60 protein-coding genes and 1 pseudogene (2 of these 61 only partly in view) are annotated in these 54,994 nt (G+C 67.4%); 29 read left to right on the forward strand and 32 right to left on the reverse strand.

The window, feature by feature from the left end; translation table 11 throughout:
- Together N416_RS0106410 and N416_RS0106415 are read left to right on the forward strand one after the other, a co-directional pair.
- A protein-coding gene (locus N416_RS0106410) for a YaeQ family protein (protein WP_024441293.1) crosses the window boundary here: on the forward strand, positions 1 to 420 show its 3' portion. Its footprint begins 132 nt before the window's first position; the window shows 420 of its 552 coding nt (coding positions 133–552); its start codon lies off the left edge, out of view; its stop codon occupies positions 418 to 420.
- A 69-nt stretch (positions 421 to 489) separates the two neighbouring features.
- Positions 490 to 699, forward strand: a complete 210-nt coding sequence (locus N416_RS0106415) for a hypothetical protein (protein WP_024441294.1) — start codon at positions 490 to 492, stop codon at positions 697 to 699.
- A 56-nt stretch (positions 700 to 755) separates the two neighbouring features.
- Here N416_RS0106415 and N416_RS23145 read toward each other — a convergent pair whose 3' ends face one another.
- Together N416_RS23145 and N416_RS0106425 are read right to left on the reverse strand one after the other, a co-directional pair.
- Positions 756 to 902 (reverse strand): hypothetical protein, encoded by a 147-nt coding sequence (locus N416_RS23145; protein ID WP_125079167.1) that lies wholly within the window; start codon positions 900 to 902, stop codon positions 756 to 758.
- A 49-nt stretch (positions 903 to 951) separates the two neighbouring features.
- On the reverse strand, positions 952 to 1,875 hold the full coding sequence (locus N416_RS0106425) for an aromatic alcohol reductase (RefSeq protein ID WP_024441295.1): 924 nt from the start codon (positions 1,873 to 1,875) through the stop codon (positions 952 to 954).
- 138 nt (positions 1,876 to 2,013) lie between these two features.
- On the opposite strand from N416_RS0106425, the gene N416_RS0106430 reads away from it, so the two are divergent.
- A complete protein-coding gene (locus tag N416_RS0106430) occupies positions 2,014 to 2,580 on the forward strand; it encodes a dihydrofolate reductase family protein (protein WP_024441296.1) in 567 nt (188 codons plus the stop codon).
- Between the two features lie 126 nt (positions 2,581 to 2,706).
- On the opposite strand, the gene N416_RS0106435 is transcribed toward N416_RS0106430, so the two are convergent.
- On the reverse strand, positions 2,707 to 3,135 hold the full coding sequence (locus N416_RS0106435) for a cellulose-binding domain-containing protein (RefSeq protein WP_024441297.1): 429 nt from the start codon (positions 3,133 to 3,135) through the stop codon (positions 2,707 to 2,709).
- Positions 3,136 to 3,331: 196 nt separating this feature from the next.
- Here N416_RS0106435 and N416_RS0106440 point away from each other — a divergent pair, with 196 nt between their 5' ends.
- The 3 genes from N416_RS0106440 to N416_RS23760 all read left to right on the forward strand — a co-directional run bounded on the left by N416_RS0106440 (position 3,332) and on the right by N416_RS23760 (position 6,007).
- A complete protein-coding gene (locus N416_RS0106440; RefSeq protein ID WP_024441298.1) occupies positions 3,332 to 4,132 on the forward strand; it encodes an alpha/beta fold hydrolase in 801 nt (266 codons plus the stop codon).
- Between the two features lie 50 nt (positions 4,133 to 4,182).
- On the forward strand, positions 4,183 to 5,106 hold the full coding sequence (locus N416_RS0106445) for a nitronate monooxygenase family protein (protein ID WP_024441299.1): 924 nt from the start codon (positions 4,183 to 4,185) through the stop codon (positions 5,104 to 5,106).
- 70 nt (positions 5,107 to 5,176) lie between these two features.
- Positions 5,177 to 6,007 (forward strand): DUF6498-containing protein, encoded by an 831-nt coding sequence (locus N416_RS23760; RefSeq protein WP_369797571.1) that lies wholly within the window; start codon positions 5,177 to 5,179, stop codon positions 6,005 to 6,007.
- A gap of 29 nt (positions 6,008 to 6,036) precedes the next feature.
- On the opposite strand, the pseudogene N416_RS21365 reads toward N416_RS23760, so the two are convergent.
- A pseudogene (locus N416_RS21365) lies at positions 6,037 to 6,891 on the reverse strand (hypothetical protein); the annotation flags it as partial.
- 11 nt (positions 6,892 to 6,902) lie between these two features.
- Positions 6,903 to 7,940: a TIGR03617 family F420-dependent LLM class oxidoreductase gene (locus N416_RS0106455; protein WP_024441301.1), complete on the reverse strand. Its 1,038-nt coding sequence runs from the start codon at positions 7,938 to 7,940 to the stop codon at positions 6,903 to 6,905.
- A 113-nt stretch (positions 7,941 to 8,053) separates the two neighbouring features.
- Between N416_RS0106455 and N416_RS0106460 the strand changes: the two genes are divergently transcribed.
- The 5 genes from N416_RS0106460 to N416_RS0106480 all read left to right on the forward strand — a co-directional run bounded on the left by N416_RS0106460 (position 8,054) and on the right by N416_RS0106480 (position 11,375).
- A complete protein-coding gene (locus N416_RS0106460) occupies positions 8,054 to 8,593 on the forward strand; it encodes an FKBP-type peptidyl-prolyl cis-trans isomerase (RefSeq protein ID WP_036457426.1) in 540 nt (179 codons plus the stop codon).
- Positions 8,594 to 8,599: 6 nt separating this feature from the next.
- Entirely contained in the window at positions 8,600 to 9,250 is a 651-nt protein-coding gene (locus tag N416_RS0106465) for a maleylpyruvate isomerase family mycothiol-dependent enzyme (RefSeq protein WP_024441303.1), read from the forward strand.
- A 73-nt stretch (positions 9,251 to 9,323) separates the two neighbouring features.
- On the forward strand, positions 9,324 to 10,337 hold the full coding sequence (locus N416_RS0106470) for an NADP-dependent oxidoreductase (RefSeq protein WP_024441304.1): 1,014 nt from the start codon (positions 9,324 to 9,326) through the stop codon (positions 10,335 to 10,337).
- Between the two features lie 57 nt (positions 10,338 to 10,394).
- A complete protein-coding gene (locus N416_RS0106475) occupies positions 10,395 to 10,997 on the forward strand; it encodes an FKBP-type peptidyl-prolyl cis-trans isomerase (protein WP_024441305.1) in 603 nt (200 codons plus the stop codon).
- Positions 10,998 to 11,009: 12 nt separating this feature from the next.
- The gene (locus N416_RS0106480; protein WP_024441306.1) at positions 11,010 to 11,375 is read left to right on the forward strand and encodes an RNA-binding S4 domain-containing protein; all 366 of its coding nucleotides are present in this window, start codon (positions 11,010 to 11,012) and stop codon (positions 11,373 to 11,375) included.
- 4 nt (positions 11,376 to 11,379) lie between these two features.
- On the opposite strand, the gene N416_RS0106485 is transcribed toward N416_RS0106480, so the two are convergent.
- Entirely contained in the window at positions 11,380 to 12,168 is a 789-nt protein-coding gene (locus N416_RS0106485; protein WP_231384001.1) for a lytic transglycosylase domain-containing protein, read from the reverse strand.
- A gap of 245 nt (positions 12,169 to 12,413) precedes the next feature.
- Between N416_RS0106485 and N416_RS0106490 the strand changes: the two genes are divergently transcribed.
- A complete protein-coding gene (locus N416_RS0106490) occupies positions 12,414 to 14,000 on the forward strand; it encodes an FAD-binding protein (protein WP_024441308.1) in 1,587 nt (528 codons plus the stop codon).
- Here the strand turns inward: N416_RS0106490 and N416_RS0106495 are convergent.
- Both N416_RS0106495 and N416_RS0106500 read right to left on the reverse strand, forming a co-directional pair.
- On the reverse strand, positions 13,997 to 14,812 hold the full coding sequence (locus tag N416_RS0106495; RefSeq protein WP_024441309.1) for an SAM-dependent methyltransferase: 816 nt from the start codon (positions 14,810 to 14,812) through the stop codon (positions 13,997 to 13,999). The genes N416_RS0106490 and N416_RS0106495 overlap by 4 nt on opposite strands.
- A complete protein-coding gene (locus N416_RS0106500; RefSeq protein ID WP_024441310.1) occupies positions 14,812 to 15,186 on the reverse strand; it encodes an NYN domain-containing protein in 375 nt (124 codons plus the stop codon). The genes N416_RS0106495 and N416_RS0106500 overlap by 1 nt, the downstream gene beginning before the upstream one ends.
- Positions 15,187 to 15,209: 23 nt before the next feature.
- On the opposite strand from N416_RS0106500, the gene N416_RS0106505 reads away from it, so the two are divergent.
- Positions 15,210 to 15,992, forward strand: a complete 783-nt coding sequence (locus tag N416_RS0106505) for an enoyl-CoA hydratase/isomerase family protein (protein ID WP_036457399.1) — start codon at positions 15,210 to 15,212, stop codon at positions 15,990 to 15,992.
- A gap of 80 nt (positions 15,993 to 16,072) precedes the next feature.
- On the opposite strand, the gene tpx is transcribed toward N416_RS0106505, so the two are convergent.
- Genes tpx through N416_RS0106520 form a run of 3 tightly spaced genes read right to left on the reverse strand, consistent with a single transcriptional unit; the run spans position 16,073 to position 18,699 of the window.
- Positions 16,073 to 16,570 carry a thiol peroxidase gene (tpx, locus tag N416_RS0106510; protein WP_024441312.1) on the reverse strand — a complete coding sequence of 166 codons (498 nt, stop codon included), beginning with the start codon at positions 16,568 to 16,570 and terminating at the stop codon, positions 16,073 to 16,075.
- Positions 16,571 to 16,627: 57 nt separating this feature from the next.
- Positions 16,628 to 17,773: a hypothetical protein gene (locus tag N416_RS0106515; RefSeq protein ID WP_024441313.1), complete on the reverse strand. Its 1,146-nt coding sequence runs from the start codon at positions 17,771 to 17,773 to the stop codon at positions 16,628 to 16,630.
- Entirely contained in the window at positions 17,773 to 18,699 is a 927-nt protein-coding gene (locus tag N416_RS0106520) for a metal-dependent hydrolase (RefSeq protein ID WP_024441314.1), read from the reverse strand. Before N416_RS0106520 ends, N416_RS0106515 begins: the two co-directional genes overlap by 1 nt.
- A gap of 81 nt (positions 18,700 to 18,780) precedes the next feature.
- On the opposite strand from N416_RS0106520, the gene N416_RS0106525 reads away from it, so the two are divergent.
- The 3 genes from N416_RS0106525 to N416_RS0106535 all read left to right on the forward strand — a co-directional run bounded on the left by N416_RS0106525 (position 18,781) and on the right by N416_RS0106535 (position 22,799).
- Positions 18,781 to 19,392, forward strand: a complete 612-nt coding sequence (locus N416_RS0106525; RefSeq protein WP_024441315.1) for a TetR/AcrR family transcriptional regulator — start codon at positions 18,781 to 18,783, stop codon at positions 19,390 to 19,392.
- A 105-nt stretch (positions 19,393 to 19,497) separates the two neighbouring features.
- Positions 19,498 to 19,929, forward strand: a complete 432-nt coding sequence (locus N416_RS0106530; RefSeq protein WP_024441316.1) for an MmpS family transport accessory protein — start codon at positions 19,498 to 19,500, stop codon at positions 19,927 to 19,929.
- A complete protein-coding gene (locus tag N416_RS0106535; protein WP_024441317.1) occupies positions 19,926 to 22,799 on the forward strand; it encodes an RND family transporter in 2,874 nt (957 codons plus the stop codon). Before N416_RS0106530 ends, N416_RS0106535 begins: the two co-directional genes overlap by 4 nt.
- 68 nt (positions 22,800 to 22,867) lie before the next feature.
- Here N416_RS0106535 and N416_RS0106540 read toward each other — a convergent pair whose 3' ends face one another.
- Both N416_RS0106540 and N416_RS0106545 read right to left on the reverse strand, forming a co-directional pair.
- Positions 22,868 to 24,700: a fatty acyl-AMP ligase gene (locus tag N416_RS0106540; protein ID WP_024441318.1), complete on the reverse strand. Its 1,833-nt coding sequence runs from the start codon at positions 24,698 to 24,700 to the stop codon at positions 22,868 to 22,870.
- An 86-nt stretch (positions 24,701 to 24,786) separates the two neighbouring features.
- Positions 24,787 to 25,152, reverse strand: coding sequence for a hypothetical protein (locus N416_RS0106545; protein WP_024441319.1), 366 nt, complete (start codon positions 25,150 to 25,152; stop codon positions 24,787 to 24,789).
- 231 nt (positions 25,153 to 25,383) lie between these two features.
- Between N416_RS0106545 and aceA the strand changes: the two genes are divergently transcribed.
- The gene (gene aceA, locus N416_RS0106550) at positions 25,384 to 27,684 is read left to right on the forward strand and encodes an isocitrate lyase ICL2 (RefSeq protein WP_024441320.1); all 2,301 of its coding nucleotides are present in this window, start codon (positions 25,384 to 25,386) and stop codon (positions 27,682 to 27,684) included.
- 31 nt (positions 27,685 to 27,715) lie between these two features.
- Here aceA and N416_RS0106555 read toward each other — a convergent pair whose 3' ends face one another.
- Both N416_RS0106555 and N416_RS0106560 read right to left on the reverse strand, forming a co-directional pair.
- Complete coding sequence (locus N416_RS0106555) at positions 27,716 to 28,363, reverse strand: HD domain-containing protein (RefSeq protein ID WP_024441321.1); 648 nt, start codon at positions 28,361 to 28,363, stop codon at positions 27,716 to 27,718.
- A 32-nt stretch (positions 28,364 to 28,395) separates the two neighbouring features.
- Entirely contained in the window at positions 28,396 to 29,112 is a 717-nt protein-coding gene (locus tag N416_RS0106560) for an SDR family oxidoreductase (protein ID WP_036457404.1), read from the reverse strand.
- 249 nt (positions 29,113 to 29,361) lie between these two features.
- On the opposite strand from N416_RS0106560, the gene N416_RS0106565 reads away from it, so the two are divergent.
- Positions 29,362 to 30,003 (forward strand): UbiX family flavin prenyltransferase, encoded by a 642-nt coding sequence (locus N416_RS0106565; protein ID WP_024441323.1) that lies wholly within the window; start codon positions 29,362 to 29,364, stop codon positions 30,001 to 30,003.
- Positions 30,000 to 31,592 (forward strand): UbiD family decarboxylase, encoded by a 1,593-nt coding sequence (locus tag N416_RS0106570; RefSeq protein ID WP_024441324.1) that lies wholly within the window; start codon positions 30,000 to 30,002, stop codon positions 31,590 to 31,592. Before N416_RS0106565 ends, N416_RS0106570 begins: the two co-directional genes overlap by 4 nt.
- Before the next feature lie 16 nt (positions 31,593 to 31,608).
- Here the strand turns inward: N416_RS0106570 and N416_RS0106575 are convergent, their stop codons facing one another.
- The 4 genes from N416_RS0106575 to N416_RS0106590 all read right to left on the reverse strand — a co-directional run bounded on the left by N416_RS0106575 (position 31,609) and on the right by N416_RS0106590 (position 35,698).
- On the reverse strand, positions 31,609 to 32,580 hold the full coding sequence (locus N416_RS0106575; RefSeq protein ID WP_024441325.1) for a GlxA family transcriptional regulator: 972 nt from the start codon (positions 32,578 to 32,580) through the stop codon (positions 31,609 to 31,611).
- A 70-nt stretch (positions 32,581 to 32,650) separates the two neighbouring features.
- Positions 32,651 to 33,628, reverse strand: coding sequence for an NAD-dependent epimerase/dehydratase family protein (locus N416_RS0106580; protein ID WP_024441326.1), 978 nt, complete (start codon positions 33,626 to 33,628; stop codon positions 32,651 to 32,653).
- A 53-nt stretch (positions 33,629 to 33,681) separates the two neighbouring features.
- On the reverse strand, positions 33,682 to 34,395 hold the full coding sequence (locus N416_RS0106585) for a GDSL lipase (RefSeq protein WP_024441327.1): 714 nt from the start codon (positions 34,393 to 34,395) through the stop codon (positions 33,682 to 33,684).
- A gap of 22 nt (positions 34,396 to 34,417) precedes the next feature.
- Positions 34,418 to 35,698, reverse strand: a complete 1,281-nt coding sequence (locus tag N416_RS0106590; RefSeq protein WP_024441328.1) for an acyltransferase — start codon at positions 35,696 to 35,698, stop codon at positions 34,418 to 34,420.
- Positions 35,699 to 35,892: 194 nt separating this feature from the next.
- On the opposite strand from N416_RS0106590, the gene N416_RS21370 reads away from it, so the two are divergent.
- The 5 genes from N416_RS21370 to N416_RS0106615 all read left to right on the forward strand — a co-directional run bounded on the left by N416_RS21370 (position 35,893) and on the right by N416_RS0106615 (position 40,382).
- Positions 35,893 to 37,848, forward strand: a complete 1,956-nt coding sequence (locus tag N416_RS21370; protein ID WP_036457410.1) for a neutral/alkaline ceramidase — start codon at positions 35,893 to 35,895, stop codon at positions 37,846 to 37,848.
- Between the two features lie 99 nt (positions 37,849 to 37,947).
- Complete coding sequence (locus tag N416_RS0106600; RefSeq protein WP_024441329.1) at positions 37,948 to 38,394, forward strand: STAS domain-containing protein; 447 nt, start codon at positions 37,948 to 37,950, stop codon at positions 38,392 to 38,394.
- A gap of 49 nt (positions 38,395 to 38,443) precedes the next feature.
- On the forward strand, positions 38,444 to 38,962 hold the full coding sequence (locus tag N416_RS0106605) for a phosphatase PAP2 family protein (RefSeq protein ID WP_231384000.1): 519 nt from the start codon (positions 38,444 to 38,446) through the stop codon (positions 38,960 to 38,962).
- Positions 38,959 to 39,705: a peroxide stress protein YaaA gene (yaaA, locus tag N416_RS0106610; RefSeq protein ID WP_024441331.1), complete on the forward strand. Its 747-nt coding sequence runs from the start codon at positions 38,959 to 38,961 to the stop codon at positions 39,703 to 39,705. Before N416_RS0106605 ends, yaaA begins: the two co-directional genes overlap by 4 nt.
- A 17-nt stretch (positions 39,706 to 39,722) precedes the next feature.
- Positions 39,723 to 40,382, forward strand: a complete 660-nt coding sequence (locus N416_RS0106615; RefSeq protein WP_024441332.1) for a M15 family metallopeptidase — start codon at positions 39,723 to 39,725, stop codon at positions 40,380 to 40,382.
- Here the strand turns inward: N416_RS0106615 and N416_RS0106620 are convergent.
- Positions 40,375 to 40,689, reverse strand: a complete 315-nt coding sequence (locus N416_RS0106620) for an MTH1187 family thiamine-binding protein (protein WP_024441333.1) — start codon at positions 40,687 to 40,689, stop codon at positions 40,375 to 40,377. The genes N416_RS0106615 and N416_RS0106620 overlap by 8 nt on opposite strands.
- 53 nt (positions 40,690 to 40,742) lie before the next feature.
- On the opposite strand from N416_RS0106620, the gene dtd reads away from it, so the two are divergent.
- Together dtd and N416_RS0106630 are read left to right on the forward strand one after the other, a co-directional pair.
- Entirely contained in the window at positions 40,743 to 41,174 is a 432-nt protein-coding gene (gene dtd / locus N416_RS0106625) for a D-aminoacyl-tRNA deacylase (protein ID WP_024441334.1), read from the forward strand.
- A 46-nt stretch (positions 41,175 to 41,220) separates the two neighbouring features.
- Entirely contained in the window at positions 41,221 to 41,646 is a 426-nt protein-coding gene (locus N416_RS0106630; RefSeq protein WP_024441335.1) for a DUF2834 domain-containing protein, read from the forward strand.
- 55 nt (positions 41,647 to 41,701) lie between these two features.
- On the opposite strand, the gene N416_RS0106635 is transcribed toward N416_RS0106630, so the two are convergent.
- From N416_RS0106635 to N416_RS0106650, 4 genes are all read right to left on the reverse strand, one after another.
- Positions 41,702 to 43,159 (reverse strand): lipase maturation factor family protein, encoded by a 1,458-nt coding sequence (locus N416_RS0106635; protein WP_024441336.1) that lies wholly within the window; start codon positions 43,157 to 43,159, stop codon positions 41,702 to 41,704.
- Between the two features lie 48 nt (positions 43,160 to 43,207).
- A complete protein-coding gene (locus N416_RS0106640; protein ID WP_024441337.1) occupies positions 43,208 to 44,482 on the reverse strand; it encodes a competence/damage-inducible protein A in 1,275 nt (424 codons plus the stop codon).
- A 24-nt stretch (positions 44,483 to 44,506) separates the two neighbouring features.
- Entirely contained in the window at positions 44,507 to 45,007 is a 501-nt protein-coding gene (locus N416_RS0106645) for a hypothetical protein (protein ID WP_024441338.1), read from the reverse strand.
- Positions 45,008 to 45,138: 131 nt separating this feature from the next.
- The gene (locus N416_RS0106650; RefSeq protein WP_036457435.1) at positions 45,139 to 45,375 is read right to left on the reverse strand and encodes a hypothetical protein; all 237 of its coding nucleotides are present in this window, start codon (positions 45,373 to 45,375) and stop codon (positions 45,139 to 45,141) included.
- Between the two features lie 117 nt (positions 45,376 to 45,492).
- On the opposite strand from N416_RS0106650, the gene N416_RS0106655 reads away from it, so the two are divergent.
- Positions 45,493 to 46,284 (forward strand): HAD family phosphatase, encoded by a 792-nt coding sequence (locus N416_RS0106655; protein WP_024441340.1) that lies wholly within the window; start codon positions 45,493 to 45,495, stop codon positions 46,282 to 46,284.
- Positions 46,285 to 46,427: 143 nt separating this feature from the next.
- The gene (locus N416_RS0106660; RefSeq protein WP_024441341.1) at positions 46,428 to 47,558 is read left to right on the forward strand and encodes a nitronate monooxygenase; all 1,131 of its coding nucleotides are present in this window, start codon (positions 46,428 to 46,430) and stop codon (positions 47,556 to 47,558) included.
- Between the two features lie 4 nt (positions 47,559 to 47,562).
- On the opposite strand, the gene N416_RS0106665 is transcribed toward N416_RS0106660, so the two are convergent.
- From N416_RS0106665 to N416_RS0106700, 8 genes are all read right to left on the reverse strand, one after another.
- Complete coding sequence (locus N416_RS0106665) at positions 47,563 to 48,030, reverse strand: hypothetical protein (protein WP_024441342.1); 468 nt, start codon at positions 48,028 to 48,030, stop codon at positions 47,563 to 47,565.
- The gene (locus N416_RS0106670) at positions 48,027 to 49,262 is read right to left on the reverse strand and encodes a DUF58 domain-containing protein (RefSeq protein WP_036457440.1); all 1,236 of its coding nucleotides are present in this window, start codon (positions 49,260 to 49,262) and stop codon (positions 48,027 to 48,029) included. The genes N416_RS0106665 and N416_RS0106670 overlap by 4 nt, the downstream gene beginning before the upstream one ends.
- A 35-nt stretch (positions 49,263 to 49,297) precedes the next feature.
- Complete coding sequence (locus tag N416_RS0106675) at positions 49,298 to 50,281, reverse strand: MoxR family ATPase (protein ID WP_024441344.1); 984 nt, start codon at positions 50,279 to 50,281, stop codon at positions 49,298 to 49,300.
- Positions 50,278 to 50,766 (reverse strand): hypothetical protein, encoded by a 489-nt coding sequence (locus tag N416_RS0106680; protein WP_024441345.1) that lies wholly within the window; start codon positions 50,764 to 50,766, stop codon positions 50,278 to 50,280. Before N416_RS0106680 ends, N416_RS0106675 begins: the two co-directional genes overlap by 4 nt.
- Complete coding sequence (locus N416_RS0106685) at positions 50,763 to 51,749, reverse strand: DUF4129 domain-containing protein (protein WP_051190195.1); 987 nt, start codon at positions 51,747 to 51,749, stop codon at positions 50,763 to 50,765. Before N416_RS0106685 ends, N416_RS0106680 begins: the two co-directional genes overlap by 4 nt.
- 75 nt (positions 51,750 to 51,824) lie before the next feature.
- A complete protein-coding gene (gnd, locus tag N416_RS0106690; RefSeq protein WP_024441347.1) occupies positions 51,825 to 52,844 on the reverse strand; it encodes a phosphogluconate dehydrogenase (NAD(+)-dependent, decarboxylating) in 1,020 nt (339 codons plus the stop codon).
- Between the two features lie 12 nt (positions 52,845 to 52,856).
- Positions 52,857 to 54,272: a glucose-6-phosphate dehydrogenase gene (locus tag N416_RS0106695; protein ID WP_024441348.1), complete on the reverse strand. Its 1,416-nt coding sequence runs from the start codon at positions 54,270 to 54,272 to the stop codon at positions 52,857 to 52,859.
- Positions 54,273 to 54,371: 99 nt separating this feature from the next.
- The gene (locus N416_RS0106700) at positions 54,372 to 54,794 is read right to left on the reverse strand and encodes a hypothetical protein (RefSeq protein ID WP_024441349.1); all 423 of its coding nucleotides are present in this window, start codon (positions 54,792 to 54,794) and stop codon (positions 54,372 to 54,374) included.
- Between the two features lie 125 nt (positions 54,795 to 54,919).
- Here N416_RS0106700 and N416_RS0106705 point away from each other — a divergent pair, with 125 nt between their 5' ends.
- Positions 54,920 to 54,994 carry the beginning of a YceI family protein gene (locus N416_RS0106705; RefSeq protein WP_024441350.1) on the forward strand. It continues 483 nt past the right edge of the window, so the window shows 75 of its 558 coding nt (coding positions 1–75); the start codon lies at positions 54,920 to 54,922; its stop codon lies beyond the right edge, outside the window.

Raw genomic sequence — 54,994 nt, forward strand, 5'->3', positions numbered from 1 at the left:
TTGGCGTTTGGGCTGCGCGCACACCGACTCGGCGACGTCGACGGTGAGTTGGCGTTCGGGGCGGGCTTGTCCACCCCTGGCGTACCCGACTTGCGGCTCACCGACTACACCGGCCGGATCCTGGAGTGGATCAACGTCGGCCAGCCCGACGAACGTGCCTTGGCCAAAGCAGCCAACCAGGCCGAACAGGTGCTGCTGTTCCCGTTCGCCGCCGGCGTGGCCACCTGGTGGCGCACCGTCGGCCCCAAGGTGGCGGGCCTGCCGAACTTGTCGGTGGTGCAGATACCGCACGCGCCGGTGCAGCAACTGGCTCAGACGGTCGATAGACGGGTCTCGGCGCAGGTAATGGTGATGGAAAGCCAGGTGACGATGACCGTGTGCGGTGTCGACGTCACCTTCACGCCCGAACCGTTGGAGTGAACGAGCCGCAGGCACGTAGACGGCCTGCCGTCTCTCGGGCTGTGATCCTGCCCCCCGTAGGCTCGCTGCATGCACGAAGTGACTCTGGCCGGCGCCGCAGAAGCCGCGACGCTGACAGTGGGACTGTCGGTCTATGCGGCGTTGATGCTCGTCAGCATCGCGGTGGCGATCGACAGCGCCCGCCGACACCGACGACGCCGCACGATCTACTCCGCGGTGACGGTTGGGATACTCATCCTGGGCGGGCTGGTTGCGGCGATTTTCAGCAGCATCGCGTGAACCTGGCGGCCGTGGCGCACGCGTCTCGGCTCCGCCGGTCCCGCCCTGATCCCCGGCTACTCATCCTCAGCATCGTCACGGTGCGCGGCCTCGATCACCTCTGGCGGTACCGGCCTCTGCAGCCACACCCGCATCCGTAGCAACCCGCCGGTGATCGTCCCTACGGCAAGGAGGGCAACGATGATCCACAGCGCCAGCGACATGCAGCAATTCTCCCCCTGGCCCAGGCGATATGAGGCGATATCTTCAGCTCTACTCTTTCGCGATGAGGTGTTGGCGCGCCCACTCCTCAGTGGTCGTGGTCGGGATACCGCGGGTGGCGTTGAACGTACCGTCCTTCGGCCACGCGACGCCTTTGCCCTGAGCGAACACCGCACGATACTTCCGTAGGCCGTCGTCGGGGTTTCGGTCGCGGTCGTGCAGTAGCTGCGCGACGGTCCATTCATTGCCGGTCACGGGGGCTCCCGTAGTCCGTCCGACGATCTCGGCGAGTTCGCGGTAGGTGATCGTGTCGCCGGCGACGTAGACGACCTGGTTCGCGATACGCGGGCGGGCCTGGATGATCTCCGCGGTGAGTACGCCGATGTCCTCCGGAGTGGTGACGGTGACTTCGGTGTCCCAATTGCCCAGCGCGTTAACGGTATTGGTGGTGAGGTCGACGACTCCGAAATCGGGTTCGAACAGGAAGCTGGTGAACATGCCGGTCGACACGATCACCCATTCGGTGGCGCTCTGGGCGCGCAGCATGTCGCGAACGTCGAGTTGCTCGTCGAACAGGTCTTGGGGGCTGCCGCGTCCGATGGCGTCGTAGTCGGCGCCGAACTGCCACGGGAAGTATCGCGGAACCCGCGCCGCCAACGCGGCCTCGGTGATCTTGCGCTGGGTCCCCGCTCCCGCCGCGAAACCGATGCAGCTCACCACCGTGTGGAACTGTCCCAGCACCGTGGACAGCTCAGCCGCCGACGCCGTCGCAACGTCGGCCTCAACGATTCCGACCCCGCGGGCCGAGAACTCGTCGCGTAGCTGGGCATGCCGGGCTGTGTCCGACGGCCGAAGCAGTACCGTCACCGCCGGCGCGTCGGTCCGGTCGGTCAGTGCGGTGACAACGTTGCCGCCGAGTTCGCCGGCCCCGATGACGAGAATCCTCCCCCGATGTGATGACTGCTCAAAGGCCATAACCCCTCCGCGGCGCAGATCCGTTCGCGAATGCGAACGCCTCGCCATAACAACCCGCTACAGCGCAGCATTCCCGGCTAACCGCTGGCCGGCTCCGGCGCGTCGCCACGAGTAGCGCGCCGGTGCACACTGATCCCCATGGGCAGACTCATCTACGGCTTCACCGTGTCGGTGGACGGCTACATCGCTGACGCACACGGCAGCATCGACTGGAGCGAACCGAGCGACGAACTGCACCAGTACTGGAACGACTTCGAGCGAGAAACCGCGCTGTCGTTCTACGGACGGCGGCTCTACGAACTGATGTCCGCCTACTGGCCGACCGCCGACGAGGACCCGGACGCTCCACCGTTGATCGTCGACTTCGCCCACATCTGGCGCGCCATGCCCAAGGTCGTGTTCTCACGGACCCTGGAGTCAGTCGACTGGAATTCCCGACTGGAGCGCGGCGACCCGGTCGAGGTGGTGACGAAGCTGAAGGCCCAAACCGACGGCAACTTGGAAGTGGCCGGCGCGACGCTGGCCGCACCGATCGTGCAGGCCGGACTGGTGGACGAGTACCGGATCGTGATCGCCCCCACCGCCGTGGGCGGCGGGACGCCGTTCTTCCCGGGCCTGCCATCGTGGGTCTCGCTGCGGCTGCTGGAAAACCGCACCTTCCCCGGTGGCACGGTCCTGCTGCGCTACGAGGCGAAGCACGACTGAACGGATCGAAGAATCGCCGCTAGGCCCACCGCCACCGGCATTACCCACTGCCGTTGTCTCCGGAGACTTGTCAAACCCCCACCAACCACCAACAACTAGACCGGCCGCGAGTGCGTCCACAGTCCGCTACGTGCAGCGAAACTGCCTGTTGAGCATGCAATTCACCGGTGGTGAGTACGTCCCGGACAGCACGCCTCGGAAACCACCGGTAGCGGATCCGCCCGGCGCGATGATCCGATTCCAATTCACCGGAGCCAGCACATAGTGCGTGCCGGATCGGCCAACGGTGCTGCTCCACGCGTGCGAGATGGATTCATTGGCCGGCAGATCGAATTCAAGGCGCCAATCGGTCATCGGCACCGCACTCCAGTTGGTGATGGTGAAGCGGGCGATGAAGCCGGTCTGCCATGTCGAAGTCACCGACAACGTCGCGGTGGCCGCAGCCGCATGAGCCACGGCGGTGGTAGCGAATCCGAGGATCACCACCATCGCTGCCGCCACAGCAAGGTGAAGCGCTGTGCACCAGCGCTTCACGTGACTGCGGAATACGGCCATAGCAGCCAACACTAAAGCCGAACGGGCATCGTCGTCCCTGTCGCCGCCGGTAGCCTGCAGGACCTTTGCTCAACTGAAACCGTCACGTGACGTCGCTCGACGTCGTCACAGATTCCGTCCCCGGTCCCCACCGGACCTCCAAGAGGGCTACCGTTGCGCAGGGGCGAGATCGCCGTCCGCGACAAGGAGCACCGACATGTTGAAGTACGAGATCCATGGAACCGGTGAGCCCTTGGTGCTGGTCCACGGGATCACGCACCGCAGGCAGGCCTGGTATCCGGTGCTGGAGCACCTGACCGATCACCGCACCGTCGTGCTCTTCGATCTGCCCGGCCACGGCGAATCGCATGACTTTGTGGTGCGCAACGACGACGTACAGGGAACCCTGCGCGAAGAACTGGTCGGGCTCTTGGACCAGCTGGGGCTCGAGCGTCCGCACATCGCCGGCAACTCTCTGGGCGGCCGGATCGCGATGGAGGCCGCCGCAGACAACCTGGTCTCGAGTGCGACGGTGTTGTCCCCCGCGGCTTACTGGCACAACGCCCTCGACTTCGCCTACATCCGGCTGGTCTTCACCTGCCTGACGACCAGCGCCCGCCTGCTGGCACCCGTGGTGCCGAGGCTCGCGCGTTCGCCGCGCGCGAGGCACATGATGGGTGGGGTGGTCTCCGCCCACCCCGAGCGGATCCCGGCCGACGAATTCGTGGGCGACCTCAACGGCATGCGGCGGGCCATTCCCGCCATGAAGAAGATCTTCCCGGCAGCCAAAGTGTTCGACCGGGCGATCCCGGCCGACATTCCGGTCACCGTCGCATGGGCCGCACGTGACCGGATCCTGCTGCCCTACCAAGCGCGCATCGCCGAGAAGCGGCTGCCCCAGGCCCGCCACATTCGACTGCCCGGGTGCGGTCACGTGCCCATGGCCGACGACCCCGAGCTCGTCGCACGGGTCCTGCTGGAGGGCAGCGCTCCCAACGCGCGGGCCGAGGCCTCATAGCACGCTCCTGGTGATCCACGGTGCGGGCGGCGCGGGTGCTTGAATAGGCCGTGGCCAACCGCATCCAATCCCTGCTCGGGGTTGCCTACCCCGTCGTCCAGGCCCCGATGACCTACATCGCGCGCGCCGAACTCGCCGCGGCGGTTTCCGAGGCGGGCGGGCTCGGTGTGATCGAGACCCTCACCCCCGAAGGCCGTGCCGACCTACAGCGGGTGCGTGAGCTGACCGACAAACCGGTGGCGGCCAACCTCATGATCCAGGGCTGGAAGAGCGACCTGTCGATTGTCGAGACCCTGACCGAAGCCGGCGTGCGCCACGTCTTCACCTCCGCCGGCGACCCGGCCTTGTTCACCAAACCGCTGCACGACGCCGGCATGACGGTGGTCCACGTGGTCGGCTCTCTCAAGGGCGCTCTCAAGGCCGCCGACGCCGGTGTCGACGCGCTGGTGGTCGAGGGCGTCGAAGGCGGCGGCTTCAAGTCACTGCTGGGCGCCTCGACCATGGTGCTGCTCCCCCTGGTCGCCGAAAACGTTGACCTGCCGATCATCGCCGCCGGCGGCATCTGCGATGCGCGCTCGGCTGCGGCGGCGCTGGTGCTGGGCGCCGAGGGCGTGCAGATGGGCACCCGGATGCTGGCCAGCCACGAATCCGCGGTGCACGCGAACTTCAAGGACGCGATCGTGGCCGCCAACGATTCGGGCACTGTGCTGCTCGACGTTCCCGGAAATCCGACCATGCGGGTGCTGCGTACCGGGCTGGCCGCCAGAGTCGCTGCACACGAACCGGATTCACGGCTGCTGGGAAAGATCACCGAACTGTACTTCGACGGCGACATGGAGGCCAGCGTCGCCAACACCGGCCAGGTGTCGTCCCGGATCATCGATCTTCTGCCGGTGGCCGAGATCATCCGTGGCACCTGGGACGAGATCGAAGCGGTGCTGGACGGCGCACGAGCACGAGCCGAAAGTTTGTGAACCTCGCCCGCAGATGAGCTCGAAGCGACCATGATCATGCAATGGTTCGCCAGCGTCGGTCGGTCGAGGCGTGACCCTGCCTGAGTCGGGCCCTGAATCGGGGCAGCATTCACGGCGGCGCTCTAAATTCTCGGCCTTGCATCTGTTCGCCGTCCTCGGCGTCATCGCGGTCCCGGCGTTCGGCTGGTTCGGCCAACATTGGTCGGGCGCAACGACCGTGGTCGTGTACTGGTTCGAGAACGTCACAATGTGTCTGCTGGTGATAGCCCGCATCGCTGTGCACCAACGCCTGAACCCCAAGTACGGGCACTTCCGCTACCGCGGCCCTGGAACCGGCGGCCCGTCCAATTCGTCGTTCTTGAGCGGCTTCGCCCTGATCAGCCTGGTGTTCTGCGCAGCCCATGGCGTGTTCCTGGCGGCCATCCTCGCGCTGCTGATTCACAACCGTGCGCCCGAGCTCGCGATGATCGATCTGGATTGGCGCAGCGTCGGCTGGGGATGCCTGGGGGTGTTGCTGTTCCTGACGATGGAATTCCTCACCGATCTGGTCGATCTGCGCCGTTGGTCCTTCCGGGATATCGAGACCGCTGCCAACGCCGGCCTGGGCCGCGTCATGGTCGTGCATATGACGCTGCTGCTCGGATTCGCCGGGATCGCCGCGACGAACGCCCCGGGGACATTGTTCACGGTATTCGTCGTGCTGAAGAGCCTTGCTGCGCTCAGTGTGGTGGTTCCCCAATGGGAGCCGGCGAGACCCCCACGCGGCCTGTCCAACCTGATGAATCGACTGCCGAACGTGCACCCCGGAGAACGTTTCGAGGACTTCTGGGTGAAGGACCAAGCCAACGAGCGAGAGCGGCAGCGGCGCAACGAGCAGCCCTGGAAGACCGCCAGGCCGTGACGGCGTTCGGCCGGATTGGTCGCCTCCCCATGGGCGGCCGCACCGAATATGGCGACGGCCACCGCACCTGCGACCGCGGTGCAGAACCCCAACGCCACCAGCCAGCCCAGCCCGGCTCGTGCGGTATCCCCGAGCAGTAGCACGCCGACGACGCCGGGCATCACCGTCTCGCCGACGACCAGAGCGGCAACGGCGCCGTTCACCGAACCCAGCTGCAAAGCAACGGTAAACAGGTAGAAGCCCCCGGCTCCGGCAATGGCGATCGCCCAGAACGCCGGGTCCTTCAGCAGCACTGGCAAGTTCAGCGGATCGACGCCGTCGACCACCCGCACCGCGATGGCCATCACGCCATAGAGGACACCGGCGACCAATCCGGCGGCGATGGCGACGCGGGCTCCCAGCAGGCGCATGAGACCAACCCCGAGCACGGCGATCAGCATCGCCAGCAACATCAGCGCCCAGTGCAGCCCGGATCCCGACGTGTCTGTACCGGCCTGACCAGCGCTTAACCCCAAGACGCACAGTGACACAATCACCGTCGCGATCGCCACCCAATCGCGGCGGCGGAGGCGAACGCCGAGCACGGCTATGCCGAGCACCGCGGTGACGACCAGATTGGCGCTGATGATGGTCTGCGACAGAAACAGCGGTATCAGCCGCGCCGCGACGATGTTGCCGACGAAACCGATGACGTCGAGGACCATCCCGGCGATGAACGCCGTGGTCAGCACCGCGTTGGCGGTCGAGCGCAGCGTCGGCCGACCGTCTGGGGTGGCGACGGCGCCCTCCCCTGCAGCAGAACTACGTGCACCATAGGCCTGCAGGACCGAGGCAACCCCATAGCCGAAACAGGCCAACAGCGCTGCGGCCAACCCGATCAGCACGGCACTACCTCTCAACGCTCCTGAAGGGTGTGCGGCCCGGCCGAAATCCGCTGGGCGATCTCGCCGTATCGCTCGAAACGCCCCGGATCGCCGAGCGCGTTGTACAGGACCAGGCGCGTCGCGACTCCCCCGTACTTGCCGATCAGCTTGTCTGCCAACTCATCCCACGTCGACTCGGTGGCGAACGCGGCAAGGTGCTCGTCGCTGATCTGCGCGGCCATCCCGGCGAAGTCGCCGGCCTTCTGCTTCTCACGGATCCGGGCGGTGGTGCCGTCGAACCCTGCCTCATCCCAGATGAAGGCGTAATTCGGGGTGCTCCCGTAGAAGCTCAGACTGGCCCGCACCAGTTCCCGCTCCTTGTGCCGCTCTTCATCGCTGTCGCCGACGATCGTCATCGCGGGCACGATCACGGCGACCTCCGACGGGGAGCGGCCGGCCTTCGCGGCGCCTTCGGCCAGCTTCGGCACCACGTGACGCGCCAGGTAGCCGGGCTCGCTGAGCGGGTGAACGTGCACGCCGTCAGCCACTTCGCCGGCCATCCGCAGCATCCACGGATTCACCGCCGCGACGTCAACCTTGGGGTCGGGTGCGTCGATCGGCCCCGCACTCCACTGCGGGGTGATGAAGTCCAGCTCGTAGAAGTCTCCGTGATGATCCAGCTTTCCGGTTCGGAAGGCGGCGAAGCACGCCTTGACCGCCAGCACGTAGTCGCGCAGCCGTGGGCCGGGATGGTCGAACGCCGCGCCGTAACGCCGCACCACATGGGTACGCACCTGGGTGCCGAGGCCCAGCCGGAAGTTGCCGCCGGTCGCCTCCTGCAGCTCCCACGCGGTGGCCGCCGTGACGAACGGACTGCGGGGAAAGGCCACCGCGACACCGGTCGACAGCTCAAGACCAGGAGCGGACTGAGATGCGATCGCGGCATTCAGATACGCCGTGCGACCGGCTTCGGTGAACAGCAGACCGGAAAAACCCGCCTTTTGGGTGTTGCGGGCCAGGTCGCCGGCCTTGGCCAACGGCTGGGGCAGGGCCATGACGTCAATGTGCACCTGGGTGAGACTACGTGCCGAGTCCCTGCTGACGGGACTACTTTGCGCCTGTCATCGGATCGCAGGTCGTGCCCGACGCGGCCTGTAACGTGGCGGGCGTGAAACCCACTCGGATGCACTCATTCGTTGCTGTTGCGGCCAGTCTCGCGGCCATCGCCCTGCCCGTCGCGGCGGCAGGGACGGCCTCCGCCGCCGACACCTGCCCCACCGCCGCACCGGCCGGCGGCGCGCCGGAGTGGACGCTGACCGGGGCCACCGGCAGCGTCGCAGTCACCGGGTCGACCGAAACGGCCGCGCCCCGGGTGGACGTCTCGGCGCCGTTCAGCGTGACGTCAACCCAAGTGCACACCTTGCAGGCCGGCAGCGGCCCGGTGGTCCCGGCCACGGCCAAGGTGTCCGTCTGCTACATGGGCGTCAACGGACGAGACGGGTCGGTGTTCGATAGCAGCTACAAGCGCGGCGCTCCGGTGGACTTCCCGCTCGACGGCGTCATCCCCGGATTCCAGAAGGCGATCGCCGGTCAAACAGTCGGATCCACCGTCGCGGTGGCCATGACCTCTGCCGACGGCTACCCCGACGGCCAGCCCAGCGCCGGGATCCGGCAGGGCGACACCCTCGTGTTCGCGATCAAGATCCTGGGCGCCTCAGGCTGATCGGCGGTGGCGCTCGCCGAGGACATCGAGGCGGAACGGGCGGCACTCACGAACTCGTTGAGTGCCGCCGGGGCCTCGGCGCCCGCCGGGTGCGGGTCGTGGACCGCGCGAGACCTTGCGGCCCACCTGGCCGCCGAGGAACGCCTGGGGGGCTTCTCGACGTTCATCGCGCGATCGCTGGTGACGCGCGGAATCGCGGTTCCGGCGCCACCGCGGTTGGTGGAGTTCGCAATTCGCCGTGAGCACCGCTACGGCTTCACCGAGCTGATCGACCGGCTGCGACGCCCACTGCCGCGCCTGCTGCTGGGATCACGGGTAGCGCCGCTCACGCTGTTCGAGTACTGGACCCATCACGATGACCTGGCCGCCGCCAACGGCGCCGACCATCCGGCGCCGGAAACACTGCGACAGGCCATTGCCCCACTGCTGCGCTATCAGCACGCAAAGCTGCCCGGCGGCACGGCGATCAGAGCCAGCACCGACGCTGGCGACGTTCTGGCCTACGTAGGCCCCCGGACGCACCAGGCGGTGCTGGTGCAGGGGACGCCGGCAAACCTGGTTCGCTGGTTGGCGGGGCGCCAGGCGCGAGCCGACGTCGAGCTGACCGGTCCCGCCGCCCACGTGCAGGGACTGCGAACGTTCACAGGCAACATATGAATCTGTCTTGCATTGTCCCCCAACTGATTTAGCAATCATTGCCAGGGTCGTCCGCATCCGGTAGCGTGCGCTCATGACCGATCGCAACCGCCGCTTCCTTCTCCGCGAACGCCCAACCGGCCGCATCGGCCCGGACACCTTCGAACTCAGCGAGCAGGCGGTGCCGGAGATCGGCGACGGCGAGGCGCTGGTGCGGGTCAACTGGATCTCGCTGGACCCGACCAACCGGATGTGGATCAACGACACTCCGTCGTACCTGCCGCCGGTCGGCATCGGCGAGGTCATGCGCGCCGCCGGCCTCGGCGTCGTCATCGCGTCGAACAACCCGAATTATCCGGTCGGCCAGACCGTTCAGGGCCTGACCGGCTGGCAGGAGTACGTGGTCGTCTCCGACACCATGCCGTTGTTCCCGGTCGAGGTTGCCGACGGCGTCTCCCCCAGCGCCTACCTGGGCGCACTCGGCATGACCGGGCTCACCGCGTGGATCGGGATCCGCGACATCGGCAAGCCGAAGCCCGGTGAGACCGTCGTCGTCTCAGCGGCAGCCGGCGCGGTCGGTTCGGTGGCCGGTCAGCTCGCCAAAGCCGGCGGCGCCCGGGTCGTCGGAATCGCCGGCGGACCGGAGAAATGCGCGCTGCTCACCGATCAACTCGGTTTTGACGCGGCGGTGGACTACCGCGCCGACGACTGGGCCCGCCAGCTTGCCGCCGCGACGCCCGACGGCATCGACGTCGACTTCGAGAACGTCGGCGGCGACATCATGGATGCGATCTTCGCCCGGGTGAACGTCGGCGCGCGGATCGCGCTCTGCGGGCTGATCTCGGGTTACAACGAGACCGATCCGCCGCCCGGACCGCGCGCGTTCGGCAACCTGCTGATCCAGCGCGCCACCCTCAAGGGCTTCATCGTCCTCGATCACTTCCTTCAGGCACCGGAGGCCAACGCCGAGATCTCCGAGCTGATCGCCGCCGGCAAGCTCACCCCGCTGGAGACCGTCGTCGAGGGCTTCGAGCAGCTGCCGACCGCGATCAACATGCTGTTCGACGGCAAGAACGTCGGCAAGCTCGTGGTGAAGATCGCCGGATAACGCCGCCGGGCCCACGCCACCAGGCCGGGCTGTAGCGTGGCCAAGGTGAATTCGCGTATGCCTCGATTCGTCGTACTCGCCGCCGGTATCGCCTCGGTGGCGGCGGCGCTCGCCGGTTGCGGCGGCTCGGACAGCACCTCGTCGTCGAAGACGTCGTCGGTCACCGACCTGTTCCTGCCCCCGAACGGCGAAACCGTCACCGCCTGCCCCTCCACGCCACCGGCTGAAGACGTGGCCGCGGACTGGACGTTGAAAGGTGTCACCGGCAGCGTCGCGGTGACCGGCTCCACGAACTCGGCCGCGCCGAGCGTCGTCGTGAAGGGGCCGTTCAAGGTGGCCCAGACCGAGGTGCACACGCTGCACGCTGGCGACGGTCGCGTCGTCGGTGACCACGCGACGGTCTCGGTCTGCTACATGGGCGTCAACGGACGTGACGGGTCGGTGTTCGACAGCAGCTACGAACGAGGCAAACCGGTCGACTTCGGATTGGACCGCGTGGTCCCGGGATTCCAGAAGGCCATTGCGGGCCAGAAGATCGGCTCGACCGTGGCGGTCGCGATGGTGCCCGCCGACGGCTACCCCGAGGGCCAGCCTGCCGCCGGCATCCTTCCCGGCGACACGCTCGTCTTCGCGATCAAGATCCTCAACGCCTCACGCTGAGCCCGGGACGCCATGGAATCGAGCCGGGTGGATCGGTGGCTGTGGGCGGTGCGGATCACCAAGACCCGGCCGGATGCCGCGGCCGCATGCCGCGGCGGACATGTGCGGGTGAACAACCGCCCGGCCAAGCCGGCGACCACGGTCTCACCCGGCGACGTGGTCAGTGCTCTGGTGGGCGATCGCACCCGAATCGTCGAGGTGCTGCGGGTGATTCAGAAGCGGGTCGGTGCGGCCGACGCGGTGACCTGCTACCTGGATCGGACTCCGCCGCCCCCACCGGCCTCCGCCACCGCGATGGCCACCCGGGACCGCGGCGCCGGGCGGCCGACCAAACGGGATCGCCGGGTACTGGACAAGTGGCGGGCCCAACAGCGCTGAGCGATCACTGCGGGTGCGCAGCCAGATACTCCGCCACCGGAATCCGCGACGTCGAGACATAGCCGATCGGCAGCAGCAGATCACCGGCGGTGGTCCGGTAGTAGGTGTCCCAGCGGTAGTAGCTGGCGAACCCGGCCGGATCACCGCCGATGACCGCGGCGTAGTCGTTGACCGCCCGCACGTAGTGGTCGGAATGGTTGTAATTCCAGATCGCCTTGTCCCGATTGGTGGCAAAACCGTTGGCGGCCAACAGACGACCGGCCGCCATGATGGCATCGCGCGGAGAGTGGATGTCTCCCCCGTTGCCGTAGGCCGCGAACGTCGACGGCAGGAACTGCATCGGCCCCTGGGCGGCGTCATCGCTGACCCCGTTGATGCGGCCGAAGCCGGTCTCGACGAAGTTGATCGCCGCCAGGTAGTTCCACGGCACCCCGGATGCGGCCTCGGCCGCCCGGTAGCTGGCCAGCAATTCGTTCGCCGGGACCGGAGGGACCACCCGCCAGGGCGGCATGGTGGGCTTCGGGTCGGTGAGCGCCATGAGTTGCCGGCGGGCATCGATGTTGCGGTCGTAGACGTCGAGCAGCGCCGGCGGGATCTGCGGCCGGGCGATCGCATCCCACTCCGGGTGCGCGCCGAGGGTGCGGTAGGCGACCTGTTGGCGGCGGGCCGCGGCCGCCAGCACCTGCTCGGGCGACGAGGTATTCCGCAACGCCTGATCGGCCGCGACCAGGTCGGCGGCCAACGCCGCCGGATCCACCCCCGGTGCCGCGCCGGCGGGTAGCGCCGCCGTCATCGCGCAGCCGAACGTGACAACCAGGGAGGCGGCCAGGCGCCGCAACCGAACAGCCATGCCGTTCATCTTCTCCCGTGCGCCGCCGCGAACCGTGCAGGGCGGCCGATCGGAGCGTCCCCGGACACCTAGAACACGTTTCGCTTTGGCACGTGGGCAGACTGATCACCGCTGGTCACCTCCGCAAGCCGGGGACTAGCGACTGTTAGATTGAGGGCCGTTCAGCTCACGTCATCAAGGGAGAGCGCATGACCAGCACCAGCGTGACGACCGACGTCGTCATCGTCGGGTACGGCGCGGCCGGTACCGCTGCCGCGATCACTGCCCGCGAACTGGGCGCCGAGGTCATCGCCGTCGACCGTGCCAACGGCGGCGGTGCCACCGCGATCTCCGGCGGGATCATCTACGCCGGCGGCGGCACGTCGGTCCAGAAGGACGCCGGGGTGCACGACACCGCCGAACAGATGCTGGACTACCTGCGTCTGGAGGTCGGCGACGCGGTCCGGCCGGAGACGCTGAAGCGCTTCGTCGACGGCAGCCCGGAGATGATCGACTGGCTGCGGGCTCGCGGGGTGCCGTTCAACTCCGGCCTGTGTCCCTACAAGACGTCCTTTCCGAACAACCGCTACTACCTGTACCACTCGGGCAGTGAGAACGCCGGGGCCTTCCGCGCTCACACCCCGCCGGTGCAGCGCGGTCACCGCGCCTACGGAAAAGGCACGTCCGGCAAGAAGATCTATGCGCCACTGGCCGAGGCGGCCCGCAAGCTCGGTGTGGACTTCCGCCCGCACACAGAAGTCACCGAACTGCTGCAAGATCCGTCCGGCCGGGTGACCGGCGTGCGGGCCACCACCATGGGTCAGGCGCCCCGCCGGATCCAGCGCCGCTACGCCCGCCTGGCGGCGCTCTCGTCGAAACCGGGTGTCTACTACCCGCCGCTGCGCGCGGCGATGGACCGGCGACTGGCCAAGCTGGCACAGCGCTACGGCCAGACCGTCGAGATCATCGCGCGCCGCGGGGTGATCCTCTGCGCCGGCGGTTTCATCGCCAACACCGAGTGGCGCAAGCGCTACGCGCCGGAGTTCGACGGCGGCCTGCCCCTGGGCACCAGCGGCGATGACGGCAGCGGTATCGCGCTGGCCCAGAGCGTCGGCGCGGTGACCGACCGGATGGACAACGTCTCGGTGTGGAAATTCATCACACCCCCGAGCGCCTTCATCTCCGCGATCATCGTCGACGCCGACGGCCGGCGGGTGATCGACGAGTCCCGCTACGGCGCCGCGGTCGGACAGGCGATGGTGAAGAACCACGGCGGTCAGGGCTGGATCCTGGCCGACGCCCGCCTGATGTCGGAGGCCCGCCGCCAACTGTTGACCCAGACGCTGTGGTTCCAGCGGGCGCAGGGCGCCGCGCTGATCTTCGGTGCGGCGGTGCGGGGCGCCACGCTGGCCGAGGTGGCTCGCGCCGCCGGCATCGACGCCGAGGGCCTGCAGGCCACCGTCACGGCGCACAACGAGGCGATCGACTCCGGCTCCGAAGACCCGGCCGGCAAACCCGCCGATTTTTGCCGGCGCATCGATCAGGGGCCCTTCACTCTGATGGATATCTCGGTGCGGACCAACGTCTTACGCCCCACCCCGATGCTCACCCTCGGTGGCGTCCGGGTCTCAGAGGACACCGGCGAGGTGGTCGATGCCGTGGGCAATCCGATCCCGGGGCTCTACAGCGCCGGCCGCACCGCGATCGGCATTGCCTCGCAGTCCTACGTCAGCGGGTTGTCCATCGCGGACTGTGTGTTCGCCGGACGCCGCGCGGGGGCCAGCGCGGCCGGCTAGCGCTGCGCTTCCACGAAGTAGCCGCGCGGCGCGTCCGGCCCAGCCCCTGCGGTGACCGACGGAAACCAGCGGTTCCACATATTGCCGGGCTCGGCCACATCGGTCACCACCGCCGACCAACCGTGTCGTTCGGCGAGCTCTCCGGGAGCGTCGGTGCCGAACAGCCACGGTGAGCCCTGCTGCGCCATGGACTGCAGCAACGGCGCCATCGACGGCGCTTCCTGCAGCGACTTGCCGACCACGTCGTACAACAGCACCGAGCCGGGTGCCGACAACGCGTCGACGCGGGCGAACAGGTCCCGTACCGCGGCCTCGTCGAGGTATTGCAGCAGCCCCTCGATGAGCCAGACGCTGGGAGCGGTCGCGTCGAAGCCCGCGGCCTCCAGGGCGGCAGGCCAGTCCTCGGCAAGATCGATACCGAGCGGCACCCGGCGGCACCGCGGTGCATCGTCGGCCAGCAGCTCGGCTTTGCTCGCTATCACCGCTGGCTGATCCACTTCGTAGACGGTGGTGTGTGCTGGCCAGGCCAGCCGGTATGCCCGGGCGTCCATGCCGGCCGCCAGGATGACCACCTGAGTGAGTCCGGAACGAAGTAAGGCCTCATCCCAGAAGCGGGTACGGACCACAATCTGCCAGGTCGACTGGTCACCGGAGTTGGCGATGGCCGCCTCCAGCATCCGACGGCCGGCCTCCCCCGCCAGCTTGTCCGCAAACGGATCGGCGAACAGCGCGTCATCGCGCGCGGATTCTTTGGCCCGGATCGCGGCGACCAGGATTCCGGTGCTGGCCACGGCTTCTCCGGTGCGGTGCATCACCGCTCCTCGATGAGCCTGCGGAAACGTGCCGCCGGGAAGGTGGCCGCGCCCGCCGAAGTGACTCGCTCCACCAGGGCGAGATCGGAGGTCGCCACGGTGATGTCCTGCGGTCGGTCGTCGGCCCGGACCAGCCGCACGATCTCATCGTCGGCGGAGTTGACCCCGGGTCGCGGCGCCGCTGCGATCGTGATGACGTCCGATTCGATGGGCGGCGACGGCGGCTTTTCGAAGACCACCGTGACCTGCCCGTCTTGCGCCGGCGCCCAAGATTCCAGCTGTCGGGTCAGACGGGCCATGGCGGCGTGGCGGTCTTTCCACCAGCCGTCCGGACGCGCACCGATCACGTTCATCGCGTCGACAATCCATCGCACCCCTCCGACGGTACGGTGCAGAAATGCGCGCCACGCCCCTGGTCACCTATGAGTGCCACGATCACATCGCGACCATCACCCTGAACCGGCCCGAGGCCCGCAATGCCATCAATGGGGCGATGCGCACCGATCTCAACGCCGCCTGGGACCGGTTTCGCGCCGACGAGGACGCCTGGGTCGGGATTCTCACCGCCGAAGGCGACGTGTTCTGCGCCGGCGCCGATCTCAAGGACTCGGCGGGCGCGGTCGGCACCTTTCCCGGCACGTTCTGGGAGAAGCCCACGATCAACTCGTTCGAATCCGGTATGGAACTCTTCAAGCCGACCATCGCCGCCGTGCACGGCCCGTGCGTGGGATACGGCCTCACCGGACTGTTGTTCTGCGACTTCATCATCGCCGGCACCGATGCGGTCTTCCGGTTCCCGGAGGTGACCCTCGGCGTGCCGACCATCGTCGGGGCGATCCGGCTGCCGCAGCGGGTGGGCTGGGCCAACGCGATGGAGCTGCTGTTGACCGGGGAGCCGATGAGCGCGCAACGCGCCAAGGACATCGGCCTGGTGTGGAAACTCGTCGAGCCCGGCGCTGTGCAGGAGACGGCCCGAGCTTGGGCACGCACCCTCACCAAGGCCGCTCCCCTGGCCCAGCGAGCCACCAAGGAAGTGGCGTGGCGCAGCACCGACATGAGCTGGATCGACGCCGTGCGGTTCGGCGAAACGATGCGCAAGGTCGCCGCAGCGACCGACGACGTGGCCGAGGGACTACAGGCCTGGCGGGAGCAGCGGCCGCCGCAGTGGCGGGGCCGCTGACCTCCCGAGCGGCTGGGTCCATGCGGCGGTCCCAGCTTCGCCTCTTCTCCGTCGAGGCTCGCTGAACCGCCGGGCGGGGCTCAGGCCCCGGTCAGCGCGGCCAGCGCCGCGTCGTAGTTCGGCTCCTGGCCGATCTCCGGCACCAGTTCGGTGTAGGCGACGTTGCCGTCTGCGCCGATCACCACGATCGCCCGGCCCAGCAGGCCGGCCAGTGGGCCATCGGCGATGGTGATCCCGTAGTCGGCACCGAAGCTGTCCCGGAAGCCCGAGGCACTGGTGACGTTCTCGATGCCCTCGGCACCGCAGAACCGCTTCAGGGCGAACGGCAGGTCGTTGGAGACGCACAGTACGGCCCCACCGGCGGCCGCCCGCTCGTTGAAGGTCCGCACGCTGGTCGCACAGACCGGGGTGTCGACCGACGGGAAGATGTTCAGCAGGACCGGCTTGCCGGCGAACTGCCCGCTGTCCACCACGCTCAGGTCGGTTCCGGTCAAGCTGAACGCCGGTGCTGCCGAACCGACGGCCGGCAACTCGCCTACGGTGTTGATCTGGTTTCCCTTTAACGTGATCTGCGCCATGGCAACAGTCTGCCAAGCGCGTCAATCAGCGTCCACGGCGGGCCGCAGTCGCCGAGCTCAGCGCCCGGCGGCCACCGGCTCGGGCTCCTGGTGCGGCTCCAGGACCGGCGGGACGGTCGCTGCGGCCACCACGCTCAAGGAGGCCACCACGAAACACAGCACCACGTACCACAGGCATCCCACCGGGTCGCCGTTAGCGGTCACCCCGCCCGAGGCATCCAGGTAGGCCGGCAGGGCCGTCAACCACAGCACCGTCATGACGGACAGATACGCCGCGGCGTAGCGGACCATCAGCGGGTTGTCGTAGCGGCCGGCGGCAGAAGAATTCAGCCGCAAGCGCCGCCACTGAATGATCAACACCGGAATGGCCACCGCGGCGATGACGAGAAGCTCTACGGCGTAAGCGATCCCGATCAGCCTGCCGCCGGTAGCGGCACCAAGCAGGGTCGCCGGCAGCGGCAGGATGCCGGTACCGAGCGAGGCCAGGACGCCGATGACGATCGTTCGCCACAACACCTGCAGGCAGGCGAATCTCCGGCCGTGATCGACCTGGCGACCGACCAGCAGTTGGACACAGAAGGCCAGCGAGGCCGGCCAGAGCGCCGCGAACACCACGACGCTGCCCATCGGCACCGAGGTGAACATGGGTTGGTTCAGCGGGTTGTCCACCGACCATTCCCACCAGCGCAGCTGCGGGCCGAGGTGGTCGAAGATCTCGTAGAACGCGTGGTGGACGAAGCCCACGCAGATGGCCCCGACGATCGTTCCGTAGCGGCGGAACACGCCCAGGATCCGGACGATCTCGAAAGAGATGGTGGCCATCATCGGATAGATCGCGACGATGTACAGCGGGAGCCGGCCCCACATGAACTCGACGGTGAACAGGTTGTGCGCGAACATCGTGTCGACATGATCGGCGATGCCGAACGCGCCCGGGAAATACAGCGGCGGTTCGATGATCAGCAGGTAGGCGATCGCCCCGAACCACAGCGCCAAGTTGGTGGCATCGCCGCGGCGGTACCGGATGATGGCGTAGATCAGCGCCAGCACGGCCCCGGTGATCACGGTGATCTCCAGAACCGGCAGCGTCCAATTCTCCAGCTGCAAGGGGTTGCGGAATTCCAGCAATCCGCCGGCCTCACCGCAGGAGAAGCCCAGCGACTCGGCGAGGCGCTCGAATGTCGGGGTACACAAGTCGGGCATCAGGCGCTCTTCTCCTCAGCGGTGTACCACTTGGTCACGTCGTAGCCGTCGTCATAACGGGCGAACCACTCGTTGGCCAGGACCGGGATCTTTTCGTGAGCCGGTTTGTGATTGGGCAGCTGGCTGCGGATGATACCGGTTACGGCGGTGACCATTTCGCGCTTCGGCAGATGTTTGAAGGCATCGGCGACCGGGCCCTCCTTCGCGGGCCAGCCGAACGGAACCCGCCGCCGCCAGGCCTGCTTGGCGCGGTAGGTGCTGAACAGTGACAGCGCGTCAACCTTGCGGTCTTCCAAGGGAACGTGGCGATTGAAGCCCTCGCACGCCACCTTGATCACACTCATCACGTGTTTGAAGATCGACGGCGCCATCCGCATCCGGTACCAGGGGTCGTTGATGACGTGGTCGTAGATGATCAGCGCGGAGCTGCGGTGCTCGACCTCCTCCACGAAGTGCCACAAGAACAGTGACGCCACCCGGTCGTCGCCCGGAGCGAAGAGGGTGTTGTCGTGGTCGAGCATCAGCTTGAAGACCGGCGTGAAGGTGGCCTCGAGGTCGGCGGTGTAGGCCAGCCGGTAGTCCAGTGATTTCTCGGCGGCCATCTTGTCGAACATGGCGTTGCATTCGTCGACGGTTTCCTTGAGTCCCGGGTAGGCCCTGACCAGCGCCTTGGCATGGCCGCGGTGGGCCATCGAGTGCTGACCCTCCTGGCGCACGAACGCGTCGGCCTCTTCGGCGACAACGGGGTCGGTGATCAGTGGCATCGCCTCGGCGATCATGCCGCCGATCATCTTCTCGAAGCCGATCGCCAGCAGCGAGACAGCGTTGGCCATCGACGAGAACGCCGGGTTCGCTTCGTTCCACAAGAACGGGACGGGGTACTCGGCGAACGCGAACCGCAGTTTGCGCACGATCAGGTCGGTCATCGCCACCTCAACTCAAAACATACAACTGGACGTCTTCGCGTATGATTGTTCGATGCCCCAAGCTTGTCAAGCAGGTCACTGATGGCACGCCGCCGCGGCTGGGGCGGCAACCCGCCGCACACCGACGAGGAAGCCGGACGACGGATCATCGCCGCGGCCGTTGAGCTGGTCGCCGAGACCGGTTCGGCGGTGTCGCTGGCCGACGTCGCCGCCTCACTCGGGGTGATCCGCCAGACGGTGTATCGCTACTTCCCCACCGCCGATGCACTGATGCGCGCGGTGGCCATCGCCTCCGTCGATGACTTCCTCGACCGGCTCACCGACCACGTGCACGGCATCGGCGACCCCGCCGACGCGCTGACCGAAGGCGCCGTCTACACCCTGGATGCGGTGGCCCGCTCCCCGCACCTGGGCGCCATGTTGTCGTCGTCTTCGGCACACAACCGGGAGATGGCCTCCGAGGAGGCCCGCGTCTTCGGGATGCGAATGATCGAGCGGTTCGACGTCGACTGGAAGCAGTACGGCTACGACCAAGCCGCGCTGCGCGAACTCGTGGAGTTCACCCTGCGGATCATGCTCTCGTTCGTCGTGGCGCCCAACGACCCAGATCGATCCCCCGACGAGCTGCGCCGTTTCCTGCGTCGGTGGCTCGGCGAAGCCGTCGCCGCGCAGGCGCGGCACGCCGTGAACTGACCACCTTCCCCATACCCCCTCGGGTACTTCAGGAATATTCGTATACCCTACGGGGTATAGTATTCACGAAGAGTTGCCAGTGCAGGGAATCGAGAGGTGATGGGCATGCGCGCGTTTGTCAGCCGAGCCTGGGTGCCGGCCGTGGTCGCGTCGGCGGCGATCGTCGGAGCGCTTGCGGTCGTGAACCTGCGCAGCGTCTTCGGCGCCGACGAGATCTTCCGCTGGGACGGCAGCGGCTCGCAGGTGATCAACTCGATCAACGAAAAGCAAGTCCGTTATGAGGTTTTCGGCGCCGGCACCGTCGCGGGTTCGGTGAGTTACCTGGACCGGGAAGTCCAGCCCGCGCAGGCGACGTTCAGCGGCCTGCCCTGGAGCCACACCATCACCACCACGAGTCCGTCGGTCATCGGCAACCTGGTCGCTCAAGGCGACGGCGAGGCGATCGGCTGCCGGATCACGGTCAACGGCGCCGTCAAAGACGAGCAGGTGGCCACCGGGCATCACGCCCAGGTGTTCTGTCTGGTCAAAGGCGCATGAGCGGCCACGGCACCCTTCGCCCGGGGTATATGCGGGCGGTTCGCCGGCTGGCCTGGCCGTTGGTGATCTTCTGGCTGCTGTTGACCGTGGGGCTCAACGTGCTGGTTCCGCCGATCGAGTCGGTGGCCCGCGAGAACGCGGTGACCATGTCGCCGCAGGACGCGCCGTCGATGATCGCCGCCAAGCACATCGGCGCCACGTTCGACGAATTCGACGCCGACGCCATGGTCATGCTGGTGCTCGAGGGCGAGACCGAGCTGGGCCCCGAGGCGCACCACTACTACGACACCGTGATCGCCAAACTGGCCGCCGATCACGAGCATGTCCAGCACATCGCGGACCTGTGGGGCGACCCGATCACCGCCGCGGGCGTGCAAAGCACCGACGGCAAAGCCGCCTACGCGCAGATCAACACCGCGGGCGATCAGGGCAGCACGTTGGGCAACCAATCGGTGGCCGCGGTCCGCGCGATCGTCGCCTCGGTGCCCGCACCGGCCGGGGTCAAGGCCTACGTCACGGGACAAGCGGCACTGACCACTGATATGACCGAAGCAGCCGACAAGAGCATGCTCAAGATGATGGCCGTGACCGGTGTGGTCATCATCGTCATGCTGGCCATCGTCTACCGTTCCGCCGCCACCGTGGCACTCGCACTGGTGATGGTGGGCTTCGAAATGGGCAGCGCACGCGGCCTGGTCGCGTTGCTCGGACACCATGGCCTACTAGGCTTTTCGACGTTCGTGGTTGCGATGCTGTCGTCGCTGGCGATCGCGGCCGGCACCGATTATGCGATCTTCCTGATCGGGCGCTACCACGAAGCCCGCAATGCCGGCGAAGACCCCGAGACCGCCTGGTACACGATGTTTCGCGGTACCTGGCATGTCATCTTGGGCTCGGGACTGACGATCGCCGGCGCGTCACTGTGTCTGCATTTCGCCCGGCTGTCCTACTTCAAAGCCCTGGGCGTCCCCTCGGCGCTGGGCCTGCTGGTGGTCATCGCCGGTGCGCTCACCGTGGCCCCGGCCATTGTCGCGATCGCCACCCGACATGGCCTGCTCGAGCCCAGGCGGGCCGAGGGCCGCGGCTGGCGACGGATCGGAACCGCCAATGTTCGTTGGCCCGGTGCGGTTTTCGTGGCGGCGCTGTTGGTCACCCTGGCCGGCATGCTGGCGGTCCCCGGCATGAAGATCAGCTTCAACGACCGCTACTACATCCCCGCGAGCCTGCCCGCGAATGTCGGCTACGACGCGGCCGAACGTCATTTCAGCGCCGCCCGGATGAACCCCGATGTCCTGATGGTCGAAAGCGACCACGACCTGCGCAATCCTGCTGACATGATCATCTTGGACCGGATCGCCAAGAACATCTTTGCGACCCGCGGAGTGGAACGCGTGCAAAGCATCACGCGGCCATTGGGCAGCCCGATCGACCACACCTCGATACCGTTCCAGATCAGCATGCAGGCCGTCCCGATCCAGGAGAACCTGCAGTTCATGAACGACCGGCTGTCCGACATGCTCAGGATGAGCGACGACCTGGGCGCCACCGTCGACTCCATGGTGCGGCTGCGCGACCTGGTCAACCAGATGAGCAGCGCCACCGACAAGATGAGCGTCGACATGGCGACGGTGACCGCGACGGTCGACGAGATCCGGGACCACATCGCAGATTTCGACGATGTCGTGCGTCCGATCCGCAACTACTTCTATTGGGAGCAGCACTGCCTGAACATTCCCGCGTGCGACGCGATCCGCTCGGTCTTCGACGCCTACGACGGCATGGACAAGTTCAGCGAGGACATGCGGCCGCTGCTGGCCGACATGGCCGAGGTGAACACGGTGATGCCGCAGATGGTCGGGCAGTTCGAGCCGATGATCGCGGTGGCGAAATCCATGCAGGGCAGCCTGCTCACCATGCATTCGAGCTTCGCCGGCCTGGTGAACCAGATGTCGCGGATGACCGACACGGCCACCGAGATGGGCCGGGCCTTCGACGCCTCCAAGTCCGACGACTACTTCTATCTGCCGCCGGAGGCCTTCGACAATGCCGATTTCCAGAAGGGCCTCAAGCTGTTCCTGTCCCCCGACGGTAAGGCGGCGCGGTTCATCGTCACCTACGACGCCGACCCGGCCACGCCGAAGGGCATCGCCTTCGTCGAACCGATGCTGGCCGCCGCGCACGACGCGGTGAAGGGCACGCCGCTGACCGGCGCCAAGTTCTACCTCACCGGAACCGCGGCGGTGTACAAGGACATCCAGGTCGGCTCGACCTACGACATCCTGATCGTCGGCGCGGCGGCGGTGACGCTGATCTTCATCGTGATGCTGCTGATCACCCGGGCACTGGTGGCCTCCGCGGTGATCGTCGGGACGGTGCTGCTGTCGCTGAGCGCGGCATTCGGCCTGACCGTGGTGGTCTGGCAGCACATCCTGGGACTCCCGTTGAACTGGATCGCCCCGGTGTTCGGGGTGATCATCCTGCTGGCGGTCGGCTCGGACTACAACTTGTTGCTGGTCTCCCGGTTCCAGGAGGAGATCGGCGCGGGGATCAAGACCGGGATCATTCGCTCGATCGGCGGCACCGGCTCGGTGGTCACCGCCGCGGGCCTGGTGTTCGCCTTCACGATGATGTCGATGGCGGCCAGCGACCTGTATTCGATCGGTCAGGCCGGCAGTACGATCGGGCTCGGCCTACTGTTCGACACCTTGATCGTGCGCTCGTTCTTGACGCCCTCGATCGCGGCGCTGCTGGGCCCATGGTTCTGGTGGCCGCAAAACATCCGGCGGGCGCGGTCGGCGCCGACCCGGCCCGCGCCCGTCGAAACCGATTCGGCTACTACCCCGCTGCCGGTGACCGTGGGATCACCGTAGGCCGAAAGTCGTACTGGGTGGCCGAGCCGCCGGCACACAACCAAGACGCCGGTCCCCACACTGCGGTTTCAGTGCACACCGAGCGTGCCCGCCACATACTGTTCGCGGCACGCGGTGCGGCCAAGCTTGCCGCTGGTGGTGCGTGGGATGGCCCCGGCAGGGACGAAACGAACATCGGCGGCGCTCACCCCATGCACGCGCTGCACCTCCGCGCGGATGGCCGCGATCGCCGGCGCGGGATCCTTGCGGCCGGTGCCGGTCGCGCGCTCGGCGACGATCACCAACTGGTCGGCGGTCTCGGCCGGCACCGCGAACGCGACCGCATAACCGTCACGAACCATCGGGGAGGCCGCCGCCACCGTGGCCTCGATGTCCTGCGGATAGTGACCGCGACCTGCAAAAGTCATCAGATCCACCGTGCGGCCGGTCACGTAGAGCTCACCGTCGCAATAGAAGCCCAGGTCACCGGTGCGCAGCCACCTGCCGTCGGCCGGGGTCGCCCCGGCGTGGCTGCCGCGGTCCAGCCGAGACCGCAGGCGGGCGCCGAATGTGTGCCGGGTCTCCTCGGGCCGGCCCCAGTAGCCGGCGGTCACGTTGTCGCCATGCAGCCAGATCTCGCCGATCTGGGCGTCCGGCAATTCGGCACCGGCCTCGGCGTCGACGATCACCGCCGACAGACTGCGGGCCACCTGCCCGCACGACACCTGGGCCACCGCGCCCGGGGCATCGGCGGCCACCGGCACCGCGCGGCCGGCACCGAGGTGATCGCGGTCCAGGTACAGCACGCTCGGCTCCGCATCGGGAGCGATGGTGGCCACGAACAGGGTGGCCTCGGCGATCCCGTAGGACGGCTTGATGGCCGTGGCCGGCAACCCGTAGGGCGCGAACGCCTCGTTGAACGTGGTGATCGCCGCCATGTTCACCGGTTCGGATCCGATGATCATCACGACGTTCGACAGGTCGATGTCGGCGCCCGGCGCCGGCAGGCCCCGCGCCGCGGTCAGCTCATAGGCGAAGTTCGGTGCAGCGGTGACCACCCGGCCGCGCCGCGAAGCGTCCGACAGCGCCTGGATCCAGCGCTGCGGCCGGCGGATGAATGCCGTCGGCGAGATCAGCGTGGAGTGTCCCCCGTAGACCGCCGGAAATCCGATCATCGACAGCCCCATGTCGTGATAGAGCGGTAACCAGCTGAGGCCGTGCGTGTTTCGGTCCAGCATGTCGATCGACAAGATCATCTGCAGCAGGTTGGTGCCCACCGAGCGGTGCGTTACCTGCACACCGATCGGTGGCCGCGTGGTGCCCGAGGTGTACTGCAGGTGTGACACCCCGTCGACGTCGATGTCGACGTCTAGGAAAGCCTCCCCGGCCGAGTTGGGGATCTCGTCGATCACCACGACGCCGGGCCGCAACGACCGTGGCAACCGGCCCAGGAACTCCTCGACCACCGCGCGCACCGCGGTCGTGGTCAGCACCACCGTCGGAGCGGAGTCGCGCAAGGCGGTGTCGAGCCGCTCGGCGTGCCCGGGAAGTTCGGGAGCGAACAGCGGCACCGCGACGGTTCCGCATTTGACGGCCGCATAGAACCCGGTGACGTAATCGAGTCCCTGCGGCGCCAGGATCGCCACCCGGTCGCCGGGAACCGTGCGATCTTGCAGGCGGGCACCGATGGCGCGCAGTCGCTCGCCGAGTTGCGTCCAGGTCAGCTCCAGCTCCTGGCCCTCCACCGGACCCGCGTAGTCGAGGTAGCGGAACGCCACCGCGTCGCCCACGTTGGCGATATTGCGGTCGATCAGCGAGATCAAAGTGTCGCCCGGAGGGAGCACGATGCCGCCATCGGAGTCCAGGCACTCCTCGATCTGAACCAGTCCCTTAGGGGCCGTCGAGCGCTGCGACCGCGTCATGCCCGCAGTCTAAGTCTCCGAGTCGTTCGGCGAAGCGCTTGGACGTCAAAGGAACTCCACCACAATGGAGTTGGTGCGGTGATGGGTCACATAGCGGGTTCGCGCAGCGCCAGGCTGATGAACAGGTAGCCCATGCAGATCAGCAGATTCAGTGAAGCGATCATCAGGCCGGCCACGATGAGCGCGTTCATCAGGCGTCGCCGGTTGCGCCGCGCCCGGGCCAGTCGCAGCTCGTGCTTGATCTCGGTGGCAGCGAGCGCGAACGCGTAGTCGACCGATTCCGCGGACGCCAGCGGCGCGCCGACCGCCATCTGACGAAGCCGAGCGGGCGGAATGCGGACGCCCACCCCGGCGAAGCGCCGGCTCATCCGACGGGCCGCCCAGCGGCCGACCACCGCGGGCCGCGGCGCCTGCTCCCAGTGTTCTGCCCACCGGTCCGACCGGTACGTCATGAACCCTGAGTTTAGCCACTTCGGCCGTCTGATCCGCTGCCTTCGGGCGAGTTCAGCGGCATCAGCGGCGCAGTGCTGAAGATGTAGACAAAACCGAACTATCGCTCAGCGTGCGGCGGCACAATACGAGGAGGAAGCACGCGCATCAACCCGGTGGTTCAGCAAGCCTCGACGAAGGAAAGGCGAAGCTGGGACCGCCGCGTCTAATCGGGTGAAAGGGAGCGAATTTCCATGACGACGATCGAGACGAACCCGACGGCGAGCACACCGGTCGAACGCGATGTCGACGCCGACGTCGCAGCGGTGCAGAAATACTTCGACAGCCCCCGATTCGAAGGCATCACCCGTCTCTACAGCGCCCGACAAGTCGTCGAACAACGCGGCACCATCCCCTCCGACTACATAGTGGCGCGCGAAGCAGCGACCGCGTTCTACGCGCGGTTACGTGAGCTGTTCGCCGCGAAGAAGAGCATCACCACCTTCGGCCCCTACTCGCCCGGCCAGGCCGTGGTGATGAAGCGAGTCGGCATCGAGGGCATCTACCTCGGCGGCTGGGCCACCTCGGCGAAGGGCTCCATCACCGAAGACCCGGGTCCAGACCTGGCCAGCTACCCCCTCAGTCAGGTTCCCGACGAGGCGGCCGGACTGGTACGTGCCCTGCTCACCGCCGACCGCAACCAGCAGTACCTGCGCCTGAAAATGACCGACGAGCAGCGCGCCGCCACTCCGGCCGTGGACTACCGGCCGTTCATCATTGCCGACGCCGACACCGGGCACGGCGGTGATCCGCACGTGCGCAACCTGATCCGGCGCTTCGTCGAGGCCGGTGTCCCGGGTTACCACATCGAGGATCAGCGTCCCGGCACCAAGAAGTGCGGCCACCAGGGCGGCAAAGTGCTGGTGCCGTCTGACGAGCAGATCAAGCGGCTGAACACCGCCCGATTCCAGTTGGACCTGATGGGCGTGCCCGGCATCATCGTCGCGCGCACCGACGCGGAGGCGGCGAACCTGGTCGAGAGCCGGGGCGACGAACGTGATCAGCCGTTCATCCTGGGCACCACGAACCTGACGATCCCGTCCTACAAGTCCTGTTTCCTGGCGATGACGCGGCAGTTCTACAACTCCGGCATCACCGAGATCAACGGTCACCTGCTCTACGCCCTGCCCGAGGGCGAGTACGCCGCCGCGGACGCCTGGCTGGAACGCAACGGCATCACGGCGTTGATCACCACGGCCGCCGAAGGGTGGCGCGGTGATGGGCGCACCTCGGTGGACGGCCTCTTCGACGACATCGAATCGAAGTTCGTCGAAGCGTGGCAGAACGACGCCGGGTTGATGACGTTCGGCGACGCCGTCGCCGAGATGCTCGAGTTCGCTGAGCGTGAAGGCGAGCCCAAAGAGATGAGCGCCGCGCAGTGGCGGGAATTCGCCGCCCGGGCACCGCTTTACACCGCCCGGCAGCGGGCCGCGGAGCTCAACGCCGACCCCGGCTGGGACTGCGAACGGGCCAAGACTCCCGAAGGTTACTTCCAGGTGCGCGGCGGCATTCCCTACGCGATCGCCAAGTCGCTGGCCGCCGCCCCCTTCGCCGACCTGTTGTGGATGGAGACCAAGACCGCCGACCTCGCCGACGCCCGCGAATTCGCCGAGGCGATCCACGCCCAATACCCCGACCAGATGCTGGCCTACAACCTGTCCCCCTCGTTCAACTGGGACACCACCGGCATGACGGACGAGCAGATGCGGGCCTTCCCCGCCGAGCTCGGCAAGATGGGCTTCGTCTTTAACTTCATCACCTACGGCGGCCACCAGGTCGACGGGGTGGCCTCCGAGGAGTTCGCGGCCACCCTGTTGCAGGACGGCATGCTGGCGCTGGCCCGCCTGCAGCGCAAGATGCGACTGGTGGAGTCGCCCTACCGCACACCGCAGACCCTGGTCGGCGGGCCGCGCAGCGATGCCGCGCTGGCCGCGTCGTCGGGCCGCACCGCCACCACCAAGGCGATGGGCGCCGGATCCACCCAACATCAGCATTTGGTGCAGACCGAGGTGCCCAAGAAGCTGCTGGAGGATTGGCTGGCGCTGTGGGCCGAGCACTATCAGCTCGGCGAGAAGCTGCGTGTGCACCTGCGCCCCACCCGTCCCGGATCCGATGTGCTGGAACTCGGTATCTACGGCGAGGGCGAAGAGAAGCTCGCCAACGTGATCGTCGACCCGATCAAGGATCGGCACGGTCGTAGCATCTTGACGGTCCGCGACCAGAACACCTTCTCCGAGAAGCTGCGCCAGAAGCGGTTGATGGATCTGACGCACGTGTGGCTGATTCACCGGTTCAAGGCTGCGGCGGTGCACTACGTCACGCCCACTCAGGACAACCTGTATCAGACCGAGAAGATGAAGGAGCACGGCATCTTCAGCAGCGTCAATCAGGAGGTCGGCGAGATCATCGTCGCGGATGTGAACCAGCCACGCATCGACGAGCTGCTGGCATCCGACCGGGCGGCACTGGGCAAGTTGATCAGCAAAAAGGGCTAGCGCCCACCCCTCGGTAATGCGGTTGCCCGCACTACTCCGGCCAACCGTTGCCCAGGATGGTCTCCACGAAATCGCCGCGGACGAAAGACGGGTCGAAGTGCGCGAGCACGTCGGCGTTCACCGTGCCGAAAGTGCTGTCCGGGCGGTGCCGGACACCTTCGGTGAAGGCCTGCAGGATCCGGCGTTTGAAGTCCGGCCGCGGGTGCGCATCGGTCACCGCGTCGCGCAGATGCGCCGGCAGCTCGGCGCGGCCGATGCCGAGCACATCGGTTTCGACACCGGCAGTGACCAGTGCGATCTCCGGATCCAAAAACTCGGGCACACCCGGGGTGGTGTGCAACGCGATACCCAACCAGACTTTGCGAGCATCGGACTCGTCGATGCCGCGCTCCAGCAGGAAGCCGCGGGCGGCGTTGGCGCTGTCCACCTCGAAGCGCAGTTGCGAATCGCGATAGCGCTCGGTCAAGCCCAAATCGTGAAACATCGCCCCCACGTACAGCAGTTCCAAGTCGGGCGTCAGACCGCGTAGGCGGCCGTGCAGCGCCCCAAAGAGGAAAACCCGGCGGGAATGATGAAACAGCAGGTCGCTTTCGACGTCGCGAATGTACTCGGTGGTCTCCCGCACCAGCGCAGTGTCGGGAATCGCAACGCCGGCGATGGTGTCAACTGCTCTGGTCATTGATCTGGTTCCTTTCATTTCACGACAGGTGCTTATCCGGCGAGACTTCCGCCGCCGTCTACTCCGATGGTCTGCCCGGTGATGTATCCGGCGTCTTCGTCCAACAAAAAGCAGATCGCATGGGCGATCTCGGCCGGCTTTCCGACGCGACGCATCGGAATGTTCTGCAGGAGTGCACTTTCCCGCTCTGACCCGACCGGGCTGCGCTCGCGGTACATCTCGGTCTCCGTGGGGCCGGGCGCCACCGCGTTCACCGTGATTCCGGTCTGGGCGAGTTCCCGCGCCCATATCCGCGTACAGGTTTCCAGCGCCGCCTTGGCCGCCGCATACGGCGTACGTTCCGGAGTGCCCCGCGTGGTCAGGCTGGTGACATTGACGATGCGGCCCCAGCCGCGGTCGAGCATGCCGGGCAACACCGCCTGAACCACCTGTACGGCACTGCGAACATTCAGGTCGTAGGTCTCAAACAGGTGATCGAGGTCCACCGAGCCGATCCGGCCGAAGCGCGCGAAGCCCACGTTGTTCACGACCGCATCGACCGTGCCGTCGGCGAGGATCGTCTCCAGGGCGCTCGCGGTGGCCGAGCGGTCAGCCAGGTCTACCGAATAGAACGCTCCCGAGAAGTCGCGGGGTGCCGTGCGGGCGATACCGATCGGTTCGACGCCGGTGGCCGCCAGGCGGTCGGCCACTGCCCGCCCGATGCCCCGGGATGCACCGGTGATCAACATTCGCCGTCTGGTCTCAGGCATCGGGGTTCCTCTCCGCTCGCCACTCGCCATCCATTCTGGGTGGTGAGCAGGTGAACCAGCCGTGGCTGATCTGCCGCAGATCCCACAGATTCAGACAAACGTCAGCTCGGAACACGTGGCTGAATCTGTGGGATTCACGGCGGATTTGGCCGTCGCGACAGCTTGGCGACCGCACCAGACTGGCGGCAGTTCGCCCAGGTGGTTCCCCGCCGCGTTGGGGCCGGGCGATCGAGTGGGAGGAGGACAGCGATGCGCCTAGTAGTCGCTCTGACCGGAGCAACCGGCGCCGCCTTGGGCATCCGACTTCTGGAAACGCTGGGCGAGTTGGGGGTGGAGACGCACCTGATCCTCAGCGAGTGGGCACGCGCGACGATCAAAATCGAGACCGATGCCACCGTGGCCGAGGTCCGCGCACTGGCGACCCACAGCTACAGCGCCAGGGATCTGGCGGCAGCCATTTCCAGCGGGTCCTTCCGCACCGACGGCATGGTCGTGTGCCCGTGCAGCATGAAGACATTGAGCGCCATCCGAATCGGCTTCAGCGACAACCTGATCACCCGTGCCGCCGATGTCACGCTCAAGGAGCGACGCAAGCTGGTTCTGGTCGCGCGGGAAGCGCCACTGAGCGAGATTCACCTGGAGAACATGCATTACCTGGCGCGTGCGGGCGCGGTGATCTTCCCGCCGACCGTCGCCTATTACAGCCGGCCCAGCTCCGTCGACGAGGTGACCGACTACGTGGTCGGTCGCGTCATCGATCAGCTCGGAATAGAACACTCGCTGATAAACCGCTGGAAGGACGGACCGCACCCGACCGCGAACGGCGACGCTGCGAGCGGTGAATCCGACGAGGCGGCAGCTCGGCTGACGATAGTGAAGAGAGCGAAATGACATCCGCCACAGGGCTTCCCAGTCGCACCGACATCGCTGCACCGGGCGATAGCGGTCCGGATATGCGCAGCTGGCTCGCCACCCTGGAGGCTGCGGACCAATTACGTCGCATCACCGCTCCGGTCGACTGGAACGAGGAGATCGGAGCGATCACCCGTGCCAACCTCTCCCTGGGCGGGCCCGCGTTGCTGTTCGAAAACATCATCGGACACAACAACACCCGATGCACCAAGCTCGTGACGTCGGAGCTCGGCAGCCGGCGCCAGATCCTGCTGATGTTGGGGCTGCCCGAGGGCACCAGTGATTCGCAGATCGTGGCGCATCTTCGAGATGCCTTCAAGAACCCCATTCCACCGCGCGTGGTTCAGACGGGTCCAGTCAAGGAGAACATCGTTGAGGGCGCCGCCATAGATCTGAATGAGCTCCCGGTACCGAAGTGGCATGGCGAAGACGGTGGCCGCTACATCGACACCTACTGCGGTGTGGTCACCCAAGACAAAGTCACGGGCCGCGACAACATCGGTCTGTACCGGGGCATGATCATCGACCGCGACAAGATCGCCAAACTCCTGGTGCCGAGCCAGGGTTGGGGCGGCCATATGGCGGAGTACAAGCCCGAGCCGATGCCGGTTGCCGTCGTCTACGGTTGGCATGACGTGCTGCCGTTCTGCGCCGGCAGCCCGTTCCCGAAGAGCATCTGCGAATGGGACATGATGGGCGCCTTACTCGGTCGCCCGGTCGATCTGGTCGCCTGCGAGTCGGTTCCCCTGCACGTACCGGCATCGGCGGAGATCGTGGTCGAAGGGTATATCGATCCCGACCCGGCGAGCTTCGCCATGGAGGGACCGTTCGCCGAGTACCCGGGCTTCATCGGCGATGCCGCACCCGCACCGGTCTTGCGGGTCACCCGCATCACTCACCGCAACGATCCGCTGCTACGCGGAACCCTCGAGGGCATCCGGCCCGGAATGCTGAACGAGGACAGCATTCTCAACTTCGCACGATCGGCAATCACCTGGAACGCGCTCGACGACCTCGGGATCGGCGGCATCACCGACCTATGGATGACAGAGGTCACCAACGGTCAGAACACCCTGGTGCAGATCCAAAAGCGCTACCGGGGCCATCCGCAACAGATCGCCGCCGCGTTGTGGGGAACCGGCGGTGCGGTGTGGTTCCACAAGAACGTCGTGGTCGTCGAGGAGGACATCGATCTGCATGACCCGGTGGCGCTGGACTGGGCCATGTCATACCGGGTCAATGCCGGTCTGGGCGATATCGCGTTCTTCGGACCAGGATTCGGGTCCTCCTTGGATCCGTCGACTCCACCGGAACGCAACGACGCCAACAAGTACGGCGCGGGCGAATGGACCCGGGTGCTCGTCGACGCCACCCGCAGCTGGGAGATCGAGCCCCGGGAAGTGTGGGGTGGGCGCCGGTTCCCGCCGACCGACCGGCTTGCTCCCGAACTGGAGGCCCGAATCGCAGCCCGGTGGGCAGAGTATGGGATCGGTATCCCCTACCTGGACGACAAGGGTCGCGAAATGCTGACCCTGGCGAAGCTGAGCAGGCGGTTTCCGGCGGTGTAGAACCGTGGCAACGGCCTCAACGGACCGTCGTGCGGAACCGATCCCGGTAGGCCTTCGGCGACACACCTAAGTGGTCGGTGAATACCCGACGCAGAGTTTCGGGACTGCCGAAACCTGCTCGATGCGCGGACTCGGTGACGCTGTGGCCGGCATCGAGCGCGGCACGGGCGGCATCGATACGTACCGTTTCGACGTAACGTGCCGGGGTGGTCCCGAGCTCGGCCTGAAACAGCCTCGTCAGTTGACGGCTGCTCAAGGCGGCGCGCCGGGCGAGAGCGGTCACGCTGTGGTCGGCGGCCGGGTCAGCCGCGATCGCATCGGTGACCTTGCGCAGCGCAGACTCCGGAGGCGGATCGGCCTCGACCAGCGCCGAGAATTGCGACTGTCCGCCTGCGCGTTTCAGATAGACCACCAGCCATCGCGCGACCTCGCGAACCAGCTTGCTGCCGTGATCCATTTCGACCAGCGCCAGCGCAAGATCGATACCGGCTGACACGCCGGCCGAGGTGTAGACGTCGCCGTCCCGGATGAAGATGGCGTCCGGCTCGACCGAGATGTCGGGGAATGCCCGCGCGAGCAACCGGGCGTCGTGCCAGTGCGTGGTGGCACGACGGCCGCTGAGCATGCCGGCCTGCGCCAGGATGAACGACCCGGTGCAGATGGACGCCAGCCGCCGTGTGCGGCCGGCCAGCGACCTGACGGCCTCAACAAGTGCGGGATCGATGGGCTGCCGGGGCAGATAGTCGCCGCCGGCGACCAAGACGGTGTCGGCGGACTCGATGGCGGCAAGGCTGTCGGTGACACCCAGCCGTGCACCGATCGAGCTCGTCACGTCACGGCCGTCCACCGAGGCGATCTTGACCACGTAGTTCGCGCCGAACCGCGTGGCTTCGACGAATACTTCGGCTGCCCCTGCGACATCGAGCATCGTCACCTCGTCGAAGACGACGATCACCACCAACCGTGCCCCGGCGCCGGCGTCAGTCACGCTGCCATTATGTCGCGACTGCTGCACCGATCCTCAACAAACTCCTGGCCGGAGCGGGCCGGGTGGGCGGCTAGCCGCGGATGCCGGCAATGGTGTCGGCCAGCGTTTCCCGGGGGGTCCGGAACACGATGCCGAGGTCGCGCTCGGCGGGAGTGTCATCGGATTCGGGCATCTGGGTGTAGTACTGCATCCCGGCCTCGGTGAACGGAGTCGAGATCGGAAGCGCGCGCTCGACCTGATCCAGGACGCGGCCCGCCCACCGCAGGGCGATATCCGGTACCGGCAGCGCGAGCATGGGCGAACCCGACAGCTCTTGCAGCAGGCTCGCCAACTCTCCCGGTGGTACCCGCCGACCACCGGCCATGTAGCGGCGCGGGCCACGGCCCGGCTCCAGCAGCGCCAGGTGCATTGCCGCGAGGTCGCGAACGTCGATCACCAGCCACGCACTGCCACGCCCGGGAATGACATGCATTTGCAGCGCCGTCCGTACTCCTTCGCCGGCCTCCCCGAGCCGGTCTCCGACCGGAGGACCGAGCACCATGCCCGGATAGGTGATGTTGACGGGGGCGCCGGCGTCCTGCAGCCCGCGCGCGTAGAGGTCTTCCCGGGCTTTCGACCGGCCGTAGCCGTCGGCGCCGCCGGCCACCGGCAGGTCCGCACGCAACGTCGTCAGGCCCGGATGAAACAGCGCGGTGAAGCTGGAGACGTGAATGATCGGGTCCAGGCCCAGTTCAACCGCTGTCCCGAGCACGTTATGGGCGCCGGCCGAGTTGGTGGCCAGCATCTGCTCCGTCTGGCGTGGATCGGTGGCCACCACCGCGGCGGCGTGCACAACCGCGTCGCAGCCGCGCAGAGCCTCGCGCACCGACTCCGCGTCGGTGATGTCACCGACGACGTAGTCGGACACATCGACACCCAGCCGCTCCACGCTGCTGTGCAGGCCCGCCGGGTTGCGGACCAGAAACCGCGGCCGGTGCCCGGCATCGGCGATCGCTTTGGCGGTCCAGCCGCCAACGAATCCGGTTCCACCGGTGATCAGTACGCGCATGGTGTCCATGCGCCAATACTGCTGAGGCTAGCCCGGTTTCGTCCGGTTTTGCGCTAAGTCCGTTTGGGAAGCTGTCCCGCGATCAGCGGTGCGATCTTGTCTGCCATGTAGGCGTGACCGGCGTCGGTGGGGTGTACCCCGTCCGGTCCGATGAGGTCGGGCAGGCCGACGAACCACCGCTCCGCGAGCGGGTCGACGAACTCGGCGCCGACGACGCGCGCCTGGATGCTGAGGACATCGCGGATCCGCCACACGCTGCCCGGGACATCGGCGGTGGGCCATGGCGGGCCGACCACCAGCATCCGCGCCCCCGGCGCGGTACGGCGGGCCAAGCCCAGGGTGTCGGCGATCAGTCGGCCCAGTTCGCCCGGCTCGACGTCCTGGTCGTTGCGCGAACCGAAGAACACCACCAGGGCGTCATCGGGCTGCACCACGCGGCGGGTCAGGTCGCCGAACAGGCCGCCACGGTTGCCTCGCACCCCGTAACCCGCACCGCCCTCGGCCGCCACGTCGGCGCTGACGTAGACACCGCGTCCGGCCAGGTTCTGCCAGGCCCGCTCGGTCCAGTTCGCCGCGCCGCGGCCGGTGTCCTCGTAGCCGGCGGTGTAGGAGTCACCGATCACCGCGATCCGATTAGGCGAGGAACTCAGCGGCACCGTCTCGTAGTGGCGCGGCGATTCGTGCTCGCGCGCCAAGTAACCGGTTCCCGCGACCACCGCGACGACCCCGGCCACCATCACGACGGCGAACGTCATCACCCGACTCACGGCTACCTCCCCCCAATCAACTTCAGCGAAGACTAGCCGGAACCGCGACCTTGGGTTCGTTGAGGACACCGTCGTCCGAGGCGGTCGAATGGTTGGCAGGATCCGAGTTGTCCGGCTCTGCCGGTTCGACCGCCAAAGGATCTTCGGTCGGCGTCACCTGGGCCGAGTCGGGCCGGGCGCCGATCATCTTGCGCATCCAGTGCCGCCCGGGCTCTTCAACAGCGTGGAACAGCAACATTGACAGCAGGGTCGCCGCCACCACGAGGCCGCACACCGTCCACTTGGCCGCGGTCGCCCCCTCCTCGAGCACGATCTCGAACTGCTTGGCCGCCCAATTCCAGGACGTGTGCACCAGTTCGTGGACCATGTACAGGCAGAACGAGATCTGCCCGCCATAGACCATCACGCGGGTGGACAGCAGCGCGGGAAGGCTGCCGATACCGATCGCCAGGGCCATCACCAACGGCACGAACAGCACATCGACCAGGCCGCCGCTGTCGTAGAGCCCCGAGATCGGATGGCTGTCGAAGTAGTAGAGGACACCGATCATCGCGGCGATGAGCAGCGCGGCGCAATACCCTGCGGCGCGACGGGCCGAGTCGGCGGGACTGATCTTGCGGACCGCGGCGCAGGCCAGTGCGCCCGCGGTGAACTGCATGACGATGCGCGGCAGCCAGCTCCATGGGCTGTAGAACTGACCGGTCGCCAGCAACAGCAGCAGCGGCGGGAGTGAGGCGATGATCGCCAGCACCGCCAGCCCGCGCGCCGAGGTCACCCGCATGATCCGATAGACCGCCAGCACCAGCACCCCGAACAACAGGTAGGCCAGCCACTCGGCACTGATCGACCAGGCCGGCCCGTCCCAACTCGACCCGTCGAAGAACGGCTCGAACCACAACTGCACCAGCAGGACCTGCCGCACATAGCTGATCGCGGTGATCCGGCTCAGGTCCTCGGTCGGGACGTGCCCGACATGCAACGTGAAGATCACCCACAGCAGCGCCAGGTGCATGGTGACCAGGTAGATCGGCCAGACCCGGGCCAGACGCAACCACAGAAAGTGCACCGTGGCACGCAGGGAGAACGTCTCCCCCATGCGCTCCAGGTAGTTCCAGGTCAGCACAAAACCGCTGAGGATGAAGAACAGATCGACACCCTGGGCGCCTCGGTCGAGCACCGGGGCGAGCGCATCGCTGAGCTCCGGGGACGCCAGTCGCAACAGGGGCCGGAAATGAAACAGCACCACCCATACCGCGGCGATGATGCGAAGCCCGGTCAGGGCCTTGATCTCTCCGCTGCGCACAACACTCTTTCGCCGGTGGGCATCGCATGTCACGGCTGCCTCGGGTGCGGGCCCGCCGCGACGCCACGGCGATCGACAGCCGCAACCCGGTTGCCGGCAGCCATCGAAGACTAGCAGCGGGCCTGTCCCCGGTGAAGTAACCAGCCGGGCACGTCGGCGGCGATACCGACGGGGCCGTTGTGAATACTGTAGCGATGCCAGACGACTATCAGGTTGGGCGCGGAATCGCCGACATCACCGGCGAGCCGGCCGAGTGCGGGATGCTCGGCTACGGCGTGGCCAAACAGCAGACCGATGGACTGCACAACCGGCTGCGCGCACGGGCATTCGTCATCGCCGATCCGGCCGCCGGAACCCGGCTGCTGCTGGTGGTCTGCGAGATACCGCTGCTGCTGGAAAGCGTGCACCATGAGGTGCTCGGACGCCTGGCCGCTACCTACGGCGAGCTGTACACGTTCCACAACGTGATGTTGACGGCGACGCACACCCATTGCGGCCCCGGTGGCTACTCCGACCACCGGCTCTACAACTCCAACACCAACGGGTTCCGGCACCAGACGTTCAACGCGATCGTCGACGGGATCTGCGAAGCCGTCGATAGAGCGCATGCCGACCTGGCTCCCGCCAGCCTGAGCCTTGCCGTGGGCCGGTTGCACGACGCCAGCAGCAACCGTTCCCCGTCGTCGTTCGCCCGCAACCCCGAAGCCGAGCGCGCCCACTTCCCCGACAAGATCGACCCGCAGACCACCTTGCTGCGCATCGAACGCGACGGCCGGCTGGTCGGCGCGGTGAACTGGTTCGCCACCCACGGCACGTCCATGACCAACCGCAACACGTTGATCAGCGGGGATAACAAGGGTTACGCCGCCTATCAGTGCGAGCGCCTGGACCACGGTGTCGACTACCTGGCCGCCACGCCACCGGACTTCATCGCGGCCTTCGCCCAGACCAACTCCGGGGACATGTCACCCAATATCGGGCAGCGGCCCGGCAGCGGACCCACCGACGACGAATTCGAGAACACCCGGATCATCGGATCCCGCCAAGCCGTTGCGGCCACCGAACTGACCCTGGGACACGGCACCGAGGTCACCGGGGGTCTCGACGCCCGCGCCACCTACGTCGACCTGACCGATTTCGAGGTGCGGCCCGAGTTCACCGGCGACGGCCGGGCCCATCGCACCGGCCCCGCAATCGCGGGTGCCTCCTGCCTGGCCGGCACCGACGAAGGTTTCGGTCCGGCATACCCGGTGTTCAAGCAGGGCCGCAACCGGTTATTCGACAGTTTGATCGCCAATACGGTGTACCGGCTCTCCCCGCGCCTGCGTGACGCGCAGGCGCCCAAGGGAACGGTGGGTCCCGGCATCCGGCTGAACAAGGCGCTGTCGATGCTGATGCCCGAGGGCGGCCCGGTGCAGCTGCTGCGCATCGGGCAGCTGTACCTGATCGGCATTCCGGCCGAAGTGACCATCGTGGCGGGCCTGCGGTTGCGCCGCACGGTGGCGCAGATCGTCGGGGCCGAACTGCGCGATGTGCTGGTGGCCGGCTACAGCAACGGCTACCTGCACTACGTGACGACGCCGGAGGAATACGACGAACAGCGCTACGAGGGTGGCAGCACCCTGTTCGGCCGCTGGGAGCTGCCGGCACTGCAGCAGGTGGTGGCTGAGCTGGCCTCCGCGATGCGCGATCGACGGCCGGCGCCCCCGGGCACGCGTCCCGCTGAGCCGTCCCGTCGGCGACGCTCGCGGCGCCGGGCGAAGCCGGATGCGCCGGTCGGCGGCCAGCAGTTCGGCGATGTCTTACAAGCCCCCCTGCCGGCGTACCAGCCGGGCGCCACGGTGTCGGCGGTGTTCGCCGGCGCGTACCCGAACAATGACCTGCACCGCGGCGGCACCTATGTGCGGGTGGAGCACCAAACCGGTGGCCAGTGGCGCACCGTGGCCGACGACAGCGACTGGTCGACGATGTTCCGCTGGCGACGCGCCGGCCGGCGCGGATCGACCATCACCGTGACCTGGGCGATTCCGGAAAACACCGCTGCCGGGCGATACCGGCTTCGCTATGACGGCGATGCCCGCGACCGCGACGGCCGGATCAGCGCGTTCACCGGAGCGACCGAGCCGTTCGATATCTCACCAAAGCGTTAATCGGACGCCCAAGAGGCCTTAACTTCGCCGCATAACGTCGGGAAACATCGAGGTTGGCACAGCTGCCGACAGCGATCGACATGGAAGGCGGGGGCTGGCATGGCAATCGAGATCACCACACGAGGCACTGCTCGGATCAACCCGGTCATCGAGTGCGGCGGGGCGCAGATTCGGGCGCACTACCGTCACCTCGCGACGGTGGTCGCCATCCGGGGCCGGATCGATGCCACCAACGTGGACCAGCTCAGCGAACATGCCCGGCGCTTCGTCCTTGCCAAGGAACCGCTGCTGCTCGACCTGAGCGGGGTCACGTCGTTCGCCGCCGCCGGAATCTGGTTGCTGTGCGTCCTCGACGGTGACTGCCGTGCCGCAGGCGTGGAGTGGACCCTTATCGAGAGCTCGTCGGTGCACGAACTTCTCGGCGACTTCGACGAGGACGCTATGTTCCCCACGTCGCGCTCGGTGGACCAGGCCCTGCACGCTCTCGCCGACGGCAACGACCAGCGCCGCCAGATGCTGCTGCCGTTGTTCAAGAAGTCGGCCTGAGATAGGTCGAGGCCTCGCCACCTTCCTGCGCTGGTGGCCGCTGGTCGGTGTGCTGGCGACATTGGTTCTTGGTTGGGCGGTGGGCCGCGGCTCGACACCGATCGACAACTGGTTCGGTGACGCCGCCCGCACCCTGATCGGCGCGCAACCCCGGTGGCTGTTGATCTTCACCAGCGGCTGGCTGGTGCTGGCGGTCACCGTGGCCTGCCTGCTGGTGGCCGTATCTCGCAGGCAGTGGGCGCTGGCAGCCGCGGTGCTGGCCTGCCCGTTCGCCGTCACCGCCATCACCATGGCGCTCAAGCACCTCTTCGACCGGCGTAACGGGCCCTACCTGGAGTACCCCAGCGGCCATACCGCGCTGCTGGTCGCGGTGCTGGGAATGATGGTCGTGGTAGCCGGTTCGAAACTGGCTCGGGGCTGGGCCCTGACCGCAGCCACGCTGGTAAGCCTGCTGGGCATGCTCGGGTTGGTGGCCTGCGGCTACCACTACGCCACCGACACCGTCGGTGCGGCGATGCTCGCCACCGCGCTGGTGTGTGGAACGGCTCGGTTAACGTCTGCGCTGTGATCGTGCTGCTGCCCCCGTCGGAGACCAAACGCGCCGGCGGCGACGGACCACCACTGCGCCTGGATGCATTGTCGTGCCCACAACTGACCGGTCTGAGGACGGAGCTGGTCGACGATCTGGTGGCTTTGGCGGCTGATCGGGAGGCCAGCCGCGGCGCACTGGGGCTGTCGGCGTCGCAGGATGCTGAGATCGAGCGCAACGCCGCACTGCGTACCGCTCCCACCGCGCCGGCGATCAACCGCTACACCGGTGTGTTGTACGAGGCGCTGGACGTCGACTCGCTGCGCGGTGCCGCGGCCGCCCGGGCCGGCGCCCGCCTCGCCGTCGGCTCCGCCTTGTTCGGGCTGCTGCGGGCAACGGATCCGGTGCCGGCATACCGCCTCTCGGCCTCCTCCAAGCTGCCGGGACAACCGGGATTGGCAAAACGCTGGCGGCCGGTGCTGGAACCGGTGCTGGCCGAGATCGCCGCAGCCGAGCTGGTCGTCGACCTGAGATCCGGCTCCTATGCGGCGCTGGCCGCCGTTCCGGGATCGGTTCGCGTCGATGTGGTCGCCGAGCACCCCGATGGCCGGCGAGTCTCGGTGAGCCACTTCAACAAAGCGCACAAAGGGCAGCTGGCGCGGGCCCTGGCCACCACCAGGGCCGAACCTGACGATGCCGCCGCGGTGGCCGCCGTCGCTCGGCGGGCCGGTATGCGGCTGGAACGCGACGGCAGCCGGCTGACGATCGTGGTTGCCGCCTGACAGGCGACAATGGGCAGATGCCGAGTCTGCGGATCGTATTTGTTGTTGCGCTGCTGCTCGCCGGAACGTCCGGTACCGCGGCCGCCGCGCCGGGATCGGATGTGCCGGCGCTGTCGGAGCCGGCGCGCGCGGCCGGGTTCGTCGACGTGCGCAGCGCGGTGCCGGACGCGATCATCGACCTGCGATATGCCACCCCGAACAACTTCGTGGGCGAACAGCTCTACCCATCGAACGCTCGGTGCCTCGTGCACGAGTCGCTGGCACCGGGTTTGGCGACCGCGGCCGCCACACTGCGCGGCCGAGGCCGGACTCTGGTGTTCTGGGACTGCTACCGGCCACACAACGTGCAGGTGCGGATGTTCCAGGTGGTGCCGAACCCGAACTGGGTGGCCCGGCCGGGTTCGCTGGCCCGCAGCCACGAGACCGGGCGGTCGGTCGACGTCACGACCGCCGACGCGAATGGGCGACTATCGGAGATGGGCACCGGATTCGATGACTTCTCGCCGACCGCAACGGCATTCGCCGACGGAATCAGCGCCCGTGCCGCAGCCGAGCGTGCCGCCCTGCGCGACGCGATGAGCGCCGGTGGCCTGGCCTACTACGCCGGGGAATGGTGGCATTTCAACGGCCCCGGCGCCGACGTGGGACGCCCGATCCTCGACGTGCCGGTCAATTAGCCGGCGGTGCTGCCAGGTGCCGTTCGACCGATTCGACCTTGGTGTGCATGGCGTCGGTCGCGCCGTCTCGCCAGTCAGCTTTGATCACCGTGCTGACCCGGGGTGAGCGGGCCGCCACCGCTTCCACCGCCCGTTGCACCACGGCCATCGCTTCGGCCCAGCTGTCGCTCTCGATCACGGTGAACATGGAATCGGTGCGATTGGGCAGACCCGACTCCCGGACGACCCGGACCGCCTCGGCGACGATCTCGCCAACCCCCTCCCCCACGCCGAGCGGCGTAACCGAGAACGCAACCAAGACCGACACGCGACTCACCCCTCCCGGAAGGCACCACGGCAAGCCTACTTAGCATCGAGTCCGTGCGAGTCCTGGTCCAGCGTGTCTCATCGGCCTGCGTCAAAGTGGACGGTCAGACCGTCGGCGCGATCGAGCCGGACGGCCAGGGCCTGCTCGCCCTGGTCGGCGTGACCCACGCCGACGATTCCGCCAAGGCCCAGCGGCTGGCCGAAAAGCTGTGGCAGTTGCGGATTCTCGACAACCAGAAGTCGGCTGCGGATGTGGGTGCGCCGATTCTGGTGGTCAGCCAGTTCACGCTCTATGCCGACACCGCCAAGGGGCGGCGGCCATCGTGGAATGCTGCAGCACCGGGTCCGGTCGCCGAACCCCTGGTCGCCGAGTTCGCCGAGGCGCTGCGAGGGTTGGGCGCCCAGGTGGCGACCGGACAGTTCGGGGCGCATATGCAGGTGGAACTGGTCAATGACGGCCCGGTGACGGTGCTGCTCGAGCTTTGAGGCGAAACCCCGCCTATGCCAGGATCGTGGACGCTAACGTGGCCGGATGAATACAGCTGCCAAGGTCCGCTGCGGGGTGTACGCCGCGATCGCCGTCGCTGCGCTCATCGCCACCTGGAGTCAGAATCTGGCCTACGACGGATCAGCCTTTCTTTCCCGGTTCCTGCCGGACACCGCGGTGACACCCGCGTCGCGCTCGATCACCGCAGACATCCTGATGCTGTTCCTGTCGGCGGCGGTCTTGATGATCACCGAAGCCCGCAAGCACAACGTGCGGTTCGTCTGGGCCTATATCTTCGGCGGATTCCTCACGGCGATCAGTTTCACGTTTCCGTTGTTCCTGATCGCCCGCGAACGACGACTGGCCGCCGAGGGATCGGAGGCACCGCGGCTGGGTGGCCTCGATGTGGCACTGCTGGCCGTGGTCGCACTGGTGCTGGCGGGCTTCACCCTGTGGGTCGATACCCGGTAGCCCCGCCCCGGCCCAATCGTTCCGGTCGGCACCGTCCAGGGCGTTTCACCGGTGACTACTCGGGTATCGGGGGTGACCCGCCGGCCGCTACCGGCGACAGGTAGACGCCGACCAGGCTGCGATGCCACCAAGCCCCCTCGCGTCGCCGCTCGGCCCGGGTGGTGAAGCGGTACTCGTAGAGCAGGATCCGCACAAAGCGCGGCGGGGTGTCCGGAAACGGGTTGTAGCGCAACAGACGTAGCGTGTCCCGGTCGTTGCGCAGTAGCCGCTGCAGCAGCGCGTCACGCCACGGCAGCCCGTACCGCGGCGAGAGCGCGGCGAACCACATCAGCCAGTCCAGCCGCAGATGATATGGCGCCCATTGACTTGGAAGTCGGCCCACCGCGCCGGGTTTACCTTTGAACTGGTATTCGCGCCAGGGCGTTCGCTCGGTGAGCTCCGCCGCCGCAGTACCTTCGATCACCAGCTCCCGACGGGAACGCCCAACAGTCCCGAACGCCCCGTAGCTGTTCACCAGGTGAAGCGGATTGAAGCTGGCATTCATGCGCTGATTACGTGACGCCAAGTTGCGCACCGGCCAGTAGCTCAGTGCCACGACCGCCGCCGCGTACCCCATCACCAGCACGGCGAACCACATCGGCGCCTGCGGCATGTCCGGCGGTTGCAGGCCCGAAATCGTTCCGGTCAGCCAGGATTGGTCGAGTGCGCCGGCAGCCAACACAATGGTGATCCAGTTCAGCCAGGCGAAATTGCCGGAGGCGACCAGCCACAACTGGGTGATGATGATGATCCCGGCGGCCACACCGGCGACGGGCTGCGGGGCGAACAACCCGAACGGGACCACCAGTTGGGCGACATGGTTTCCCGCTGCCTCTATTCGGTGCAACGGTCTGGGCAGGTGGTGGAAGAACCAGCTCAGCGGCCCCGGCATCGGCTGGGTCTCGTGGTGGTAGTACAGGCAGGTCAGGTCACGCCAGCAAGAGTCGCCGCGCAACTTGATCAGCCCGGCGCCGAACTCGATGCGGAACAGCAGCCAACGAGCAAGCCACATGACCAGCACCGGCGGCGCGACGCGGTCGTTGCCCAAGAAGACGGCCAGCAGCCCGGCTTCCAACAGAATCGATTCCCAGCCGAACGCATACCAGGTCTGGCCGACGTTGACGGTCGACAGATACAACGCCCACAGCAGCAGCCAGATCGCCATCACCGCCCATAACGGCACCAACTCACCGGCGCCCACCACCAGCGCCGCGGCCAGACCCGCACCCAGCCAGCACACGAACGCGAAGAAGCGATCCGAATAGTGCAGATGAAAGATGCTGGGCGTCAGCCGAAACGGGCGGCGCCGCACGTACTGCGGCACCGGCGTCATGCCGTGTTCGCCGATCAGGGCGCGGAACTGCCGGGCGGCCGCGACAAAGGCGATCAGGTAGACGGCCGCGATCCCGCGTTCGAGGACCAGCCGCCCCAGCCAATATCCGGAACCGCTCAGCCACGCCCACTGTGTGTTCACACCTGCAACTCCTCGGTGTGATGTTCATACCACCGGCGGGGGCAGGAGTCAGCCGGTTGACAGTGCTCGGTACAGCAGATGCATGGCCACCGTCGTCGAGCGTTCCCGGACATCGGCCCGCTCCCCCGGCAGTCGGATGGTCCGCGTGGTTTTCCGGCCATCACCAAGCGCCACACAGAAACACACCGTGCCCACCGGTTTGTCCGGAGTTCCGCCGCCAGGTCCGGCAATGCCGGTGATCGCCACGGCGGTGTCGGCGCCGAAGCGGCGCAGTGCACCCGCGGCCATCGCCTCGGCCACCGGCTCGGACACCGCGCCGTGCTCGGCGATCAATTCCGGATCGACACCGAGTAGTTCGATCTTCGCCTCGTTGGAGTAGGACACCACCCCGCCGGCCAGGTAGTTCGAGGCGCCGGGCGGGTCGGCCAACCGACCCGCCAGCAGGCCCGCGGTGCAGGATTCGGCGGTCGCGATCTGTCGGCCGGCCAACAGCGCCGCCACCAGATCATCGATCTGCGAACCGTCCTCGGAAAAGATCGCCCGGGAATGCCGTTCGCGAAGCAATGCCAGCAGTTCCTGGTAGGCGCCGGCGGCGTCCGGTTCGTAGCGGGTGACGATCTCCAGTTCGCCGCGGCGCAGGCAGGTGGTGATCTCCAGCCGGTGGAAATCGCCGATGACGTCTTGCGCATGCCGCAGCGTGTCGGCCAGGCCGGATTCAGGCAAGCCGTACATCCGGATCATCTGCTGCTCGTAGTGCGTCCGGCCTACCAAGGCCTCCTGCACCGCAGTGGTCTGCATTGCCTTGTGCCACATCGGTTGCAGCTCACGAGGCGGCCCCGGCAGCACCACGACCGTCGGGTTGCCGGGCACCACGACGCCGGGCGCGGTGCCCACCGGGTCCAGGATCGTCGCTCCGGCCGGAACCATCGCCTGTTTGCGGTTGGCCGCCCGGACCGTCGTGAAATCCGGTGCGCCCGGACCGGTGTAGCGGGCCATCATCGGTTTGATGATCTCGGCGATCCGGGCTTCCAGCGCGTCGTCGAGCACCACGTCACGGCCGCAGAACCTGGCGACGGTCTCGACGGTCAGGTCGTCAGCCGTCGGCCCCAGGCCGCCGCTGGTGATGATCAAATCCACACCCTCGGCGGCCAGGAACCGCAGCTGACTCTCGATGTCCCTGGGCCGGTCGCCACAGATCGTGATGTGCGCCAATTCGACTCCCAGTTCGAGGAGCCGGTCAGCCAACCACGGTCCGTTCCGGTCGGTCACACGTCCGGTGAGTACCTCGGTACCGGTGACGACAATTCCTGCGCGTGCGCTCACCGGTCCGAGATTACGCAGTCAGTATCAGGGCAAGCCCGGAATCAGCATGACCTCCATCGGCGTCACCGGAGCGACCGGAGCGGTCGGCAGATATCCGGTGGGAGCGAACGCCGTGGGTGCCGCGGCCACCGGGGCCGGACCACCGAAGTTCGGCAGCGGGAACGGCAGCACCGAGCTCAGGCTGGCCGGGAGGTTTCCCAATCCGGGCAGGCCGGTCGCCGCGGCCTGCTGCTGCGGCATCGCGCTCGGCGAGGGCGGCACGTTGAACGTCGCGGTGGCCAGCGGTGCCTGTCCGGGTGCCGCGGGCGGCCCGAAGGTGGTGCCGCTCAGCGCCGACGTGGTGGTCTGCAGTAACTGCTGCGGAATGCTCGTCGACGACGCGACCATCTGCTCGACCACGCCGGACAGCCCCGGGTTGATCGGCACGGTGTCGGCGTTCGCGGTGGCGCTGGACGCCAGCGCAGTGAGGAACAGACCGGCGGCGGCGCCGGCCGCGACGGTCAGGTACTTACGGATTCGTGACATGGCTTCTCCCCAATCCCAACAACTACAAGGTCGGGACCGAAGTTAGCCGTGTGAAAACTGATGCCTGTGTGACACGAGGGGCGTTTATGCAACCGTTGCGAACCGGAGCCGCGGCAGTTACCGAGCCGGTTTCAGCGAGCCAACCAACTCTGAATCTTCGCGAGCTCGGTGGTGTAGGCCAGCAGCACGCCGTCCTCGTAATGGGCCCCGCCGTTGAGGATGGTGCTGTCGCGCCAGATCGCGTGAACTTGGTAGATCCCGCGGCTGTAGACGTCGACACGCTCACGCTGAGTGCGTTGCCACCCCTGCTGCTCTGCCTTTTCCGACAAAGGTTCCCTCGTGTCGGTCGCGGTTGTCTCACTGGTCATGAAGCCGACCCTCTTTTCGCATAGGCCAAACACGCTATCAGCTGCCCAGATACGTTCTCCTGTGGCGCGGCGCGCGGTCACCCCGGCCCGCCGGCGCCCGACGTAACATCGACGGCGATGACCGCAGTACCGAGTGATCCGATCGCCGACGTCGCCGGCACCGAATCGGGCGCGCGGATCGGAGCGTTCTTTGACCTGGACGGCACGTTGGTCTCCGGTTTCACCGCCACCGCACATGCCGGCGACCGGATCCGCCGGCGCCAGGCTCGCGCCGGTGAGGTGTTCGGCGTCGTCGAGGCCGCTCTGCGGTATCGCCTGGGGCGTATGCAATTCGAACGGTTGCTGGTGCGGGCGGCGGGCTACCTGCGCGGCGAGTCGATCAGCGAACTCGACGACGTCGGCGCACGACTGTTCGCCGACCACATCGCCAGCCGGATCTACCCGCACATGCACGAGATCGTGCGGGCGCATCAGCAGCGCGGCCACACCGTGGTCCTGAGCTCCTCGGCATTGACCATCCACGCCGAACCGGTGGCGCGGTTCCTGGGCATCGCGCAGGTGCTGTGCAACCGCTTCGAGATCGACGAGCGGGGCATCCTTACCGGTGACATCGTCAAACCCGTGGTGTGGGGCGCGCAGAAGGCGGCGACCGTGCAAAACTTCTGCACGGCCAACGGGGTCGACCTCACGCAGAGCTTCTTCTATGCCGACGGCGACGAGGATGCCGCGCTGATGGCGCTGGTAGGCCGACCACGGCCGGTCAATCCCCGGCCCCGGCTGGCCGCGCTGGCCGCCGAACACGGATGGCCGGTGCTGCGCATCACCGGTCCCGACCGCACCGACGGGCGATCGTTACGACGCGCCGCCGGCTTCGGGGTGGCGGTGCTGCGCGCTTTCTCCACTCGCTGAGCCACCCGATGCCCACGGACACGATTGCCGGTAGTGTTAGGTTTCACCAGCGCACCTAGGCCCGACTGGCCTCATGATGCCGCGTCTGGTACTTAATTAGAACACGTTTCATTTCGATCCCAGGCCCCGTGAAGGAGTCCGTCATGCACACTCCCCTCTGCGACGAACTCGGCATCGAGTTCCCGATCTTCGCTTTTACCCACTGTCGCGACGTGGTCGTCGCGGTGAGTAAAGCCGGCGGTTTCGGGGTGCTGGGCGCGGTGGGATTCACCCCCGAGCAGCTCGAGATCGAGCTCAAGTGGATCGACGAGAACATCGGCGACCACCCGTACGGCGTGGACATCGTCATCCCGAACAAATACGAGGGCATGGACTCCGGGCAGTCCGCCGAGGAACTCGCCGAATCGCTGCGCAAGCTGGTCCCCCAGCAGCACCTCGACTTCGGCAAGAAACTGCTCGCCGACCATGGCGTGCCCGTTGAGGGCGCCGACGCCGACAGCCTGCAGCTGCTCGGCTGGACCGAGGCGACCGCCACCCCGCAGGTCGAGGTCGCGCTGCAGCACCCGAAGGTGACGATGATCGCCAACGCGCTCGGGACTCCCCCGGCGGACATGATCAAGCACATCCACGAGGCGGGCCGCAAGGTTGCCGCGCTGTGCGGCTCCGCGCGCCAGGCGCAGAAGCACGCCGCGGCCGGCGTGGACATCATCATCGCCCAGGGCGGCGAAGCCGGCGGACACTGCGGCGAGGTGGGCTCGATCGTGCTGTGGCCCGAGGTCGTCAAGGCGGTCGCACCCGTACCGGTGCTCGCCGCGGGCGGCATCGGCAGCGGCCAGCAGATCGCCGCCGCCCTCGCGCTGGGGGCGCAGGGCGCGTGGACCGGTTCGCAGTGGCTGATGGTCGAGGAGTCGTCGAACACCGAGGCTCAGCACGCGGCATACATCAAGGCGGGCAGCCGCGACACCGTGCGCAGCCGCTCCTTCACCGGCAAGCCGGCCCGGATGCTGCGCAACGACTGGACCGAGGCCTGGGAAGCTCCGGAGAACCCGAAGCCGCTGGGCATGCCGCTGCAGTACATGGTCTCCGGCATGGCCGTGCGGGCCACGAACAAGTACCCGAACGAGAGCGTCGACGTCGCGTTCAACCCGGTCGGCCAGGTCGTCGGCCAGTTCACCAAGGTGGAGAAGACCGCGACCGTCATCGAGCGGTGGATTCAGGAGTACCTGGAGGCCACCGGCACCCTGGAGGCACTCAACGAGGCATCGGGCGTCTGATCGGCTAGCGCTCGGCGCCCAAGGACGTGCGCAGGAACGGTTGTACGGCAACGACATAAAGGCCGAACACCGCGAACGGCGCCAATAGCGGTAGCCATGGCAGCTGCCACGGGAACACCGTCGCGACCAACCCCGCGACGGTGAACCCGAGGGCAAAGATCGCCGTCGGTGGACTCACCGTCCCGATGTGCCGCAGCGCAAGGTAGCCGACCGCGGCCAGACCGGCCACCGCCGCCGCCACGTTGGATGGATCGGCCAGGCCGATCACGACGACCGCGAGCACCACCGCCATCGTCGCCGCCACGCGCCACCGCAGCCCGAGTAGCACCGCACCGGCGGACAACAGCGCCACGATCCTCGTTGTCCCCGCGGCGCCTGAGCCGGCGACCGCGGCCATCGACAGGCCGGCCAGACCGCACCCGCCGGACAGCGCCGGCGACAGGCGCGTGTCGAGTCCGGGTGCAAGCGTCATCGCGGCGCCGCAGGTCTGCGCCGCTGCGTCACCACGCGCATCGCCTGTTCCAGCGGCTGTTCGTACGGCCAAGGGGCGACATCGACGCCGATGGTGGCCATGTCGCCATACATGGCACTGCGCTGCAGCGTCCACAGCCGGGCCACCAACGGGTCCAGGTCGTCCTCGAACGGCGAGCCGCCCAGCACGTCCACCGCGAGCACCACGTGGCCCCGTTTCCGCAGATCGGTCAGCGCCAGCGCGAATTCGGTGTCCAGCAGCGTGGAGAACGCGAAGATCAAGGCGCCGGCCGGGACCGCGGCCCGGGGCGCCAGCGTTCCCGTGGTCGACTCGACTCCCTGTCCGGCACCCAGGACCGCGTCGACGATGCGGTAGAACTGGCGCTGCCCGATCTCCGCACCGACCCACCGCGGCTGGCGACCCCCAAGGACGACGACCCCGGCTCGATCGCCATTGCGCAGCGCGGTCTGCACCACCTGCGCCGCGCCGAGTACGGACCGCTCGGTCGCCTCGGTCGCCGGGCCGGCCGGCTGCGGATAGGCATCGATCAGCACCACCACGTCGGCGCCACGATCGGTGAGGCGCTGGGTGACATGCAGGCTGCCGCGTCGTGCGCTGACCGGCCAGTTCACGCTGCGCAGTGGATCGCCGGGAACGTAGGCGCGGATGTCGGCGTACTCCACTCCACGGCCCGGATGCCGGGTCAGATGGGTCCCGACCCGGTCGAGCAGGTCGCTGTGCGGGATCGGCGTGGGCTGCGGCGGCGCCAGTGGGAACACGGTGAGTTCGGCGACATCGACGGTTCCGGTCCCGGCCAGTAGACCGCCGCGGGCCACGGCGTGCACGGTGGCACGGATCGGATACCGGCCCCAGCGCCCGGTGACGGCGGTGACCGCTTTACGGCTCCCGGCCGCGGCGCTGGACTCGGTGATCTCCAGGCTCAGCGCCGGATTCGCCGACACCGCCAGACCCACGCGAACCATGTCGGCATCCGATGCCGTTGCGCCGACAGTCAATTCGACCGACTCGGTCTCGAAGCAGCGTTGTATCGACGGCGTGGCATGTACCCGCAAGCCCGGAACCGGCCGCTGACTGCCCAACGAGCACAAGACGGCCAGCAACGGTGCGGCAAACGCGATCAGTTGCCAGCGTGACGCACCCACTGCCAGCACCAGGGCCAGCGCGGCACCGGTGGCCACCGCCTTGGCGAACGGGGATGCCCGCCAATGCATCACAACATCCGCCTCGTAGAGATCGGGGTCGTGCGTCACGTCGGTGTCGCCTCCGGGGCTCGCGGCACCGGCAGCCGCCGCAGCAGCTCCTCCACCACGTCGGCCCCCTGAACTCGGCGCACCCACATCTCGGGTCGCAGTGTGATCCGGTGCGCGATCGCCGACGTGGCCAAGGCCTTGACGTCCTCGGGGATCACGTAGTCGCGGCCGAGCAGCAGGGCGCGGGCCCGGGCGAGCTGGACCAGGTCGAGTTCCGACCGCGGACTGGCCCCCACCGCCACCTGCGGATGGCGCCGGGTTCCGGTGGCCAGCGACACGACGTAGCGCAGCACGTCGTCGTGCACACTGACCTGTTCCACCGCCTCCCGCATCGCCACCAGGTCGTCGGCGTCAACCACCTTGCGCACCGTCGGCAGCGCGGCGCCGCGATCCAGGCGGCGGCGCAACATGGCCGCCTCCCCCTGCTCGGAGAGATAGCCCAGGCGCAGCCTGATCGCGAACCGGTCGAGTTGCGCCTCCGGCAGCGGATAGGTGCCCTCGTACTCGATCGGGTTGTCGGTGGCGAGCACGATGAACGGCGACGGCAACCGATGCGTGTATCCGTCGATGCTGACCTGACCTTCGGCCATCGCCTCCAGCAGGGCCGCCTGGGTCTTGGGCGGCGTCCGGTTGATCTCGTCGGCCAGCACCAGGTTGGTGAAGATCGGCCCGCGCCGGAACTCGAAACGACCCGAGGACATGTCGTAGACAGTCGTGCCGAGCAGGTCGGCGGGCAGCAGGTCGGGGGTGAACTGCACCCGGATGAAATCCAGTCCGAGCGCGGCCGCGAACGACCGCGCGATCAAGGTCTTGCCCAGGCCCGGCAAGTCCTCGATGAGCACGTGCCCACCGGCGAGCACCGTGGTCAGAATCAGGGTGAGCGCGGAACGCTTGCCCACGACGACCCGTTCGATCTCGTCGAGCACCGCGGTGCAGCGTTCCCCGGTGGTGGCCGCCGCACCCGGGAGTCCGGCGCTCACCGCTGCTCCAGGCGACACAGAATCTCTTCCAGCACAGCACGTCCGGGGCCGGACCCGCTGTCGCCGGTGGGCGCGACGTTGCCGGGATCGACCCACGGCCATAACACGTCCCCGAACAACAGCGCCCCGGTGGCGGCGAACGCAGCGGGATCCTTCGCCCTCCCCTGCCCGGTGGAGACCTCGAACCGCCGCGCCAGGATCGGCCGCCAGCGCCGATCCCAGTCAGCTCTGGTCGATTCCGACCAACGGATTCGGGCTTCAGTGCCCGAGCGCCACCGGCGTAGCGCCTCACCGGGCTCGTCGGTAGCCGCCGGGCCTGCGGATGGTACGGAACCTTGAGTGGTCAGCAGGCGCCGGATGCCGAATACCGGCAGCGCGAGCGCGAGGCCCGCCGCCGCGAACAACAGCTGACGCTGATGGGTCATCAAAGCGACCAGCTCGGCCGCAACTATCAGCAGGACACCCTGCAGCGCAATCGTTTTCATCGTCGATTCCGCAATTCCTGCAGAACCTGCTGCAGCGCCGCGATCGCATCGGCACGATCATGCTCGGACATCAGGTGGGGGCTGAAGCGCGCCTCGGTGAACAGTTCCACCAACCGGGTCGCGTTGGCGGCGGGCAGGGCGTGGTGTTCGACTGCTCGTGCCAGCACTTCGGTGGGCGTGTCGAAGGCGCGGGGTGCGATATCGGGAACGGCGCCCAGGTGGCGTTCCATGACTGCGTAACAGGCGATGATCGCCGCTCGTGGCTCACGACTGGGATCGACGATGCGGGCCAGGCCGAGTTCGGCCGCACGAACCAGGTTTTCACCGGCATCGGGTTCGTCCGGCGCCACCGGAATCACGCTGGCCTCGGTAGCTGTGTACTGAGGGCGCCGGGCGCGCGCGGCAACGACCGCGGTCGCCAGCAGAGCCAGCAGCAGGGTGGCAACGGTCAGCAGATAGACGGGTCCGCCACCGGCCAGTCCGCCCGGTGCGCCCGGCGGCGGCGCGGCCGGTACTCCCGTCGTGCCCGGCGGCGTCTCCCCCGTCCCGGGCACCTCTGTCGCGAGCTCGACGCGAAGCCCGCCACCGAGCTTCGCCAGCATCAGGACCGTCAGCAGCCACAACACCAGCGCCGCCGCGACGATCAGCACCGCGCGCCAGACCGGTCCTCCTCGTGCTCCAGCGGTCAGGGACAACTTGCCGACACTTCCGGGCCCTACGCGTTGATGCCGTGCCCGATGCACGACAGCGACGGCGATGATCGTGCCCGACACCGCCAACAGCGCCGCCAACACAATCGGCTCCAGCGTGCTTGCGGCGCTCATGCGGCGCTGCTCGGGCGGGGCACCGGGAAGGTACCCGCGGGTCGTGGCGCCGGCCGCGAGCAGCAGCACGCCCAGGGCGATCACTCGCACGGTCGCCCGGTCGCTACCGGCCATCACCGGAGCACCAGCTACCCGGGTTTCCCGCCGTCGCCGCGGCATTCCCCATCCTGGCACGCCAAGACTGGAAGCGGGCCAGGATCGCGCGGACGGCCGGCGTCGTTCAGGCCGGGCCGGTCACCCGGACTTCTCGTCGTGGCCGCCGAACTGCTTGCGCATGGCCGAGAGCACCTTCGCACCGAACTCGAACAGCTGGCGCGAGGCGAATCGCGCGTACAGCGCGGTGGTGAGCACCGGAGCGGGCACGCCCTCATCGATGGCCGCGATAACGGTCCACCGGCCCTCGCCCGAATCGGAGACCCGGCCGGCGAATTCCTCCAACGCCGGCGACTTCTGCAACGCACCGGCGGTCAGATCCAGCAACCAGGAGCCGATTACGCTGCCCCGCCGCCAAACCTCGGTGACCTGCTCGATGTCGATGTCGTACCGATAGAACTCGGGATTGCTCAACGGTGCGGTCTCGGCATCACCCTGCTGGTCCTGCTTGCCGATGTTGGCGTGGTGCAGGATGTTCAGCCCCTCGGCGATCGAGGCCATCATCCCGTACTCGATACCGTTGTGCACCATCTTCACGAAGTGCCCGGCCCCCGACGGACCGCAGTACAGATAGCCGTTCTCGGCCTGCGAGATCTCACCCTCGCGGCCCGGGGTGCGAGGCGCCGCGTCCACCCCCGGAGCCACGGTCGCAAAGATCGGCTCGGCTTGGTCGAACGCCGCCCGATCCCCACCGACCATGAGGCAGTAGCCCCGTTCGCGGCCCCACACCCCACCGCTGGTACCGCAGTCGAGAAGATGAATACCCTTGTCGGCCAATAACTTTGCGTGCGCAATATCGTCACGGTAGTAAGAGTTTCCGCCATCGATCACGATGTCGCCGGATTCCAGTGTGCCGGCCAGCTCTTCGATCACCCCCGTGGTGATGACACCGGCCGGCACCATCACCCACACCACCCGCGGCGCGGACAACTGGGCCGCGAGCTCGGCCAGCGACGACACCCCGGTGGTGTTGGCCTCGGTGGCCAAAGCGCTGACCGCGTCGGCGTTGTGGTCATAGACAACGCATTCGTGACCGCCGTCGACGATGCGGCGAACGAGATTGGCGCCCATTCGGCCCAGGCCGATCATCCCCAGTTGCATAACTGTCCTCTCCTACCCTGGCGGGCCGCCGTCGGGCAGCCATGGCTCCTGCCAACTCCGATGGCCGCGCACCAGCGCCTGCGCGGCCTCAGGACCCCACGAACCGCGCTCGTAGGGGTGGACCTTTCCTGGATGTTCGAGCAGCGGCGCGACGATGCGCCAGGTCTCCTCGATGCTGTCCTCCCGGGCGAACAGCCGGCGATCGCCGATCATCGCGGCATGCAACAACCGCTCATAGGGCCGGATCGGTTCGCCCAGGTCACGGGCGAAGGAAGAATCGAGGTGCACGTCGCGCCACGAGTGCGCGTTCTGATCGTCCGGGGCCACCAGGTGCAACCGCAGTCCCGGATCGGGGTCGATGCGCAAAACGATCTGATTGCGTTGGGCGCGTTCGCGTTGCGGCATGAAGCCCAGCGCCGGGACCCGGCGGGTGAACAACCGGACCTCGGTAACCCGTTGCGGCAGTGCCTTTCCGGCCCGCAGGAAGATCGGGACCCCGGCCCAGCGCCAATTCTCGATCTGCAGACGCAGCGCGACGAACGTCTCGGTTCGCGACCCGTCGGCCACCCCGGAGACGTCGGCGTAACCCCGGTATTGGCCCCGCACGTAATACGCCGGGTCGGCCGGCGGCATCGCCCGGAAGACCTCGACCTTCTTGTCGTTGAGGTCATCCTCGCCGGGACCGACCGGTGGCTCCATCGCGAACAGCGCCAGCACCTGCAACAGGTGGTTCTGCACCACGTCGCGCAACGCACCGACGGCGTCATAAAAGCTGCCGCGCTCCTCGACGCCGAAGTTCTCGGCCATGGTGATGTGGATTTCGGCGATGCTCTTCCGATCCCACAACTCGGCGAGCGTGGTGTTGGCGAATCGCAGATACTCGAGGTCGGCGACCGGCTGCTTGCCCAGAAAGTGGTCCACCCGCAGGATCTGGTCCTCGCGCAGCACGGCACGCAGCCGGGCATTGAGCTCGCGCGCGGAGGCCAGATCGTGGCCGAACGGCTTCTCCACCGCCACTCGGGACCGCTCCAACAGGCCCGCCCGGCCCAGGTTCTCCACAATGGGAGCGAACAGTGACGGTGGCATCTCCAGGTAGTACAGGCACTGCCGTTCGGCGCCGACCCGTTCGGCGAGCTGCTCGTAGAGAGCGGTATCGGTGACATCACCATGCAGGTAGGACAACCGATTCGCCAGCCGGCGAAACACCGCGTCATCGAACTGCTCGCCGGACTCCCGGATGGCCTCACCGGCCCGGTCGATCAGTTCCTCGACCGTGATGTCGTCGGCGGCCACTCCCAGGATCGCGCAGTCCAGCAGCTTGCGACGCTCCAACCGGTACAGCGCCCGGAACGTCATCTTGCGGGCCAGGTCTCCGGTTATCCCGAAGATCACCACCGAATCCGTCGCCGCCGCCTCCTGTCCGGCCAACTCCGGCACCTCCCCCACGTAGCTTCCCGATCGAAGCTAGTGGACCTGCCTGAACGAACGCTGGTTGCCGGATGGGGCGGGCGGCTCACGCCGCGACGATCACCCGACCTGGGCGATCCCCGGCGGGAAGTAGGGACCGATACCTCCGGTGTAGATACCGGGCTGCCAGCCTCGGGCGCCCAGGCACAGCAGCGGCAGGCCGTCGGGCGACTGCGCGGCCGACTGCGGGTTCGGGCACGGCGAACCGATTTCCTGCACCCCGTAGAGCGGGTAGGAGATCTGCCAGAACCCGGTGTCCTTGGGCGGCCACTGATTGGCGATGAAGTGGCAAGCCAGCGCCTGGCCGTTGGGGCCGTGGCCGTAGATGAAGCGCTCCCAGCTGAAGCAGGCGTCGCCCTGACGCTGGCCATCAACCATGCCCGGCACGTCCCCGGGGTAGGCACCGGCGTCCGGTGCGGCGCTGACAGCGACTGCACCCGCGGCTCCCGCGACGAAAACAGCTGCAGCTAGTTCACGAATCATTCTTCGCCCTCAGTCTGTCGATCCAGGCCACCCATCGGCGACGGGTCAGAGCCTAACGGGTGGTAGTCGCACGTCAGCGCGAATCCGTGGAAACCCCGCGCGCCCGGCCCGCTAGAGTGCCGCGGATGACCGGAACGCAGTGGCAGCTCGACGCATCGCACGGCCAGCTGCTGGTCCGCACCGATGTGGCGGGGCGCGCG

This window comes from Mycobacterium sp. UM_WGJ (assembly GCF_000455125.1).
GTDB lineage: Bacteria > Actinomycetota > Actinomycetes > Mycobacteriales > Mycobacteriaceae > Mycobacterium.

What these genes read in the sequence shown, in the direction of transcription:
- N416_RS0106415 (WP_024441294.1), top strand. Translation starts at nt 490, where the DNA reads ATGCACGAAGTGACTCTGGCCGGCGCCGCAGAAGCCGCGACGCTGACA.
- N416_RS23145 (WP_125079167.1), bottom strand. Translation starts at nt 902, where the DNA reads ATGTCGCTGGCGCTGTGGATCATCGTTGCCCTCCTTGCCGTAGGGACG.
- N416_RS0106425 (WP_024441295.1), bottom strand. Translation starts at nt 1,875, where the DNA reads ATGGCCTTTGAGCAGTCATCACATCGGGGGAGGATTCTCGTCATCGGG.
- N416_RS0106430 (WP_024441296.1), top strand. Translation starts at nt 2,014, where the DNA reads ATGGGCAGACTCATCTACGGCTTCACCGTGTCGGTGGACGGCTACATC.
- N416_RS0106435 (WP_024441297.1), bottom strand. Translation starts at nt 3,135, where the DNA reads ATGGCCGTATTCCGCAGTCACGTGAAGCGCTGGTGCACAGCGCTTCAC.
- N416_RS0106440 (WP_024441298.1), top strand. Translation starts at nt 3,332, where the DNA reads ATGTTGAAGTACGAGATCCATGGAACCGGTGAGCCCTTGGTGCTGGTC.
- N416_RS0106460 (WP_036457426.1), top strand. Translation starts at nt 8,054, where the DNA reads ATGCACTCATTCGTTGCTGTTGCGGCCAGTCTCGCGGCCATCGCCCTG.
- N416_RS0106470 (WP_024441304.1), top strand. Translation starts at nt 9,324, where the DNA reads ATGACCGATCGCAACCGCCGCTTCCTTCTCCGCGAACGCCCAACCGGC.
- N416_RS0106475 (WP_024441305.1), top strand. Translation starts at nt 10,395, where the DNA reads ATGCCTCGATTCGTCGTACTCGCCGCCGGTATCGCCTCGGTGGCGGCG.
- N416_RS0106480 (WP_024441306.1), top strand. Translation starts at nt 11,010, where the DNA reads ATGGAATCGAGCCGGGTGGATCGGTGGCTGTGGGCGGTGCGGATCACC.
- N416_RS0106485 (WP_231384001.1), bottom strand. Translation starts at nt 12,168, where the DNA reads ATGACGGCGGCGCTACCCGCCGGCGCGGCACCGGGGGTGGATCCGGCG.
- N416_RS0106490 (WP_024441308.1), top strand. Translation starts at nt 12,414, where the DNA reads ATGACCAGCACCAGCGTGACGACCGACGTCGTCATCGTCGGGTACGGC.
- N416_RS0106495 (WP_024441309.1), bottom strand. Translation starts at nt 14,812, where the DNA reads ATGCACCGCACCGGAGAAGCCGTGGCCAGCACCGGAATCCTGGTCGCC.
- N416_RS0106505 (WP_036457399.1), top strand. Translation starts at nt 15,210, where the DNA reads ATGCGCGCCACGCCCCTGGTCACCTATGAGTGCCACGATCACATCGCG.
- tpx (WP_024441312.1), bottom strand. Translation starts at nt 16,570, where the DNA reads ATGGCGCAGATCACGTTAAAGGGAAACCAGATCAACACCGTAGGCGAG.
- N416_RS0106515 (WP_024441313.1), bottom strand. Translation starts at nt 17,773, where the DNA reads ATGCCCGACTTGTGTACCCCGACATTCGAGCGCCTCGCCGAGTCGCTG.
- N416_RS0106520 (WP_024441314.1), bottom strand. Translation starts at nt 18,699, where the DNA reads ATGACCGACCTGATCGTGCGCAAACTGCGGTTCGCGTTCGCCGAGTAC.
- N416_RS0106525 (WP_024441315.1), top strand. Translation starts at nt 18,781, where the DNA reads ATGGCACGCCGCCGCGGCTGGGGCGGCAACCCGCCGCACACCGACGAG.
- N416_RS0106530 (WP_024441316.1), top strand. Translation starts at nt 19,498, where the DNA reads ATGCGCGCGTTTGTCAGCCGAGCCTGGGTGCCGGCCGTGGTCGCGTCG.
- N416_RS0106535 (WP_024441317.1), top strand. Translation starts at nt 19,926, where the DNA reads ATGAGCGGCCACGGCACCCTTCGCCCGGGGTATATGCGGGCGGTTCGC.
- N416_RS0106540 (WP_024441318.1), bottom strand. Translation starts at nt 24,700, where the DNA reads ATGACGCGGTCGCAGCGCTCGACGGCCCCTAAGGGACTGGTTCAGATC.
- N416_RS0106545 (WP_024441319.1), bottom strand. Translation starts at nt 25,152, where the DNA reads ATGACGTACCGGTCGGACCGGTGGGCAGAACACTGGGAGCAGGCGCCG.
- aceA (WP_024441320.1), top strand. Translation starts at nt 25,384, where the DNA reads ATGACGACGATCGAGACGAACCCGACGGCGAGCACACCGGTCGAACGC.
- N416_RS0106555 (WP_024441321.1), bottom strand. Translation starts at nt 28,363, where the DNA reads ATGACCAGAGCAGTTGACACCATCGCCGGCGTTGCGATTCCCGACACT.
- N416_RS0106560 (WP_036457404.1), bottom strand. Translation starts at nt 29,112, where the DNA reads ATGCCTGAGACCAGACGGCGAATGTTGATCACCGGTGCATCCCGGGGC.
- N416_RS0106565 (WP_024441323.1), top strand. Translation starts at nt 29,362, where the DNA reads ATGCGCCTAGTAGTCGCTCTGACCGGAGCAACCGGCGCCGCCTTGGGC.
- N416_RS0106570 (WP_024441324.1), top strand. Translation starts at nt 30,000, where the DNA reads ATGACATCCGCCACAGGGCTTCCCAGTCGCACCGACATCGCTGCACCG.
- N416_RS0106580 (WP_024441326.1), bottom strand. Translation starts at nt 33,628, where the DNA reads ATGCGCGTACTGATCACCGGTGGAACCGGATTCGTTGGCGGCTGGACC.
- N416_RS21370 (WP_036457410.1), top strand. Translation starts at nt 35,893, where the DNA reads ATGCCAGACGACTATCAGGTTGGGCGCGGAATCGCCGACATCACCGGC.
- N416_RS0106600 (WP_024441329.1), top strand. Translation starts at nt 37,948, where the DNA reads ATGGCAATCGAGATCACCACACGAGGCACTGCTCGGATCAACCCGGTC.
- N416_RS0106615 (WP_024441332.1), top strand. Translation starts at nt 39,723, where the DNA reads ATGCCGAGTCTGCGGATCGTATTTGTTGTTGCGCTGCTGCTCGCCGGA.
- N416_RS0106630 (WP_024441335.1), top strand. Translation starts at nt 41,221, where the DNA reads ATGAATACAGCTGCCAAGGTCCGCTGCGGGGTGTACGCCGCGATCGCC.
- N416_RS0106645 (WP_024441338.1), bottom strand. Translation starts at nt 45,007, where the DNA reads ATGTCACGAATCCGTAAGTACCTGACCGTCGCGGCCGGCGCCGCCGCC.
- N416_RS0106650 (WP_036457435.1), bottom strand. Translation starts at nt 45,375, where the DNA reads ATGACCAGTGAGACAACCGCGACCGACACGAGGGAACCTTTGTCGGAA.
- N416_RS0106655 (WP_024441340.1), top strand. Translation starts at nt 45,493, where the DNA reads ATGACCGCAGTACCGAGTGATCCGATCGCCGACGTCGCCGGCACCGAA.
- N416_RS0106660 (WP_024441341.1), top strand. Translation starts at nt 46,428, where the DNA reads ATGCACACTCCCCTCTGCGACGAACTCGGCATCGAGTTCCCGATCTTC.
- N416_RS0106665 (WP_024441342.1), bottom strand. Translation starts at nt 48,030, where the DNA reads ATGACGCTTGCACCCGGACTCGACACGCGCCTGTCGCCGGCGCTGTCC.
- N416_RS0106670 (WP_036457440.1), bottom strand. Translation starts at nt 49,262, where the DNA reads ATGCATTGGCGGGCATCCCCGTTCGCCAAGGCGGTGGCCACCGGTGCC.
- N416_RS0106680 (WP_024441345.1), bottom strand. Translation starts at nt 50,766, where the DNA reads ATGAAAACGATTGCGCTGCAGGGTGTCCTGCTGATAGTTGCGGCCGAG.
- N416_RS0106685 (WP_051190195.1), bottom strand. Translation starts at nt 51,749, where the DNA reads ATGCCGCGGCGACGGCGGGAAACCCGGGTAGCTGGTGCTCCGGTGATG.
- gnd (WP_024441347.1), bottom strand. Translation starts at nt 52,844, where the DNA reads ATGCAACTGGGGATGATCGGCCTGGGCCGAATGGGCGCCAATCTCGTT.
- N416_RS0106700 (WP_024441349.1), bottom strand. Translation starts at nt 54,794, where the DNA reads ATGATTCGTGAACTAGCTGCAGCTGTTTTCGTCGCGGGAGCCGCGGGT.